This window comes from Bacillus sp. 0209A (assembly GCF_036765095.1).
Taxonomy (GTDB): Bacteria; Bacillota; Bacilli; order Bacillales; family Bacillaceae; genus Bacillus; species Bacillus subtilis_G.
Genome location: NZ_JBAIZV010000002.1, coordinates 1 through 57073 on the forward strand (window position 1 = coordinate 1; position 57073 = coordinate 57073).

Genomic DNA, 57073 nt, shown 5'->3' on the forward strand with positions numbered 1-57073 from the left:
CAACACCTGTGTGACCTGCATCGTGCAGGCCTAGTTTGACTGACTACGCACATCACTGTGCGATTTATAAAAAAATGAATTAACAGGTACGTTTTGTCTTGTTTAGTTTTCAAAGAACTTTGCGCGCTTCTCTCGAAGCGACTATTTAATAGTAACATTTTTAGTTAACTAGGTCAATACTTTTTCGAGAAAAGTTTTTGCTAGTCATGTTTATGTCTTTTAAAAGACAACAGAAATGATTATACCATAAATCTTATGACTGTAAAGGGTTATGGCACAAAAAAAGCGCAGCTTTTTCAGCTGCGCTTTTTCTCACACTTCTTCTTGTGTTTCTTCTTGATCATCTTCTTCATTTTTCTCCACTAATGCTACTGTAGCAACATGCTCTTCTTCCGCCATTCTGATAAGGCGCACACCTTGAGTGACACGTCCGGTGGTTGAGATGTCATCAATGTCCATTCTAATGAGTACGCCGCTGGCTGTAATAATCATTAGATCCTCTTCACCTTTAGTAGCTTTTACTGTTACTAATTGGCCGTTGTTCTCGGTGATTTTCGCTGTTTTGAGTCCTTTTCCGCCACGGCTTTGGGTTCTGTACTCTTCAGCCGGAGTTCGTTTTCCGTAACCTTTTTCAGTTACGATAAGGACATGTGATTCTTCCTCTAATATCTCCATTCCGACAACAACGTCATCATCAGTCAGGGTGATACCTTTTACGCCTGCCGCAGTTCTCCCCATTTCCCGAACATCCGTTTCAGGGAAACGAATCAGCAATCCATTTTTCGTTCCGATGACCATTTGTTTTGTGCCGTCAGTTAGACGTACACCCATCAATTCATCATCCTCACGAAGACTCAGAGCGATTAAGCCATTGTTACGGATATTAGCGAACTGAGAAAGCGAAGTTCGTTTTGAAACCCCGTGCTTTGTTGTGAAGAAAAGGTAAAGTTCCGCGTTGAATTCAGAGACTGGAATAATCGCGTTAATCCATTCACCTTTTTCTACTTCCAACAGGTTGATAATCGGGATTCCTTTTGCTGTTCTGCCGTATTCAGGGATTTCATATCCTTTTGCACGATACACTTTCCCCTTGTTCGAGAAGAAAAGAATCGTGTCATGCGTTGATGTAGAGATCAGATGTTCAACGAAATCATCTTCGTTTGTCCCCATGCCCTGAACGCCTTTTCCGCCACGCTTTTGACTGCGGTAGGTTGAGGCAGGCAGACGTTTGATATATCCGTTGTGTGTCAGGGTGACAACGATGTTTTCTCTTTCGATGAGATCTTCATCTTCAATTGTTTCAAGACCGGCAGTGACGATCTCAGTGCGTCTTTCATCGTTAAAACGCTCTTTAATTTCTATGAGTTCTTCACGAATGATCTCAAGCACTTTTTCTTCATTGGCCAAGATTTCTTTAAGCTCTGCAATTAATTTAACAAGGGATCGGTACTCCTCTTCAATCTTTTCACGTTCCAATCCTGTTAAACGCTGCAGTCTCATATCAAGAATAGCTTGGGCTTGTTTTTCAGTCAGCGAGAATTGTTCAATTAATCCTGTTCTCGCAATTTCAGCCGTTTGAGAATTACGGATAAGGGAAATAACTGCATCAAGATGATCAAGAGCAATTCTCAATCCTTCCAAGATATGTGCTCTTGCCTCCGCTTTACGCAATTCATAAGCAGTACGGCGTCTGATTACGACTTTTTGGTGATCTAGGTAATACTCCAAGCATTGCTTTAAATTTAAAACTTTTGGCTGTCCGTCAACAAGCGCAAGCAGATTGATACCAAAAGAAGTTTGCAAAGCTGTTTGCTTATATAGATTATTTAGAATGACATGCGCGTTGGCATCTCTTCTGATTTCAATGACGATTCTCATACCTGTGCGGTCAGATTCATCACGTAGATCGGTAATACCTTCTATCTTCTTATCTCTGACAAGATCAGCGATTTTTTCGATTAGTTTTGCTTTATTTACTTGGTATGGAAGTTCTGTTACGACAATTCTTTCTTTTCCTGACGATGTTTGTTCGATCTCCGCTTTTGCCCGGATCGTAATCGAGCCTCGTCCTGATTCGTATGCTTTACGAATACCGCTTCGGCCCAAAATTTGCCCCGCAGTCGGGAAGTCAGGACCAGGAATAATCTCCATAAGCTCCTGTACTGCGATTTCAGGATTTTCACTGACAGCAAGCACACCGTCAATGATTTCTCCCAACTGGTGCGGAGGAATGTTTGTTGCCATACCTACCGCAATTCCGGCAGCGCCGTTTACAAGCAGATTCGGGAACCTTGAAGGCATAACGACAGGTTCTCTTTCTGATCCGTCATAGTTGTCCTGATAATCGATTGTGTCTTTTGTGATGTCTCGAAGAATTTCCATCGAGATTTTAGACATTCTTGCTTCCGTATAACGCATGGCAGCCGCAGAGTCCCCGTCAACAGAACCGAAGTTTCCGTGACCGTCAACGAGCATATAACGATAGTTGAAATCCTGCGCCATTCTGACCATGGATTCATATACCGCTGAATCACCATGCGGGTGGTATTTCCCGATAACTTCTCCGACGATACGCGCGGATTTTTTATAAGCCTTGTCACTTGTCATGCCCAGATCGTTCATTGCATACAAAATCCGTCTGTGAACCGGTTTTAAACCGTCACGGACATCTGGAAGAGCACGGGACACGATAACGCTCATTGCATAATCCAAGAAGGACGTACGCATTTCCTGACTGATATTTATTTCACGAACTTGTGGTGTGTTTTGTTCACTCATTAAAAAACCTCCCTGAAGTATCACATGAAATATGTGGGAGTAGATTGTCCATTATGATCTTCAATACGATTTCACTATTCTCCATTATATCAATAAACTTATGATTATACACATTAAATTGCTAGAATATATAGGTATTGCAAGCATTACTGCATCTGATCTCGTTCAGAAAAAAGCCTTATTTCTTATTGGAAATAAGGCTTTTTATGATTAGATGTCAAGATTTTTAACGTATCTCGCATTCGCTTCTATGAAGTTTCGGCGCGGTTCTACTTTGTCTCCCATTAGCATTTCAAATGTCTCATCGGCATCCATTGCATCTTCAAGAGTTACCTGAAGAAGTGTTCTGGAGCTCGGATCCATGGTTGTCTCCCATAACTGGGTCGCATTCATTTCTCCGAGACCTTTATAACGCTGCAATCCAGGCTTAGGCGTTTGAGGAAGAGTTTTCAACAGATCATCAAGTTCTTTGTCATTATATGCATATTCAACACGTTTTCCCTGTTGAACCTTGTAGAGCGGCGGCTGCGCAATATACACGTAGCCATTTTCAATAATTTGGCGCATATATCTGTAAAAGAACGTTAACAGCAGTGTTCTGATGTGCGCGCCATCAACGTCAGCATCAGTCATAATGACAACTTTGTGGTAACGGGCTTTCCCCAAGTTGAAATCTTCCCCTATACCTGTTCCGAGTGCTGTGATCATAGAACGAACTTCGTTGTTGGAAAGGATTTTGTCCAATCTTGCTTTTTCAACGTTTAAGATTTTACCTCTAAGCGGCAAAATGGCTTGGAAATGTCTATCGCGGCCTTGTTTAGCTGATCCTCCGGCAGAGTCACCCTCTACGATATATAACTCGGAAATGCTCGGATCTTTTGATGAGCAATCCGCTAGCTTACCGGGAAGGTTTGAAATTTCCAAAGCACTCTTGCGGCGTGTTAATTCACGCGCTTTTTTCGCAGCCATTCTTGCTCTTGCTGCCATCAAACCTTTGTCGACAATTTTTTTGGCCGCATCTGGATTTTCCAGCATAAATGTTTCCAATGCCGCAGAAAATAACGTATCGGTGATCGTCCGCGCTTCTGAGTTGCCTAGTTTTGTTTTCGTTTGGCCTTCAAACTGCGGATCAGGGTGTTTAATGGAAATAATCGCGGTTAGCCCTTCTCTTACGTCGTCACCGCTTAAGTTCGGATCATTTTCTTTAATGAGCCCTTTTTTTCTGGCGTAATCATTGATTACACGAGTCAGGCCCGTTTTGAAGCCGGCTTCGTGGGTCCCGCCTTCATACGTGTTAATGTTATTTGTAAACGAGTAAATGTTGCTTGTGTAGCTGTCATTATATTGCAAAGCCACTTCAACCGTAATGCCGTCCTTTTCGCCTTCAATGTAAATCGGCTCTTCATGGACAACTTCTTTAGAACGGTTTAAATACTCTACATAACTTTTAATTCCGCCTTCGTAATGGTACTCATTTTTGCGCTCTTGTCCTTCACGTTTATCTTCAATCGTGATGTTTACGCCTTTTGTCAAAAAGGCTAATTCGCGCACACGGTTAGCAAGCAGATCATAATCATACACAGTTGTTTCTGTGAAAATCTCAGGGTCCGGGACAAAATGTGTCGTCGTTCCTGAATGATCTGTTTCGCCAATGATTTCAAGGTCTGAAACCGGAACTCCGCGTTTATAGGTTTGACGATGGATTTTTCCGTCACGGTGTACCGTCACAACAAGCTCGGTTGAAAGCGCGTTTACAACTGACGCACCTACACCGTGCAATCCTCCGGATACTTTATAGCCGCTTCCGTCAAATTTCCCTCCGGCATGAAGCACCGTCATAATGACCTCTACCGCAGGCCGGCCCATTTTTTCATGAATACCGACTGGAATACCGCGGCCGTTATCTACCACCGTGATGCTGTTGTCTTTTTCGATTTGGATATTGATATCCGTACAATAACCGGCGAGGGCTTCGTCAATACTATTGTCGACAATTTCCCATACCAGATGGTGAAGGCCTTTGCTGTTGGTTGAACCGATGTACATTCCCGGTCTTTTACGAACAGCTTCCAATCCCTCCAGAACCTGTATCTGATTTTCATCATAACTGTTTTGCTGCTGTTCCATAGCCACGTCATTCACCTACACTTTTCTAAACGATATATTCGTGATAAAAAACTTCTAAGAATCTATTTCAAACATAAATTGCGCACGTTTTTTTAATGTGCTGGAAGATAAGGGAGAGTAATATATATTCTGAACCGTGACTACGATAGATTTTGGCGTGCCGTTTACGGAAGGCACCACCTTGTGTTTCTGTTTTTTCAGAAATTCTTCAACAATAGGCGACATGTTGGCTTTAAAATCAAAAATGCCGACAATATCTCGTGTTGAAACCACAAAGTCATCACCTAAATGAATATACAATTGCCCACCTCATTTCTTCACTTCACTAACGCACCGTTTTGCACACGGAACATTCCTGCTTGACGTAAGGTTTCGTGATCAATGCCATCAACGCTTGTCGTTGTGACAAACGTTTGTACACGGCCTTGGATCGTATGAAGCAAGTGTGACTGGCGATAATCATCCAGCTCACTCAATACATCATCCAATAGTAAAATGGGATATTCTCCGATTTCCTCATGGATCAGGTCAATCTCCGCAAGTTTAAGGGACAATGCCGTCGTTCGCTGCTGTCCTTGTGAACCATACGTCTGCACATCGCGTCCGTTCACATAGAAAAGAACATCGTCACGATGAGGACCTGACAGCGTAACACCGCGCTCAATTTCTTTTTCTCTTAATTTAGAAAACGCTTCTTGATAGCTATCTCCTATTTTCGACAAGTCTTTAGGATCTGATACCTCAAGAGCCGTACTGTACTTCAGGGTCAGCTCCTCAAGCCCTCTTGATATGCCCGTATGAATAGGCTGCGCCCATTTTTCAAGCTGCGCTGTAAACTGCAGGCGTTTTACAACGACTTTTGACGCAACTTCTACAAGCTGATCGGTCAAAACATCGAGCATCGTTCTGTCAGTTTGTTTTCTTGTTTGCAGCTGCTTCAAAAAATGATTTCGCTGGGAAAGGATTTTCTGGTAAAGAGAAAGATCATGCAGGTAGACAGGAGAAACCTGTCCAATTTCCATGTCAAGAAACCGCCTTCTCACTTGAGGGCTCCCCTTTACCAGATTTAAATCTTCCGGCGCGAACATGATGGTGTTGAGGGCCCCGACATACTGGCTGAGCTTTTGCTGTTCAATATGGTTGACCTTGCCCTTTTTACCCTTTTTGGAGATGACGAGCTGCATCGGGATCGCTCCGTTTTGCTTCATCACTCTTCCCTCTATTTTAGCATAGTCTTTGTCCCACCGTATAAGTTCTTTGTCATTTGATGTCCGGTGCGATTTCGCCATGGACAAGACATAGATCGCCTCCATGAGGTTTGTTTTCCCCTGGGCGTTTTCTCCGATGATGACATTTACTTTGTTTTCAAATTGGAGTTCAGCATGGTCGTAGTTGCGGTAAGATGTCAGTTCTAAGTTCTGGATATACAATCAGTATCACCCGCTTTAATTGACGACTTGAAAAGAACCAAATCCTTCAATCTCTACCACATCTCCAACATACAGCTTTCTGCCTCGGCGGTTGTCCGGTTCGTTGTTCACCAGCACTTCATGCTCGCTCAAAAACCACTTCGCCATACCGCCTGACTGAATGACATCGGCTAATTTCAAGAATTGTCCAAGTGTAATCATCTCTGTATCAATTGAAATCGGATTTGCCATTATATCGACCTCTTTCAAATATCACTAATATCTAATTGTACTAAAAAAAAACGAATTAGGGAAAGGGAAAACTTGTCGGAGCAGATACCGAATAGAAAAGCTGCCGAACGGGTCGGCAGCGTGTATCGGATTAATAGGTTCTGACAGGAAGGATAAGCTGTACAATCGTTTCATCATTCGGCGTGCGAATTAAGAAAGGCCTCATTGCACCTGTAAAGCTTACGCGTATCTCTGCTCCTTCAAGCACCTTTAGTGCATCCAACATATATTTTGGACTAAATGAGATATTTAATTCCTCACCATCAATTTGATCTGCAAGAATCGCTTCCACAACTTTACCGATTTCAGGTGAGTTAGAAGAAATCTCAATGGATTCAGCAGGTTTTGCAGAAAGTTTCACTACGTTGTTGCGCCCCTCTCTGGCTAGAAGGGATGCACGATCAATCGCCTGAAGGAATTCTTTCGTGTTCACAATGATTTCTGTTTTGCTTTCCTGCGGAATCAGGCTGGTTGTGTCCGGATAATTTCCGTCCAGAAGCCGCGAGAAGAACAAGACGTTTTTCGCTTTAAACAGAACTTGAGTTTCTGTGATCACGATATCTACAAGTTCCTGATTATCATCCAAAATCTTACTGAGTTCGGTTAAGCTTTTTCCCGGGATAACGACGTTGTAAGATCTGTCTTCTGGAATATCAAGTTTCGCTTTTCTTAATGCCAGACGGTGGCTATCCGTCGCAGTGCATAATAATTCACTTTTTTCCACGTTCCAGTTTACACCTGTCAAGATAGGGCGTGTTTCTGAGGTGGACACCGCGAACACTGTTTGTCTGATCAGATTTTTCAACAAATCAGTTGGGATCTGAATCGCATGATGCTCTTCGATCTGCGGCAAGTGCGGATATTCATCAGCGTCAAGCCCGTTTAGATTAAATTCTGCTTTGCCAGAACGGATAATTGTCAAATACTGATTTTGCACTTCGATTTCCACCATTGCCATCGGCAGTTTTTTGACAATTTCACTAAAGAAGCGGGCTTGTAAGACGATGCTTCCAGGCTGTTCTATCGTGACAATTTCTTTATCTCCTTCTTCTTTTGGAATAAAGGATTCGATAGAAATATCTGAATCGCTTCCCGTAAAGGATACTCCATCATCTGATGCAACGATTTTAATACCAGTCAAGATGGGAATTGTAGTTCTGGATGAAACGGCTTTTAATACATCTTGGACACTTTCAACAAGACGATCTTTTTGAATCGTGAATTTCATTTTTATCCTCCTAACGGATAATGTATTTATATATATATTTTTTTAAAAAATAGTAGCAGTAATAGTAGGGCTTGTGGATTTGTGGATAAGTTGTGAAAAAGACAGGAAACACAGCCTATCCACATGTGGACAGACTGTGCATGACTAATGAAAAGTTATTCACACTTTCCCCGATTAATCCCCGGTCCTGCTATTTAAGCTGTTCTTTAATTTCTTTTACATGCTGCTGAAGCTGTTCATCATCTGTCAGCAGTTTTGAAATTTTTTCATGCGCATGAATAACGGTCGTATGGTCACGGCCTCCAAATTCTTCCCCGATTTTAGGAAGAGAGGAATCAGTCATTTCCCTTGATAAGTACATGGCAATTTGGCGCGGGAAAGCAACTGATTTTGTCCGTTTTTTTGCTTTGAAATCCTCGAGTTTAATATTAAATTGCTGGCCTACTACCCTCTGAATTTCTTTTATCGTAATGACTTTCGGTTTTGAAGAAGGAATAATATCTTTCAGCGCCTCAGCGGCCAGATCAGCATTAATATCTTTATTAATTAAAGATGAGTAAGCAACAACTCTGATTAATGCTCCTTCAAGTTCCCGAATATTGCTGTCGATTTGATTTGCGATGTAAAGCATAACCTCATTCGGAATATCGAGGCCTTCTGCTTTGGCTTTTTTTCTTAAAATCGCAATTCTCGTCTCCAAATCAGGCGGCGTGATATCCGTAATCAGGCCCCATTCAAAACGAGAACGTAATCTGTCTTCAAGTGTCGGAATTTCTTTTGGCGGTCTGTCACTTGAAATGACGATTTGTTTGCTTTCTTCGTGCAATGTGTTAAATGTATGGAAAAATTCTTCCTGGGTCTGTTCTTTTCCCGCTAAAAATTGAATATCATCTATCAAAAGCACATCGACATTTCGATAGCGATTGCGGAAATCGACGGCTTTATTATCTCGGATAGAGTTGATGAATTCGTTTGTAAATTTCTCAGAAGACAGATAAACCACTTTGGCAGAAGGATTATGATCTATTACATAATGGCCGATCGCATGCATTAAGTGTGTTTTCCCTAAGCCGACGCCCCCATAGATAAATAAAGGGTTGTATGCTTTCGCGGGTGCTTCCGCTACTGCGAGAGAAGCAGCGTGTGCAAATCGGTTTCCAGATCCGATGACAAAAGTATCAAAAGTATATTTTGGATTGAGCATATTTTGGGGAAAATCAGATGTTTCTTCTTTGACCGCTTTTTTGACTTGCGGTTTCGGCATAAAGTCTTCAACATCTTGATTTTGAGGAATGACAAACTTAATGCTCAATTCTTCCCCGGTTAATTCATATATAGTATCTGCAATAAGATGCAAGTATCTGGACTCGAGCCAGTCTCTGGCAAATTCATTAGGAGCGGTGATTGTCAATGTATCTCCCTGCAGTGAGTGGGCTTTGGTTGATTTCATCCAAGTTTCAAAGCTCGGTTTGCTCAACTTTTTTTCGATTTGAGCAAGGGCTTGATTCCACAGATCTAATATATTTTCCATCTTCCGGCACGTCCCTCCTTTTCATAGAAAATAGCGTCTTTCTCTGTTATAGAACACAAAAAAAGAGCAAATGGCGCTTGCCATTCGTACACATTAAATGTTGAAAACATATAATATAGTAGATAAATAGCTTTTCGACAAATTTCACAACTTGTGGACAAGGTTCTACACAAGCTGTGTGAAATCAATCCACAACTTATCCACACTTTGTGGATAAAAAGGGAAGGTGAGATTAGTAATTAAGAGTTAAAACACAAATATAATACCAAAATAAACGAGAGCTTGCAATGGGTCTCACAATCTTATCCACAAAGCGGACAGCCTGTTGAAAAAAAATTGTCCACAGACGTTGGTAATGTGAAAATGTTGTCGATAACCTCTGTGGATATTAAAAAAGGCGTAAAAGATATCCACATTCGTGATTTTAGGGCAAATTGTTAGGTTGTCTTTTTTCGTTAATTTAAGGAATCTTAAAAATAAGGTTTCGAAAGTTGAAAAGGTATGTTATCCTATTATGGTTGCGAGAAACAAAAGCACTAGTGAAGTTGACAATGAACAGGTAACGCAAATATAATAAGTAAGACTGTCTTTAACAGCTATTCCTCGAGGGAGGTGTCATAAATGAAAAGAACATTCCAACCGAATAACCGTAAACGCAGTAAAGTTCATGGCTTCAGAAGCCGTATGAGTTCAAAAAACGGTCGTCTAGTTTTAGCACGCCGTCGCCGTAAAGGCAGAAAAGTATTATCAGCTTAGGCCACTGAATAATGTCAGTGGTCTTTTTTCACGTTATGGGAAAAGATAGATGTGATGCGGAATGAACCGGGGGTTGCTTCCTGGTTCTGACGCATCTCATTTTTCATCATAAATTTTAAAAGTTTCTGCCAGCCAGTATCGGAGTGAGTCATTTGAAGAAGCGAAATCGTTTAAAGAAAAATGAAGATTTTCAAAAAGTGTTTAAGCATGGGACATCAGTAGCGAACCGCCAATTTGTCTTATATACGCTTGATCAGCCTGAAAACGATGAGCTGCGTGTCGGGCTTTCCGTCAGCAAAAAAATTGGCAACGCTGTGATGCGAAATCGGATCAAACGTTTGATTCGGCAGGCCTTTCTTGAAGAGAAAGAGAGACTGAAGGAAAAGGATTACATCATTATTGCCAGAAAACCGGCGAGCCAGCTGACATATGAGGAAACAAAAAAAAGTCTGCAGCATCTATTCAGGAAGTCTTCTTTATATAAGAAATCTTCGTCAAAGTAGGCATTGCCACTGCTTTCTTACAACTTTTAAAAGCGCTTCCTTTCTGGTTATCAGAAAAAGACACCATTTAAAACTGAAAGATGCTAAAATACATACAAGTATGCTTTGCAATAAAAGAGCGTAAAGATTGATTATAGGAGGAAATGTTCTTGAAAAGGAGAATAGGGTTGCTATTAAGTATGGTTGGCGTATTCATGCTTTTGGCTGGATGCTCGAGTGTGCAAGAGCCGATCACTGCAGATAGTCCGCATTTTTGGGACAAGTACGTAGTATATCCATTGTCTGAGCTCATTACGTATGTAGCGAAAGTGACGGGAGATAACTATGGGCTTTCAATTATTCTTGTTACCATTTTGATTCGTTTATTAATTTTGCCGCTGATGATTAAGCAGCTGAGAAGTTCGAAAGCGATGCAGGCTTTACAGCCGGAAATGCAAAAGCTTAAAGAAAAATACAGTTCAAAGGATCAAAAAACGCAGCAAAAGCTTCAGCAGGAAACAATGGCTTTATTCCAAAAGAACGGTGTCAATCCGTTGGCGGGATGTTTCCCGATTTTAATCCAGATGCCGATTTTAATTGGATTCTATCATGCGATCATGAGAACACAGGCGATATCAGAGCATAGTTTCCTATGGTTTGACTTAGGAGAAAAAGATCCTTACTATATTCTTCCTATCGTTGCCGGGGTCGCTACATTTGTTCAGCAAAAGTTGATGATGGCGGGGAATGCGCAGCAAAATCCGCAAATGGCGATGATGCTTTGGATTATGCCGATCATGATTATCGTATTTGCAATCAATTTCCCGGCGGCTCTTTCTCTTTATTGGGTAGTCGGTAACTTGTTTATGATTGCGCAAACTTTCCTTATCAAAGGACCTGATATTAAAAAAGATCCTGAACCGCAAAAAGCCGGAGGAAAGAAAAAGTGAGGAATGTGACTGCTGCAGGGCGAAATGTCGATGAAGCAGTACAGTCTGGGTTGCAAGAGCTGGAATTAACAATGGATAAGGTGGAAATGACCGTTATTGATGAGGGAAACAAAGGGTTTCTTGGTATTTTCGGTAAAAAGCCGGCGGTCGTAAAGCTTGTTGAAAAGATTGACCCGATTCAGCAAGCGAAGTCTTATCTAAAAACAATTGCCGAAGCCATTGCCGGGAAGTCTGATGTGACTGTTCAAGAAAACAAAAAGACAGTGAGTTTCCATATAACAGGTGAAAAAGCGGCACTGTTGATTGGGAAAAGAGGACAAACCTTAAATGCCCTTGAAACTTTGACACAGCTTGTTATTAATCGTTATTCAGGCCCATTTAAACATGTGACGGTGGATGCTGAAAACTATCGCTTGAAAAGAAAAGAAACTCTGAGTCAGCTGGCCACCAGGCTTGCAGATCAGGTGTTGAAAACGAAAAAAGCAGTTCATCTTGAACCTATGCCGTCCAGTGAAAGAAAAGTCATCCATGATACTCTTTCTGGATATGCAAATCACCAGATCAAAACGTATTCAATGGGTGAAGGCGAAAATCGCCATCTCGTTATTTCCCATAAAAAATAGCATAAAACCGAAGTCCGGTAAAAAGCGGATTTCGGTTTTTTTTGTATGGTAAAAAGCTATTTTTCCTAGTAATATCAAGCTTTTGCCGTTTAATTTTTTTCTTTTTAGGTGTATCCTGTTGATAAAAAGGAAGTTCAGGAAATAAAATTAATTGTTATTCACATGTGGATAAGTTAAAGTAATAGAGGGTGAATCCCTAATTCTGTGGATAACACATCTTCCACTTCGAAACAAACTATGTTATCTTTTAGTTTTGGCATAATAAAATTTTTTTATATAGATGAAAGTATAAGTAAAGAGAGGTGAACAGCATGGATACAATTGCGGCAATTTCCACTCCGATGGGAGAAGGCGCGATTGCGATTGTACGGTTGAGCGGACCAGAAGCAATTCAAATCGCTGATAAAATGTATAAAGGGCCGAAGGGGAAAACACTCAGCTCGGTTGAATCACATACGATTCATTATGGTCATATCGTAGACAGACCTTCGGATCGTGTCGTTGAGGAAGTAATGGTATCAGTGTTAAAAGCGCCGAGAACTTTTACACGTGAAGACGTCATCGAAATTAACTGTCACGGGGGAATTGTGACTGTAAACCAAGTGCTTCAGCTCGCATTGAGAGAGGGAGCGAGACTGGCAGAGCCGGGTGAATTTACGAAACGCGCGTTTTTAAACGGCCGAATCGATCTTTCACAGGCTGAAGCGGTTATGGACTTAATCAGAGCAAAAACGGATCGGGCAATGAATGTCGCTATAAATCAAATGGAAGGGCGTCTTTCTGCTTTGGTGCGCCGTTTGCGCAGTGAGATTTTAGAAACACTGGCTCATGTTGAGGTGAATATCGATTATCCGGAGTATGATGATGTTGAGGAAATGACACATCAGCTTTTGGTTGAAAAGGCAACCGCCGTGAAAAAAGAAATTGAGGCGCTGCTGAGGACTTCTGAGCAGGGAAAAATCTTGCGTGAAGGTCTTTCTACTGTCATTATCGGACGGCCGAATGTAGGGAAATCATCTCTTCTGAACAGCCTCGTTCATGAGGCGAAAGCCATTGTAACCGATATTCCCGGAACGACTCGGGATGTGATTGAGGAATACGTTAATGTAAGGGGCGTTCCGCTTCGTCTGGTTGATACTGCAGGTATTCGTGAAACAGAGGATATTGTTGAACGAATCGGTGTTGAACGTTCACGTCAGGTTCTAAAGGAAGCGGACCTGATTTTACTTGTGCTTAATTATAGTGAAGAGCTTTCTGAAGAAGACGTAAAGCTTTTTGAAGCGGTTGAGGGCATGGACGTTATCGTGATTATGAATAAGACTGACCTTGAGGCTAAGATTGACATTGAGCGTGTCCGTGAGCTTGCCAAAGGACGTCCTGTTGTTACGACATCCCTATTAAAAGAGGAAGGCATCAATGATTTAGAAGAAGCGATTCAATCGCTTTTCTACACGGGTGCCATTGAAAGCGGAGATCTGACGTATGTCAGCAATACACGCCATATCTCTATTTTACAGCAAGCAAAAAGTGCCATTGAAGATGCGCTTAGCGGCATCGAACAGGATGTCCCGATCGACATGGTGCAAATTGACCTTACAAGATGCTGGGAGCTGTTGGGCGAAATCATCGGAGATGCTGTCCACGAAAGCTTGATTGATCAGCTCTTTTCACAATTCTGTTTAGGAAAATAATAAAAGGAGGAACCGAATCATGGGGTATGAAGCAGGCCAATACGATGTGATTGTGATTGGCGCCGGGCATGCCGGTGTTGAGGCTGCCCTCGCATCAGCACGCCAAGGCGCCAAAACACTTGTCTTGACCATCAACCTAGATATGGTTGCATTTATGCCATGTAATCCGTCTGTCGGCGGCCCCGCAAAAGGGATTGTCGTCCGCGAAATTGACGCGCTCGGCGGAGAAATGGGCAAAAACATCGATAAAACGCATATTCAAATGAGAATGCTGAATACTGGAAAAGGTCCTGCCGTCCGCGCATTGCGTGCACAAGCAGACAAATTCCAATATCAGCACGAAATGAAAAATACACTTGAAAAAGAACCAAACTTAACAATGCTGCAAGGAATTGTGGAGCGGCTGATCGTTGAAGACGGCGAATGCCGCGGTGTCATTACACAAACAGGCGCGCATTATCGTGCGAAAGCAGTTGTCATGACGACAGGGACATATTTAAGAGGACGAATCATTCTTGGAGATCTGTCTTACTCAAGCGGTCCGAATAACCAGCAGCCTTCTATCAAGCTTTCTGAGCATTTGGAGGAACTGGGCTTTGACCTTGTTCGTTTTAAAACAGGTACGCCGCCTCGCGTCAAAAGCGATACGATTGATTACAGCAAAACGGAAATTCAGCCTGGTGACGATGTGCCTCGCGCTTTCTCATATGAAACAGTGGAATATATTACAGATCAGCTTCCTTGCTGGCTGACATATACAAGCCCTGAGACACATGAGATTATTGACGGCAACCTGCACCGTTCACCGATGTATTCGGGTATGATCAAAGGGACGGGTCCTAGATACTGCCCGTCCATTGAAGATAAAGTTGTCCGTTTTAATGATAAACCGCGTCACCAAATCTTCCTTGAGCCGGAAGGCAGAAATACGCAGGAAGTCTATGTCCAAGGTTTATCTACAAGTCTTCCAGAAGATGTACAGCAAAGAATGCTTGCAACGATTCCGGGTCTTGAAAACGTGCAAATGATGAGAGCCGGCTATGCGATCGAGTACGATGCGATCGTACCAACACAGCTGTGGCCGACACTTGAAACGAAAAAAATCACAAACCTTTACACGGCAGGCCAAATTAACGGAACATCCGGTTATGAAGAAGCTGCGGGACAAGGAATTATGGCGGGAATCAATGCAGGACGAAAAGCGCTTGGAGAAGAAGAAGTGATTTTAAGCCGTTCTGATGCCTACATTGGGGTTCTGATTGATGACCTTGTGACAAAAGGAACCAATGAACCATACCGTCTTTTGACATCACGTGCAGAATACAGATTGCTTCTTCGCCATGACAATGCTGATTTGCGTCTGACAGAAATCGGACACCGCATTGGATTGATTTCTGATGAGCGATATGCAGCTTTTGGGAAGAAAAAAGCGGCGATCGAAGCGGAGAAAAAACGTCTTCACTCTGTGATTATCAAGCCATCTCCGGAAAATCAAGAATATATCCGTTCTCTTGGCGGAAGCGAATTGAAAGATGGCGTTCGCGGCACAGACTTGATGAAACGTCCTGAAATGAACTATGAAACAGTCACTAAACTGGCGCCGCCAGAAGTGCCGGTTCCGCAAGACGTGGCAGAACAAGTAGAAATCCAAGTGAAATATGAAGGATATATTGAAAAATCCCTTCAGCAAGTGGAAAAACTGAAGAAGATGGAAAACAAAAAAATTCCGGATCGAATTGATTATGACGCAATCAAAGGGATCGCGACTGAGGCGCGTCAAAAACTAAAAAATGTGCGTCCTTTGTCTGTTGCCCAAGCTTCCCGCATTTCCGGTGTAAACCCGGCGGACATTTCAATTCTATTGGTGTATTTAGAGCAGGGACGCATTGCGAAGATAGCCGAATAGAAAGGATGACGGCATGAATATTGAAGAATTCACTTCTGGTTTGGCGGAAAAAGGGATCTCCCTTTCTCCCCGTCAGCTGGAGCAATTTGAGCTGTATTATGACATGCTGGTTGAATGGAACGAAAAAATCAATCTGACTTCAATTACAGAGAAAAAAGAAGTGTATCTTAAGCATTTTTATGATTCCATTACAGCCGCTTTTTATGTCGACTTCAATCAGATGAACACGATTTGTGATGTCGGAGCGGGAGCGGGTTTTCCGAGTCTTCCGATTAAAATATGCTTTCCGCACCTCCATGTTACAATCGTGGATTCACTAAACAAACGGATTACGTTTTTAGAAAAGTTGTCTGAAGCTTTGCAATTGGAGAATACGACATTCTGCCATGACAGAGCTGAAACATTCGGACAGCGGAAAGACGTACGGGAAAGCTATGATATTGTGACGGCGCGAGCAGTTGCAAGACTATCTGTTTTGAGCGAACTTTGCCTGCCTCTGGTGAAGAAAAACGGTTTATTTGTTGCTTTAAAAGCCGCATCAGCTGAAGAAGAACTGAATGCTGGCAAAAAAGCGATCACGACGCTTGGAGGAGAACTTGAGAATATCCATTCCTTTAAGCTGCCTATTGAAGAAAGCGATCGTAATATTATGGTGATACGAAAGACAAAAAATACACCTAAGAAGTATCCAAGAAAACCGGGAACTCCTAATAGATCGCCAATTGAAGGGTAATTTAGACAGCCTGATGTGACAATACCATCATATTTTCATCAAAATTGGTGGATGTACAGCAGGAAAAACCATGAGAAAATAGAATTATAAAAATGGCAGTTTTTAAAGGTGGTGTAGGTACATGAAGCATTCATTCTCTCGTTTCTTCGGGCTTGGTGAGAAGGAACAGGAACCGGAGATTGCTGAACAAGAGACAAACAAAGAAGAGATTCTGGAAATACCGGTAAATGCTATCGTTCCCAACCGTTTTCAGCCACGCACCATTTTCTCAGATGAAAAAATCAAAGAGTTAGCAATGACCATTCATACACACGGCATTATTCAGCCGATTGTTGTCAGGCATACAGAAGAAGAAGGCCAATACGAACTCATTGCAGGTGAAAGACGCTGGAGAGCGGTTCAATCGCTCGAGTGGGAAAAGATTCCGGCTATTATTAAGGATTTTTCGGATACGGAAACCGCTTCTGTAGCGTTAATTGAAAACTTGCAGCGGGAAGAACTGTCTTCTATTGAGGAAGCGCATGCCTATGCTAGGCTTCTTGAGCTTCATGATTTAACACAGGAAGCTCTCGCGCAGCGTTTAGGAAAAGGGCAGTCAACAATTGCGAACAAGCTGCGGTTATTAAAGCTGCCTCAGCCGGTCCAAGACGCGATTATGGAGAAGAAAATCACTGAGCGGCATGCCAGAGCACTGATTCCGCTGAAACAGCCTGAGCTCCAAGTCACACTGCTCACAGAGATTATTGAGAAAAGTTTAAATGTAAAGCAGACGGAAGACCGAGTGGTGAAAATGCTGGAGCAAGGCCAGAGAAAACCGAAGCCGAGACGCAAAGCGTTCAGCAGAGATACAAGAATTGCAATGAACACGATTCGACAGTCACTATCAATGGTTGAAGACAGCGGTGTAAAATTGAATACAGAAGAAGAAGAATTTGAAGAATATATTCAATTAACGATTCGCATACCAAAATAAAAGCTCTCCTGAAAAGCAGGAGAGCTTTTATTTTTATTGTAAAAGGGAATTAATTACTTTTAGTTAACGTTGTTATATTAGAATTCTTTTCTTTGAGCATGTGGATAAATTCTTCAGTATCTTGCGGAGAAATCACTGCGTGCCCCCAGCCGCCCAGATAATATATCGTGATGGTATGACGAGACCCGATTAGACGAAAACCTGACCACAGCTTCTTTTTCTCAACCACTTTGTCGATTTTTTCGTAAGGAATTTGATGTTTAATCAGTCCGGCTTTAATGATCAAATGATGCTCCCTTAATACATATTTCAGATCAATAAAGCTCCAAATGATGAGCACATTTAAAAGCGTCAGCAGAGTAAAAATGATCCAGCCTGAAACCCTCATATTTCCCAGCACAAAAGGAACAATGGCATCTGCTTGTATCAGTAATATGAGAAAAACAATCATCAGCGTAACGGGTACATCTCTCTTTGTTTTGTAAACCATATTCTCACCGTCCTGTACATTCTGCACGGTAACTTCTTCTTTTTTTCTTTGAGAAATCCCTTTTTTAAGTCAAAAAAACATAGAAATCGCAGAATTTATAAGAGATAGTATTAGCTGTTCTTTAAATTTTCAATTATTTCCCTTCTGAATCGGAACAAAATGATGAAAAAAATGAAACGCTTTAATCTTTTTTTGATAGAATAGAAATAAGATAGTACATGTTCATGTGAAAGTAGGTGACATCGTGGGAAAAATCATAGCAATTACGAACCAAAAAGGCGGAGTCGGCAAAACAACGACGTCTGTCAACCTTGGGGCATGCTTAGCTTACATAGGGAAAAGGGTTCTGCTGGTAGATATTGATCCGCAGGGAAATGCGACAAGCGGATTAGGGATTGAAAAAGCCGATGTAGAGCAGTGTGTGTACGATATTTTAGTAGATGATGCAGATGTAATAGATATAATTAAAGCAACGACAGTAGAGAACTTGGACGTGATTCCTGCGACGATTCAGCTTGCAGGAGCTGAAATAGAGCTGGTTCCGACGATTTCAAGAGAAGTGAGACTGAAGAGGGCGCTTGAAGCAGTAAAGCAGAATTATGATTATATTATTATTGATTGTCCGCCGTCATTGGGGCTGCTGACGATTAACGCGCTTACTGCCTCAGATTCCGTTGTGATTCCTGTACAGTGCGAATATTACGCTTTGGAGGGGCTCAGCCAGTTATTAAATACTGTACGTCTTGTGCAAAAGCATTTGAATACCGATTTAATGATTGAAGGTGTATTGCTGACAATGCTTGATGCCCGGACAAATCTCGGCATTCAAGTGATTGAAGAAGTTAAAAAATATTTTAGAGATAAAGTATATAAGACGGTTATTCCGCGTAATGTCCGTCTGAGTGAGGCACCGAGTCACGGAAAACCCATCATTTTATACGATCCGCGGTCAAGAGGCGCAGAAGTATATTTAGATTTAGCAAAGGAAGTGGCTGCGAATGGCTAAAGGCCTTGGAAAAGGGATTAATGCGTTGTTTAATCAGGTCGATTTGTCTGATGAGACAGTTGAAGAAATTAAAGTTGCTGATTTACGCCCTAATCCTTATCAGCCAAGAAAACACTTTGATGACGAGGCATTAGCTGAACTAAAAGAATCTGTGCTGCAGCATGGCATTCTACAGCCGCTTATCGTCAGAAAATCTTTAAAAGGCTATGATATTGTTGCGGGCGAACGGCGTTTTCGAGCGGCAAAGCTGGCGGGTTTAGACACGGTTCCGGCGATTGTCCGTGAATTATCAGAGGCATTAATGAGAGAAATTGCTTTATTGGAAAACCTTCAGCGTGAAGATTTATCGCCGCTTGAAGAGGCTCAGGCCTATGACTCTTTGCTGAAACACTTAGACCTCACGCAAGAACAGCTTGCCAAACGTCTTGGGAAAAGCAGACCGCATATTGCGAATCATTTAAGATTGCTGACCCTGCCAGAAAACATTCAGCAGCTTATTGCCGAAGGTACGCTTTCAATGGGACATGGACGCACGCTTCTTGGCCTGAAAAATAAAAATAAGCTTGAACCGCTTGTACAAAAAGTGATTGCGGAACACCTCAATGTTCGCCAGCTTGAACAGCTGATTCAGCAGTTAAATCAGAATGTTTCACGTGAAACAAAGAAAAAAGAACCTGTGAAAGACGCGGTTATAAAAGAACGAGAATCTTACCTCCAAAATTATTTTGGAACAACGGTTAATATTAAACGACAAAAGAAAAAAGGCAAAATCGAAATTGAATTTTTCTCTAATGAAGATCTTGACCGGATTTTAGAGCTTTTGTCTGAACGAGATTCATAAATATTACAGAAACCATCTTTCAAACGAAGATGGTTTTTTGTTTTATATTCGCCCAGTGATCCTTTGAAGCGGGCTAAGGCGTTCCTGCCTCCACTCTGTCCGATCTGTTAAACTCAATCCTTCAGCAAGAACACTTGCCATATTCATGACCAAGTGCAGCCTTGTATTTTGTAAAACAAAGTATTCCATAAAACCACTCACATTCACAATTCCGTTAATATGAAGATCTCCCACTTCAGGAAGGTCTTTTTGCACACCAGCTCCCGGCTTTAATGGTCCGTCTCCGATTTGAAACGATCCCACACTTTTAACGCGTCCTAAGCATGCATCGACCGCTATAATAAACGGGTTTTTATGTATTTTTTGAATGTCATTGATTTTATCCTTCATATTTACAGCATGAACGGGATCAGATAAAGTGCCATAGACATGAAATCTAGTGAGATGCATCTGTTTGAGTTTCATTCCTACGAGCGGGCCTAATGAATCACCGGTTGAACGGTCTGTTCCGATACAAACCACGATAATCGGTCTGCCGGCAGCTTTACGTAAGGATGAAGAAAGGATGGTTTGGATTTGTTTTGCTGCAGCTGCATCCGTATGTGAAACATAATGCTTTACTCGTTCCTGAGAGGAAAAAAGCCCGCCTTTTCGATTCATAGGTTTCACTTCCTTGTTATAGTAGGTAGCAAAATAGCTGTGGTGTGTGTTTAGATATGTAAGGTTGTTTACAGTATATCCAGCAGCAGGGTCTTTTATGCTTCGTGTATGGAGCCGGATATTTTTTATCAATAGAGGGCGTAATATGAGTGGTTAGTAGGTTGATTACAAGTGTTGTGCTCCAATGCCTCGATCATGATCAAGCTAGGGTCTGCTTACAAAACAATTGAGAATAGATGTCTATACTGATTGTGTTTTAATGACGGCGAAGTCAAAGATTTCGGTATCAGAAGTGATTTTCATCCGTTCTTCAATCGGCGGCATAGTTAGAAAAAGTGAAGAATGAGGATCTCGGACTGTCTGCATTGGCAGTTTTTATGTGTATTTCGTATGATAATTTCACCTTGCGGCCAATGTCTATGAAAATATGGCATGTTTGCTGTCTGTTATTTATATAGTAACAATAGCGGGAACAAGCTGAACTCTGTGCTATGAGGTGATGAGGTTGTGGAGAGCCGGGATGAAGTGGATGCTGCTCATATTAGGGAGCCTGATCGGGGCCGGATATGCGAGCGGTCAGGAGATTTGGCAGTTTTTTGGGGCGGAAAGCGGACTTGCTATTGTGCTGTTTACAATCATGTTCATGTTCTCGTCTTATATTGTGATGAAAATTAGTTTTAAGGTTCAATCCACTCATTTTCTGCCGGTTCTGGAGCATCTGATGGGACCATGGCTGGCGAAAATTTATGATGTCCTCATTGTTTTTTATTTGTTTTCGACGACTATGGTGATGATTGCCGGAGGCGGTGTGACCCTGCAAATGTACAAGCTTCCTTTCTGGTGGGGAATTGCGCTGATTTGTATCGTGACTGTGTGTTTGTTTTTCTGGGATGTGAAAGGGATATTATCAGTAAATGGTGTTTTAATACCTGTTTTAGTTGCGGGTCTGCTGTATGCGTTGATCTCCTTTCAGAACACTCACCACCACACGTGGACGATTGATTTGACCCGGCAGTATAACTGGCCTGCGAGCATTACGTTTACCTCTTTGAACATCCTTTCAGTGGTTGCGATTTTATCTTCCGTCGGGAAAGAAATGAAAGGACTCGGAGAAGCGAAAATCGCCAGTGTGGCAAGCGGTCTTATTTTTGGTGTGATCTCATTTATTTATAATGAAACGTTAGTGGAGCTGGCGGGCTCCCTTTCTCAGTTTGAAATACCGTTGTTTGCCGTTTTGGAGGGTGCGCCTTATCTCCTTTTTTTATGTATGACGGCGGTTCTGTGTCTGGCGATTTATACGACGACGGTAGCTGGTTTGCTGGGGCTGTCCAGCCGGCTGAAGGCGTTTGTTCATATGCCGAGATGGATGATTGTGTTGATTCTGTTAGCGTTGATGGTGCCTTTTACTTCTTTCGGATTTTCTGATTTGATCGCGTTCTTGTATCCGATATACGGGTTGCTGAATTTGTACTTGTTAGTTTGTCTGCTGTTATATCCTATTTTGAGTAAATGGAAATAAAAGGATGTATTTCTTTTCGGATATCTTGATTGCTCTTATGATCAATTTTTTTGTACAATAGATACAGCAGTTTATGAAAAGAGGTGAAGGGTCTTGGCGGATAAAGACTTTGGCCTGAATGATGTCGTAGAAATGAAAAAACCGCATCCATGCGGAGTGAACAGCTGGAAAATTATACGCATGGGAATGGATATTCGAATTAAGTGTGAGGGATGCTCTCACAGTGTAATGATTCCTAGAAGAGAATTTGAAAGAAAACTAAAAAAAGTACTAGTCAAGCATGAGGAGCCTACTTCATAAAAAGGCCTGCACTCATGCTTTTTCATATAGAAGGTAAGGAGAAGACGGCGATGAGCAAAGTGCATCAGTCAGCTTGTCCGCTGAATTGCTGGGACAGCTGCGGCTTTTTGGTGACTGTTGATGAGGGAAAGGTAACAAAAGTGGACGGAGATTCGAATCATCCGATTACGGAAGGCAAAATCTGCGGCCGCGGCAGAATGCTTGAGACAAAAACAAATTCGCCTGATCGGCTTCGCTATCCGATGAAAAAACAAAATGGCGAGTTTGTGCGGATTTCTTGGGAGCAGGCGCTTGATGAAATTGCCGATAAACTCCGGGAGATCAAGGAAACGTCGGAGACAACTGCTGTTTTGCACAGCCATGATTATGCGAATAACGGTTTGTTAAAAGCGCTAGATCAGCGTTTTTTTAATGGATATGGCGGCGTGACTGAAATCGTCGGCAGCATATGTTGGGGCTCAGGTATCGAGGCGCAAAGCTGGGATTTCGGCCGTTCGTATGGGCACGGCCCGCTTGATATTTACAACAGCAAACATGTTGTTGTGTGGGGGAGAAATGTATCCAGAACAAATATGCACTTATACCATCACTTGCAGCAGGTGAAGAAAAAGGGCGCCACGATTACGGTGATTGACCCGATCTTCAACCCGACTGCCAAGCTTGCAGACCGGTATATCTCTGTCAAACCGGGAATGGACGGCTGGCTTGCGGCAGGCATTTTGAAGGTTCTGATTGAGACAGGAAGAACGGACGAGACGTTTATTTTTGAGCACTCTGTCGGTTTTAATGATGTGAAAGAGCTTTTGGACACTGTTTCTTTAGAGGAGTTTATTATCAAAACAGAAACTTCTATGGAGGAGCTGGAGTATTTGGCTGGTTTGTATGCTGATGGCCCGGTGTCTACCTTTATGGGGCTCGGCATGCAGCGATATAAAAACGGCGGCGAAACGATTCGCTGGATTGATGCACTCGTTGCGGCAAGCGGAAATGTCGGAATTAAAGGCGGCGGCGCGAATTTCGGGAACGTCCAGATCGGTGAGAGCTTTGCAAAAACGAAGCTGACCCTGCCGGAATTAAAAACAGCATCACGTTCGTTTTCCATGATGACGCAGGCTGAAGAGGTGTTGACGTCTGCTGATCCAGCTATTGAGATGATCATTGTGACGTGCGGAAATCCGCTGACTCAGGTGCCAAATACCAATAAAGTAAGACAAGCATTTGAAAACGTGCCGATGACGGTGGCGATTGATTCGATCATGACGGATACGGCAAAGCTGTGTGACTATGTGCTGCCGACTGCCACTGTTTTTGAAGAAGAGGATATCTACTACTCCAGCATGTATCATCATTACGTTCAGTACGGGAAGAAGCTTGTGGAACCGCAGGGAGAAGCAAAGTCGGACAGCTGGATTTGGTCAGAGCTTGCAAAACGCCTTGGATTTGGCGAGCTGTTTGACTACAGCACTGAAGAATTTTTAGAGATGGGGCTTTCTTCATTGGAAGCAGAGAATGTGACGCTTAAGCGATTGAAAGAAAAAGGCCACCTCCCTCTTCCGGTCAAGCAGGTTCCGTGGGAGGATTATCAGTTTTTGACGCCGAGCGGAAAATTTGAATTTACTTCGTCGTTAGCTGAGGAAAAAGGATTTAGCGGTTTGCTTCAATTAAACGTACCCGAAGAATCTGTTTTCCATAATGAAGAGTTAGCCGAAAAGTATCCCTACACGCTTTTGTCTATTCATCCGCAACGCTCTAATCACTCTCAGCATGTGCCGTTTATTGAAAAGCTTCAGCATATTCAAGTTGATATTTCTCCAGATATAGCGGTGGAGCAGAATCTTCAGGACGGAGACGAGGTCAGTATCTTTAATGACCGCGGGCGCTTGAAGGGCAAGGTGAAGGTGATGAAGCAGGCTCATCCAAAGACGGTTAATATAGATGAGGGCATGTGGGCGGCTTTTGGAGGCTCAGTCAATACACTGACAAACGATACAAATTCCGATAATGGAATGGGAAGTACGCTTTTTGACTGTTTAGTAGGTTTGAAAAAAGCATAATCAAAGGGATTAACAGGCTGAAAATGCTTTTTTGTCAGCTTGTCTTTTCCAGTGAACCTCCTTATAATTGCTCTAGGTTCAAAATACGTTTATACAATGACGGTTTTATATAGAGGAGATGAAAGAATGGCTTTAACAGCTGGAATTGTCGGTTTGCCGAACGTTGGGAAATCAACATTATTTAACGCAATTACACAGGCCGGTGCCGAATCAGCCAACTACCCGTTCTGTACGATTGATCCGAATGTGGGAATTGTAGAAGTACCGGATGATCGTCTGCAAAAGCTGACTGAGCTGGTCAAACCGAAGAAGACTGTGCCGACTGCTTTTGAATTCACTGATATTGCAGGGATCGTAAAAGGCGCGTCTAAAGGAGAAGGACTCGGTAACAAATTTCTTTCTCATATTCGGCAGGTTGACGCGATTTGCCACGTTGTCCGTGCTTTTTCTGATGACAACATTACACACGTTTCCGGAAAAGTTGATCCGATTGATGATATTGAAACAATCAACCTTGAGCTGATCCTTGCTGACATGGAAACGGTTGAAAAGCGGATTACACGCGTCAGCAAACTTGCAAAGCAAAAAGATAAAGACGCTGTATTCGAGTTTGAGATTCTGTCTAAACTGAAAGAAGCGTTTGAGAATGAAAAACCCGCTCGTTCTGTTGAGTTTACTGAAGAGCAGCAAAAGCTTGCAAAGCAGCTTCATTTATTGACTTCGAAGCCTATCTTGTATGTGGCGAACGTGAGTGAAGAAGAAGTGGCTGACCCGTCTGGCAATGAAAATGTAGCGAAGATTCGTGAGTACGCTGCCGGCGAAAACGCGGAAGTTATCGTTGTCTGTGCGAAAATTGAATCTGAAATCGCTGAGCTTGAAGGCGAAGAAAAGCAAATGTTCCTTGAAGAGCTTGGCATTGAAGAATCAGGTCTTGATCAGCTGATTAAGGCGTCATACTCTCTGCTTGGCCTTGCAACATATTTCACAGCCGGGGAACAGGAAGTCAGAGCTTGGACATTCAAAAGAGGCATGAAAGCCCCTGAGTGTGCAGGCGTTATTCATAGTGACTTTGAGCGAGGCTTCATTCGTGCTGAAACTGTTGCTTATGAGGATCTTCTTGCGGGCGGCGGCATGGCAGGAGCCAAAGAAGCAGGAAAAGTCCGTCTCGAAGGGAAAGAATATGTGGTCCAAGACGGGGATGTGATTCATTTCCGATTTAATGTATAGGATGCAGTTGTAAAGGGACAAGAGCTTTGGTATAATATAAAATTGTGAGTAATAGAATTATTGCTCCTTGCCCATTATGGGCCGCTTAGTCCAAAAGGAGGTGCAAACAGATGAGAAAGTACGAAGTTATGTACATTATCCGCCCAAACATTGACGATGAGTCTAAAAAAGCAGTTATCGAGCGTTTCAACAACGTTCTGACTTCTAACGGTGCGGAGATCACTGGAACAAAGGATTGGGGTAAACGTCGTCTTGCTTACGAAATCAACGATTTCCGCGACGGTTTCTACCAAATCTTAAACGTTCAAGCTGACGCTGCGGCAGTTCAAGAATTTGACCGTCTAGCTAAGATCAGTGACGATATCATTCGCCACATTGTTGTTAAAGAAGAAGAATAAGCAATTTTGAAATATATAATGGTAAAAGGTGGTCTTTCTTATGCTTAACCGAGTTGTATTAGTCGGAAGACTGACAAAAGACCCAGAGCTTCGTTATACGCCAAACGGTGCGGCTGTTGCCACGTTTACTCTTGCTGTGAATCGTACGTTTACGAACCAGTCCGGAGAACGTGAAGCCGATTTCATTAATTGTGTCACTTGGAGAAGACAAGCTGAAAACGTTGCAAACTTCCTGAAAAAAGGAAGCCTTGCAGGCGTAGATGGCCGTTTACAAACAAGAAACTATGAAAACCAGCAAGGACAGCGTGTCTTCGTGACCGAAGTTCAAGCTGAAAGTGTTCAGTTTCTTGAGCCTAAAAGCGGCGGCGGTTCTGGTTCAGGTGGATACAACGAAGGAAACAGCGGCGGAGGCCAGTACTTTGGCGGAGGCCAAAATGATAATCCATTCGGGGGAAATCAGAACAACAACCAGAGACGCAATCAGGGAAACAGCTTTAATGATGACCCGTTTGCCAACGACGGCAAACCGATTGACATCTCGGATGATGATCTTCCATTCTAATGAGAATATCGCTTAATCTAAAACAGAAAGGAGGGAAATGACAATGGCAGGAGGACGCAGAGGCGGTCGTGCGAAACGCCGTAAAGTGTGTTATTTCACTTCTAACGGTATCACGCACATCGACTACAAAGATGTAGATCTTCTTAGAAAGTTTGTTTCTGAGCGCGGTAAAATTTTACCACGTCGTGTAACTGGAACAAACGCTAAATACCAACGTAAATTGACTGCAGCGATCAAACGCGCTCGTCAAATGGCTTTACTTCCATACGTAACTGGTGAGTAAGCTGATACGTAAAGAGCAAGGACCTTCGGGTTCTTGCTCTTTTTTATAGGGGGGATGAAACATGAAGCTGATTTCTTGGAATGTAAACGGCCTGCGGGCTGTTATGAGAAAGATGGATTTCCTCTCTTACCTGAAAGAAGAGGATGCAGATATTATATGTCTTCAGGAAACAAAGATACAGGACGGCCAGGTCGATCTTCAGCCTGAAGGCTATCATGTGTATTGGAATTACGCAGTGAAAAAAGGATATTCCGGCACGGCTGTTTTTTCAAAACAAGAGCCGCTGCGGGTTATGTACGGTATCGGAAAGGAAGAGCATGATCAAGAAGGCAGAGTGATTACGCTGGAATTTGAAAACATGTTTGTGATGACCGTTTACACGCCCAATTCTAAAAGGGGTTTGGAGCGGATCGATTACCGAATGCAATGGGAAGACGCTTTATTATCTTATATTCTTGAATTGGATAAGAAAAAACCGGTCATTTTATGCGGCGATTTGAACGTAGCTCATCAGGAGATCGATTTGAAAAATCCAAAAGCGAATCGGAATAACGCTGGATTTTCTGATCAAGAAAGAGGGGCATTCACTCGTTTCTTAGAAGCTGGATTTATTGACTCATTCCGTCATGTCTATCCTAATCTTGAAGGCGCTTATTCCTGGTGGTCGTATCGCGCCGGCGCCCGGGAAAGAAATATCGGATGGCGTCTCGATTATTTTGTTGTTTCCGAAAGGCTGAAGGGACAGATTGGGGATGCCTGCATATCAGCGGACGTCATGGGTTCCGACCATTGTCCTGTTGAACTTATGATCAATATATGATGAGATGGCAGTAAGGAATTTACACTTACTGCTTTTTTATATGAAAAAGGAGAAAGAGATGGCAAACATAAAAGAGATTGCAAGATTGGCAAATGTATCTGTTTCGACCGTTTCACGTGTATTGAATCATTATCCGTATGTGTCTGAAGAAAAGAGGAAACTTGTTCATCAAGTCATAAAGGAATTAGATTACATACCAAATCGAACCGCAATCGATTTGATTCGCGGGAAAACCCATACTATCGGTGTGATTCTGCCTTATAGCGATCATCCCTGCTTTGATAAAATCGTAAACGGGATCACCAAGGCGGCATTTCAGCATGAGTATGCAACGACCCTTCTCCCCACCAATTATAACCCCGCTATTGAAATCAAATATCTAGAACTGTTAAGAACGAAGAAAATAGATGGTCTCATCATAACATCCCGCGCCAATGACTGGGACAGCATTATCGCTTATCAGGAGTATGGGCCGATCATTGCATGTGAGAATACCGGAGAGATTGATGTCCCATGTGCTTACAATGACAGAAAAGCTGCGTATGCAGAGAGCTTCCGCTATCTAAAGAGCCGGGGACATGAGAATATCGCTTTTACGTGCGTCAGAGATGCCGGCAGGAGCCCGAGTACGGCTGATAAAGCTGCGGCCTATAAAGCTGTCTGCGGGAGGCTGGAAGACCGTCATATACTGTCAGGATGCAACGATATGAATGACGGTGAGCGGGCTGCACAGCACTTTTATACGAGCGGGCAGGTACCGACTGCTATTTACGCAAATAGTGATGAAGTGGCAGCTGGAATCCATGTATTTGCCCAAAAGAATAAATGGGATGTTGAAATCATTGGCGAGGGGAATTCTTCTATCAGCCGAGTTCTTGGCTTTCCGTCGCTAGATTTGAATCTTGAGCAGCTCGGCATCACAGCATTCTCTCTATTCTTGCAGGATGAACCGATTGATATCAAAATTCAGCATCAATTCGAGAAAAAAGCTTGAACTGAAATGCATTTCATACTTTATAACTTCATTGAAGGTGAAGATGAAGGAGGAGGAAGAAATGCGGATTGAACATACAGCGATCTGGGTCAATGATTTAGAGCGAATGAAATCCTTTTATGAAACGTATTTTAATGGCAAAGCGAATGATTTGTATCATAATGAGAAAAAGGATTTTAAGTCTTATTTTATGACATTTGATTCCGGAGCAAGGCTGGAAATCATGAAAAAAGGAGATGTGACTGATCCGCCTTCACAAACAATGACAGGCTGGGCACACATTGCTTTTTCCGTTGGAAGCCGGAAGAAGGTTGATGAACTGACCGATCAATTGAAGAAGGATGGTTTTGCCGTAGTAAACGGTCCGAGGACAACAGGAGACGGCTACTATGAAAGTGTGATTGAAGATGATGAAGGAAATTTGATTGAGATTACAATCTGACATGGAGTGACTTGAATGCTGAGGACAGAATAAGAAAAAATGGCAGCCGGAGAACTATATAATCCGGAAGATCAACAACTACTACTTGAACGCAAACGTGCGAGACAGCTGAGTAGACAATATAACGAAACACCAGAAGATGATGCAGTGCGGACGGAGCTTTTGAAGGAGCTGCTCGGCTCGCTTGGTGATCAAGTCACGATTTTGCCGACATTTCGCTGTGATTATGGCTATCACATTCATATTGGAGATCATACATTTGTTAATTTTGACTGTGTTATTTTAGATGTGTGTGTGGTGCGTATCGGACGTCACTGTTTGATTGCGCCAGGGGTACATATCTATACGGCTGGTCATCCGCTTGATCCGATTGAAAGAAAGTCCGGCCAGGAGTTCGGTAAGCCTGTGACCATTGGAGATCATGTTTGGATCGGAGACCGGACGGTAATTAACCCGGGAGTGACGATTGGTGATAACGCGGTGATCGCATCGGGGGCTGTTGTGACTAAGGATGTACCTGCTAATACTGTTGTAGGCGGAAACCCCGCGAGGATGTTGAAGGAATTGTAATGAGATCAGTGCGGCAGGTCCGCACTGACTTTTTTCAAATCTGTTTCGCATTCGTTTTAGGGCCGAAGCAGATTAACAGTAAGGAGCATGCGAGCCAGCAGCCGCCGATAAATAAAAAGACGCTGACATAGCCGAGCTGAACGGCGATAAATCCGACGAGCAATGAGCCGAAAATGTTTGAAAAGCGGCCGAGGCCATAGGCTAAACCGCTGCCAGATGAGCGGTATTCAGTCGGATAAGGTTCTGACGTATAAGCGTATAAGTTCGAGGTGAAAACCCGTTCCGTGATATTCACAATAAAACCAAACACAATAATCATGATCGGAATAAAAGTCATGCCATATAAGAGACCGGCGATGGCTGTCAGAAACGCGCTGGCGGCTAAAATCCATTTTCTTTGAAATGTTTCAGAAATCAACGAACCGAGCAGTGCGCCAAGCGGAGCGCCGACGGAGTGCAGTACGTTATACCACAATGTATTTTCCATGGAGATGCCGTTGCTTTTTAAGAGGCTTGGAACCCATGACGCAAATCCGTAAAACCCAAACGTTTCAAAAATCCATACAGCAGATAAAACGATGGTGATTTTGAGGTTTCTTCCTTTCAATAGCCCTGCGTAACCGGCATGCTGCTGAACGGCACTGTTTGCTTTAGGCTGAGCCGGTGCCGGAAGCTGGCCTTTCTCTTGTTCAACCTGCGCCTCAATTCGATTGAGGATCGCATCAGCTTTCGCATATTCACCGCGATTTTCATGCCAGCGAGGTGACTCTTCCAGACGGCGGATGAAGAAAAAATAAATAAGGCCGACGGCACCCCATACAAATACAAGCCTCCATCCCCATGAACCGAGCGGAATGACAAAGGCAGACACAATATTGGTGATCGGGACGCCGACCAATCCAATCATGGCGCAGAAAGAAATATATTTCCCGCGGACACTGGAAGGAAAAAATTCCGCCAAATAGCTATTGGTAATCACCATGGCTGCTGCGACACCAAATCCGGTGAGAAAACGGAATGTCATTAAAGACGGGATATCCCATGCCAAGGCATTGCATAGCGATGCGATGGAGAAAACAAACACAAATAGATGTAAGGCTTTTTTGCGGCCGATTCGATCGGACAGCCTTCCCCCCAGCGATGCGCCTAAAAACATGCCTAAAAATGAAGCTGCCGTTATATTGGCAATGGTTGAAAGCGGGATGCCCCAATGCTCGATCAGTGCCGGTGCTACATTGCTGAGGGTAAATAAATCTGCAAGGTCAAAAAAATAAACAATGCCGAGAGCGGTTAATACTTGGAAGTGAACGCGAGAAATCGGAAGGCGGTCTAAACGATTCGCTGCGTTGGAGAAAGGATGTGTGTTCTTCTGTTTGAAGATCGTATTCATAAAAAACCCCCTTTTGATTAGTAAGAAAAAACTGAAAATTCCCCTCTTGGAATTATTATAAGTATCTTGATTCATTGGCGACAGAGTTCAAATCACTAGATGAAAGAACTAAATTCGCACTCTTTATTTTCATTTTGCTTAAAAGATTTCCAAAACAGTAGATTTGAAGACCAATTTATGCAAATATATAGGAATATTCTCATTGAAAGGAAGAGACATAGAAGGAATGAATTCATTTATCCGTCCATTAGAAGGAAACAATACATTATGGAGATATTTTTTCGCCTTTTTGGTGATCGTAGGTTTATATGTATTCGGGAATATTGCTTACCTTTTCGCTATACTGTTTACGGTTATTGTGAATCCAGATATCACGTTTGATTTGGATGAAGCTGTGCTGAGTGATCCACTGGTCGATCTTTATTTGGCTCATGTCATTTATTTATTTGCGATTCCGGGAGTATGGCTGGCTGTGCGCTTTATTCTGAAACGGCCGTTTCGATCGGTCATTACGCCAAACGCTAAGATCAATTGGCGGAGAATTTCCTTTGGCTTTATTGCTTATTTCTTGCTGATGATCGCCGTACAATTGATTGACTTTGCGATTCATCCTGACAGCTATTCAATGCAAGATGTTGATCCTTCACGGTTTATCTGGCTGGTGGCGGCGGCTCTCATTTTGGTTCCGTTTCAAACGTCAGCTGAGGAACTGTTTTTCAGAGGATTTTTGCTTCAAGCTTTCGGGAGAGTGACGAGAAATCCTCTTATCTTGACATTGATTGTCGGAGGCTTGTTTGGCGTACTGCATTTTGCGAATCCAGAAATGAACAATGGCGCTGTCTGGGCAGGAATTGAGTATTTAACTTTTGGTTTTGTGTGGACCTATTACACGATTAAAACAGGCAGTATTGAAATATCACTTGGCGCCCATGCCGCGAATAATATGTTTTTGTGTATGTTTATCACAGAAAAAAACAGTGTGTATGGGGGAATTCCTTCGTTATTTACGGTTACGCGGGGAAACCCGATGTGGGAGGCTTTATTTACGATAGCGGTCAATCTTGTTTTTGCGGGAATCGCGTTATGGTACCATAAGAAATCACAAAGTAAGCAGCAAGGGTCTTAATCCCTGCTGCTTATTAATGTTTGGATGGCTTCTTCGATATTTGTTGTCGGCTGCTGGCAGGCGAAGTTTTCGCAAATATACACGGTTGTTTTGCTGTCTATGATGCGGTAGTCTGCTGCGAATGGTGCTATGTCTTTGCATTGATCAGGATGTTCTGCCACCAGAATGGAGTCGTTTGGCTTAAAGGCTTTTTGAAGCGCGGTTATCAATTGTTTTCTGTCTGGATCGTCTGCGCTGCCAAAAATAACGATTTCTTTTTTAGGCGTCACATGCTTTAACACACTTTGCATAAAGAAAGCATGGCCGCTCGGATACGCGTCGATATCCGGCTTGAACACAGAAAACATCGTTTCCGCTTTTTCAATCAATGATAAGTCGCCTGTGGCCTGTCCGAGGCGCAGCAGCTGAACGGCTGCCACGCTGTTTCCGGAAGGCACGGCGCCGTCATATACTTCTTTTTCTCGGACGATTAAGGCTTCTGCATCGTGTCCGGTGAAGTAGAACCCGCCATGCTCCTCATCCCAAAATAAGCCGATCATATCGTCTGTCAGTTTCTTCGCTTTTTCTAAATAAGAAAGATCAAACGAGGCTTCATAGAGATCCAGATAAGCCCATAGGAGAAAAGCGTAATCGTCGATGAAGCCTTTGTTTTTCACTTCGCCGTCTCGATACCGAACCATTACACGGCCGTCAATGATTAATTGGTTTTCAATAAATGTGATGGCGTCTTCCGCTAATCTGAGATATTTTGGTTCTTGGAATACCTTTGCCGCTTTGGCAAGGCCCGCGATCATCAGCGCGTTCCAAGAGGTCAGCACCTTATCATCGACATGCGGATATGTTCTATCTTCGCGTGTCTTCAAGAGCTGTCGTCTTGCGTCCTCAAGCTTGAGGCTGAGCTCTTCCTCAGTTAAACCGAATTCAACCTTGATTTGTTCCCGCTTTGTGTGAATGAGGTTCGGAATATTTTTGCTTTCAAAATTCCCTTTTTCAGTGATATCATACACTCGGCCATACAGCGTTCCGAGATCGTCTCCGAGCGTTTTCAGAATCTCTTCCTTTGACCACACGTAGTACTTTCCTTCTTCTCCTTCTGTGTCCGCGTCTAAAGCGGAGAAAAAGCTTCCGTCTTCATGAGTCATTTCCCGCTGAATGAAGGTGATGATTTGTTCGCAAATCTCTTGATACCGGCTGTTTTGCGTAACTTGATAAGCTTCTGTATAAGCCGTCAGCAGCAACGCATTATCATATAGCATTTTTTCAAAATGGGGAACGAGCCATTCGTCATCGGTCGAGTAGCGGGCAAATCCATAGCCGATATGATCGTAAATGCCGCCATTCGCCATGCTGTCCAGCGTTTTCGTCACGTTGTATAAAGCATTTTCCTGCCCCGTATTGTGATGATAACGAAGCAAATACATCAGCATATGGGGCATCGGAAATTTCGGCGCCTGCCCGAAACCCCCGTAGATCGTATCAAACCCGTTGGCAAGCTGCTGGAATGTCCGGTGAATCGCTGACTCGCTAAGGGCTTCACCTGATTTTGCAGCTGTTTTGTTCTGCAAATGTTTAGCGGCGTTCTCCGCAATATCCTCGACATGTTCGCGATCGTTCGCAAATGTCTCAGACAGATGCTCAAGCACATCAACAAAACCGGGACGATTGAATTTGCTCGTCTTTGGAAAATATGTACCCGCGTAAAACGGCTTCTGGTCAGGCGTGATAAACACATTCAACGGCCAGCCGCCCTGCCCGGTCATCAGCTGACAGATTCTCATATAAACAGAATCCACATCCGGACGCTCTTCCCGGTCCACTTTAATCGCCACAAACCGTTCATTGAGGAGACGCGCAATTTCCTCGTCCTCGAAGCTTTCGTGAGCCATCACATGGCACCAATGACAAGTCGAATAACCGATGCTGACAAGTACCGGCTTGTTTTCGTGTTTTGCTTTTTCGAAGGCTTCTTCTCCCCAAGGGAACCAGTCCACAGGGTTGTGGGCGTGTTGGAGTAAATATGGAGACTTCTCAGCGATTAATTTATTGGGTTTACTTTTGTTTGGCATGGGATCACCTTCTTTCAACTTGTTTTTCATTCTTACTGTATCACAAGTATAAAATTAAATACTTTAAATATTTCCCCTTTCAAACGTGAAGGTGTTTTTTATTTGTCTCATATTATGGGTCAGTCCCGTCAATTAAAGTTCTTTTTTGTGCCGATAATATATCTTTAGTTAAAAGGGTAGCTCCCCATCAAGCTAATATTTTGAAGTACCCCCAAAACGAAATTTTTATCTCTTGATAGTGATTTATATAAATTAAATTTATTTTTTCGTTTTGGGTAACAGTCAATTTCTTAAGTTGATGGATGTGTGTTGCTACCCCAATAAGTGCTAATCGTTGATTGTATTGAATTTTAAGTGAATCTATTATATTGCTTGACATGGTTAAATGCTATAATAGTGAAATTGTGGATAAAGGATATGCCTTATATGTTTAGAGAGGTGATAATTATGCTTAATAAGCCGAGTGATTATATCGAAGCTGGTTTGAAGCTGGAATTGGAAGAAGATTTAAAATACTTATTCAATTCAACAGCTGATATAAAGATGGTACCAAAGGGTACAATTGTTTTAAGTCAGGGGCAAAGAGTTTCTTCACTGTATTATATTCATAAAGGAATTATGAGAGGATATTATATAGATGCTTCAGGGAATGATGTGACAAAATGTTTTGCAGCTGAAACGGAATTTGCCTGTGCAGAGGGTTTATTAAGAGTTGAAGAAGCTAGATTTAGTGTAGAAAGCCTGCAAGACAGCATTTGCGTAGTTATTCCGTATAATTCCATATACCTAGGTATGAAGAAAACTAATCAAATGAAGGTTATATTCACTAATTATATTCAGAAGATTCTTGTTGATACGCTAAATCGAGAACAGGCGTTACTTATGAAAGATACACTGGAAAGGTACATGGAGTTTAAAAGAGAGTATTCTTCTTTAGAAAATAGGATAAATCAATCATATATTGCTTCTTATATTGGAATTAGAGCAAGCTCACTTAGTAGAATTAAGAGAAGTATGAAAATAGAATAAACGTTTTTAGGAAACATCAAATAAAAGTATTTGGTGTTTTTTTATTGCAATTTACATATGTCAATTACAACAGGCTATTATCGCATTATGATGACTGGTGTAATCACTGATTTAGGAGGATTTATTTATGAAAAAAATTTCCTTGGTAACAGGTGCAAATGGTCATTTGGGTAACAACTTGGTAAGGGAATTATTAAAAAGAGGAGAAACTGTTAGAGCAGGTGTACGAGATTTAAATGACAAAGAACCATTTATAGACCTTGATTGTGAGATCGTCTACGCCGATTTGAGGGATAAAGACTCACTTCATAAAGCACTTGATGGAGTGAATACCTTATATCAAGTAGCTGCTGTATTTAAACATTGGGCACAAGATCCTGAAAAAGAGATCATTATTCCTAATGTTGAGGCAACTCAAAATATAATGGAGGCTGCTAAAGAAGCAAATGTAAGAAAAATAGTATATGTAAGCTCCGTAGCAGCATTGTCATTGGACAAGACAAACTTAAAGGGTAAAATTGATGAAACTACATGGCTTGAAAACAGTCATGGAAATGCATACTTTGATTCAAAAGCACGAGCTGAAAGAACAGCTTGGGAGCTGGCAGAAAAATATGATTTGGATATGGTTAGCGTTCTTCCTGGTGCAATGATTGGTGGAGAGTTTTTAAAGAAAACTCCAACCATACTGGCCTTCGAAAGTATTCTTTTAGGAAAGATGAAAGTTAACTATATAAGTGAAATGACGCCAATAGATGTAACTGATGTTGTGAAAGGTATGATTGCTGCAGCGGAAAAAGGTGTAAGAGGTACAAGATATATCTTGGCTAATGAAGAGCCTGTAACTTCAGATGATATCATTAAAATTGCAAAAAAATTTATTCCTAATCTTGAGATACCACAAAAATATACTAAAGAACAGTTGTTACATTTAGCTGATAAACTTGAATTTGAAGCAAAGGAAAAGAATACTCAGCCATCACTACTTAGAAGTCAGGTAGAATTATATTATGGTGGAATAAATAGACACTATGACCTTACTACATCAAGACAGGATTTGAATTTTAAGCCTAAGTTGGGTGAAGTAGCATTAGAAGAGTATTTTAAACGGTTTTTTGCTAGCCTAAGAAAAAAATCCTTATAATGAATCGGCTAATAGATGTTTTTGCCTTCCGGCTTTATTTTCGTTACAAGCATCATCTTGTCGTAAAAGGTTCATGAATTTAGGTGTCTCTGCATCATCCCTTGTAACCCGTGCTAAGTTAACTGACAAAACAGCGTCAAATATGCCATCTGTGAGTTTGTTAATCATCCTTTGGTATTCAGGTCGCATTTCATCCATTGAACTCTCAGCTTCTTGGAATATTTCATACTGCCAATTATTTTTATGAGCAATATCAAGAAGTCTTTTTCGATGTTTTACCAATGCTTCTTCTGTTTCTTCGCCCTCTTTATTTCGTGACTTTCTTAGTTACGCTTGATTTTGTATTATAACTCCAACAGCTCATCACCCTTTATGGTTTCCTGAATGTAATATACTTCTAGAATATCGTAATTATAGGTGTGTAGCTATACGGACTTGCCACCAATGGTAAGTCGAATAACCGATGCTGACCAGAACCGGCTTGTTTTCGCGTTTTGCTTTTTCGAAGGCCTCTTCCCCCATAGGAACCAGTCTACAGGGTTGTGTGCGTGTTGGAGTAAATATGGAGACTTCTCAGCGATTCATCTATTGGGTTTACTTTTATTTGGCATGGGATCACTTAACACATTTTCTCAAAAATAATCCCTGCTTCTTTATACAGCTGACTGTTCTCTAGTATTGTACTTAGGAATACGTATTACCCCCGAAGCAGTTAAAACCCCTAATATAACTAACACAGCCCCAATAACTTGAAATACCTTTATCGGTGTTCCAATTGCAAATGAAATAATCATCGTTACAACGGGAACAAGGTTGAAAAATAAAGATGTTTTACTTGCTCCAATCTCCTTAATCCCCTGATTCCACCATAGGTAACCCAAAACGCTTGTAAAGAAAGCCATAAAGGCAATTGCCCCCCAAACTCCAATCGGGATGTTCGATAAAGAAACAGGTTTGGATGTAAATAGGGAAACTACTATTAAACTAACAGCACCGATAACCATCGTATAAGTGGTTGTAGATAGCGGAGTACCATCTTTTACAAACCGCCGTCCAAGTACACCATAAAGTGCCCAACAAACGTTACCTGTAAAGATTATTAAATCTCCCCCTGAAATTGATAAGGTTTTAATGATTTCGATAGAACCTTGTGTAATGACTAACAATACACCGATGAATGCAAAGAATATGCCGAGCACTTGTTTTTTTGTCATTTTGTCCTTTAAGATCATTCGAGCGAAAATTGCTGTTAATAAAGGATTCAGCCCCATTATTAATGCTCCGTTAACGGGAGATGTATATTTCAAACCAATAAAAAACAAGGCATTAAATCCAAATATTCCTATAATTCCAAGAACAATGTATGAAACGGCGTTTTTCCGTAATTGACTCTTGTTTATACCTTCAGTAAAAATCAAAATGATGAGCATCAGTGCAGCAGCTAAACCGAAACGCCATGCCGCAGAGAACGATGGAGAAAAATATCCAACCGTATATTTTGCAAGATTAAAAGTAGCTCCTGTAAAAATAGAGAAGCCAATTAACATCAGGTATATATTTAAATGTTTCATTTGTTTTCCACTTCCTCTTTCAAAATTGAATAATATGTATCCAGTTTTCCTTTTGTAGTAGAAATTACTTCTTCCAGCTCCTTTTTTTTAATTTCCATTTTCTCTAAGTGCTTGGTTAAAATCTCAATACGTTTATTTATAGATGGGGAGAGCTGTGCTGATTTAACATCCGAATTGATTTTTTCCAAAATGCAGCCGTCTTTGACAAACTCATTAATATCCTCTAAAGACATACCTGTTTCCTTTAAACTTTTAAGGAATGTCATGAACTGAATATCAGTCTCTGTATAAAAACGCCTTCCACTGTTTTTTCGTTTTGGTGGTGGAAGTAACCCAATCTTTTCGTAATATCTTAATGTATACGAGCTAATACTAGTCTTCTCAGCAGCTTTACTAATGGAATACAACAAACATCATTCCTCTCTTTTGATTAAAGTTAGTTTACAACTTAGAGTTAACTCTAAGTCAAGCAAATAAAAAAACCTGCTACCGCATGGTTACGGATTACAGGTTTTAGAAAATGAATAACATAAAAGGTAAACTGTATTGTTTGAACAAATAGTATTATCGTTTAAAATGGCTTCTGTTATCTTTTAATGGAGTTCCACACGATTTGATTATCCCAGGCCACCAATGCCGAGTTGAATAGCCCATAATCTCACTTTAAATACAAATCTTACAAAATGAAAAATAGAGCTCAATAGAGCTCTATCCTAAGTTCACTTGTTTTTTTTAACTGGGAATATATAAGTCAAAACTAAAAAAACCATAATACAAATTATAAATTGAATAAGTCTGTCTATAAACCAATAGTTAGTAAAGTTAATTTCATTTGTCACCTGAATGACGGCAAAAACTGCAAATAAAATTAGTATGAATTTAAATGACTCTTTGTTCAAATTAATCAATACTTTCTTTAGAGAATTGCATATACAACACCTTGTGCAATATATCCACAAGAACTAGCTACTGCATGCCAAACATACTTATCAAGATAGTCTGTTACTGTATCATGTACTTCATCTAATGGACCCATAAGTACGATTCCGTTCCAAAAAGAAAGCCATTGGGCACGTGAAAATTTGCGTTTTAATGCACTAGGAAACTTTTTATAGATTGCATCAGGTAATTTTTTCTTTACATATGATTTTCCGAATACCGTTATTAATTTCCGCCCTAAAGAAATATAACCTACCTTTTCAACCTTTATATCACCTGAACTTACTTTAGCATTTGGATTCAATACAATTGAATTAGTACTTGTAGTACTCAGCTGAATAGTATTAGAAATTGGTGATGATATATCACTAAAGCCTACTGTTGAAGTATGTATATCGTTTTTTGATTTAGTATATGAATTAGAAGTATTATCAACTGGATTAAGATATTCATCATCATTTTTCAATGCATCACCAACAAATTCGTTAGCAACTTCTTGAATGATCTTATCCATTTCTGCTTTTGACATACTTGCATCAGAAGCATCACTATTATCTTGAGTGTTTTGAGCATCAGAGTTTTCCTCTAAGCCTGTACCTGCGTCATTTTTCATTTGAGAAAAAACAGTCCCTTTAACTTCAAAACTTTGATTATTTAGCTCTAGTTTGTCTGCAGTTAAAGCGCTGGAAAAAGGTGTTACAACTCCCAATGATATCGTAATAGAACAAGTTGTTGCAACGCCTAGTTTCTGGAGAATCACAGTTTCACCACTACAAAGAGCACGGCCATCTTTTGTCATTGATTCAAATGAAAACATCTGAGGAAGATTCCCCTTTAGTTCAATAGAAAAATAACTGTCGAGTGTTACCTCACAATGTATATTTTGGAGGGGAAGATTTTTTTAGCCATTCCAATGATAAACGATTTGTACAACGCCAGAGGAAAATGTTCTTGTATTCACCATTTTTAAATTTATCCTCTGTTTTACATCAATAAACAACGGTTTTCCTTCTCCCAAAACAACAGGGTGAATAGATAATCTAAATTCATCAACAAGCCCCAAATTTATAAAAGTTGTAATGAGACTCGCTCCACCATATAGCCAGATGTCTTTGCCAGGATTTTTCTTCAATTTATTTACTTCTTCAAGAATATTATCATTTATAAATATGGCTTGATTATCAATCTCATTTTGTGTTTTGGAAAAAACATATTTCTTTTTACTATGAACCAATTTCCAAATTTCCTTTTCTGTATCAGGGTCTTCATTTTTTGGAATATATTGTCCCCATAAATCGTAGCTTTTTCTACCATATAAAATAGTATCAATTTGATTTAAGAAATCAGTAAACCCCATATCAGGGTCCATAATGCACCAATCAACTTCTCCATTTTTCCCTTCAATAAAACCATCTAAAGTAACTGCTAAATCTAACACTATTCTTCTCTGTTTTAAGTTATTTGTCATAACTATTCATCCTTTTACATAAGAAATTGGTAGAAATTCTTCTCCCACTCACACACCAGATGGACTAAGTTGCGTTTGTGGACAAAGTGAAGAACAATATCCTAAAATGAAAGTGCCCACTACTCTCCGCAGCTCGATTAGCAGGAACACTCTTTATCTTCACTTGGTTAAATGCAAGCTCTGCGCGATTAAGTTATAGATTTCGGCTTCTGGATCTGTCCGTTCTAAAACAACTGAAATCCAATGTTCCTTATCCATATGATATCCGGGTAAGATATTTTCCCCATTTCTTAAGCTATCACTTATGTCAGGGGGACATTTTAGATTCAGAATATCTATTTCGTCATATCCTTCCAAGCCTAATTTTTCTGGGAGAACATTCATGATAAGACCGTACCATTTTTTGTTTGATTCATGTCTCAAAGAAGCATAGTTTGGGTATTTCTCCCACGGATAATCAGGCGATGTACCGTATTTTTCTTTGACGTGTTTAAAGATATCTTCTCTTGTTAACATACTCAATTACTCCTTTATTCACTCTAATTTCTTCTTGGAAATATCAAAGAGCCATCCTTGGTTGTCCTTTGGATGCTTCAATAGAGATGTCACCAATGGCAAGTCGAATAGCCGATGCTGACCAGAACCGGTTTGTTTTCGCGTTTCGCTTTTTCGAAGGCTTCCTCTCCCCAAGGGAACCAATTCACAGGGTTATGAGCATGTTGAAGTAAATATGGAGATTTCTCAGCGATTAATCTATTGGGTTTATTATTAGTGGGTATGGGATCACCTTCTTTCTAAATGTTTTTTTTAGTATTCTATTTCCACTATTTAATATACCAGATAGCTGAGGCCCGTCATAATTTGTCTGTGAGGTATTCCATAATGAAAATCAAGGGCTATAAACCCTTGATAGATTTATTATTTCACCTTTGAACTATAAAGATGGGTCTTCAATCGTAATGCTTTAACAAGATTGCTGAATTATGTCCTCCAAAACCAAAAGAATTTGATAGCCCATATTTCAATGGAAGGTGTCTCGCTTCTGATACAACATCTAAGTTGCAATCTGGATCTTGCTTCTCTACATTAATAGTGGGCGGAATAATTCCTCGTCTCAAACTTTCCACTAAAGCAATTGCTTCTACTCCGCCAGCAGCACCAAGCATGTGCCCAGTCATTGACTTGTTTGCAGTTGTTGGAATTTCACGTGAATGTTCACCAAATAATTTCTTAATAGCTAGAACTTCTGAACGATCACCTACTTGTGTACTTGTTGCATGAGCACTAATAACATCAATTTCACCTGTTGATATATTTGCACTTCTCAATGCTTTTTTCATTGCTAAGTAGGCACCCTTACCTTCTGGGTGTGATGCTACCATATGATGAGCATCTGAACTAGCTCCGTACCCCACTACTTCACATAATATCGGCGCATCTCTAAGAATAGCGTTTTCTAATGATTCTAATACTAAGATACCTGCGCCTTCACTCATAACAAAGCCATCTCTATCTGTATCGAATGGACGGCTGGCTCGACTTGGCTCTTGGTTTCTTGTAGATAGTGCATGGGCGTTTCCAAAACTAGCCAAAGATAACTGTGTGATTGCAGCTTCCGCTCCACCGGCAAATATAATATCTGCTTCATCATTTCGGATAGCATTGAAAGCTTCACCAATAGAGGTGTTCCCGATTGAACAGGCTGTGACTGGTGATAATGATGGTCCTTGTGCTCCTAATCTTATGCTTATTTGGGCCGCAGCTGCATTTGAAATCATCATTGGTACAAGGCTAGGGCTTACTCTCGCGGGACTTCGTTTATTTAATACATTCACATTATCAACAAGCGATTGTATGCCTCCGATTCCTGAACCAACATATACCCCTAAACGTTCAAGATCAATATTATCTAACTGTAATTGTGAATTTTCTAATGCTTGTTCGGCTGCTGCTAAGGCAAACTGACTAAAACGATCTAATCGTTTTGCTTCTTTTCTCCCCAATATTTCATCTGCATCGAAATCACGAACGATTCCAGCTATCTTTGTTTTATAATCAGCAGTATCAAAAGAATCAATTAGAGATATTCCCGATTGTCCTTTAACTAGTTGATTCCAAAAGCTATTTACATCATTTCCTAGTGGAGAAATAACTCCCATTCCAGTAATGACAACTCTTTTCATGATAATTCCCTCCTTGTTTTTATTAACATTAGCTATTGTGTTATCCTATTACAAGTTGTTGTTTATCCTAGTATAATTAATACTATTTTAAAGGGAGATCTTAATGAAACCTGAAACAAGACTTCAAGCTTTATCAGAATTTCTAAAGAACCAACGTTCGAAAATTACTCCCCAAATGGTTGGTTTACCTGTAGGAACCCGCAGAAGAACACCAGGACTAAGAAGAGAAGAAGTGGCTCAACTAGCCGGTGTAAGTCTTACTTGGTATACATGGTTAGAACAAGGCAGAGATATAAAAGTATCTACTTCGGTATTAGATGCTATTTCTCGAGCATTACAATTAAATAACGATGAAAGGAGATATTTGTATGCTCTAGCGTTAGAGGAAGGAGTGAAACAACCCTTTATAAATGAGAATGAGAGGGGAATCAGTCCCGCTTTAGCAAAAATTTTGCAGGAACTTCGTTATTGCCCAACGATTATATCAGATAGAAGAAGTCAGATTGTTGGGTGGAATCAAGCAGCAGCTAATGTATTTTTGGATTTTGAACAAATCATCCCGGCAGAAAGGAATATAATACGCTTACTATTCGCAAGAAAAGAATTTAAAAGTTTAGCAGTGAATTGGGAGCATTTTGTTAGAGGATATATTGCAATATTTAGAACATATTATGGACAGTATGTGGCTGATGACTGGTATGAGCAATTTATACAAGAAATGGAACAGGCGTATCCCGAGTTTCATAAAATTTGGAATGAAAATGAGATAAGCTCTGCTCCTGAAGTATTAATTGAGTTTCGTCATGCTAAGGTAGGTAAAATGTTGTTTAATCTTACTTCATTACAAGTGCATGGGGATACTGATTTAAGATGCAGCGTCTATACTCCAGTTGAGGATACTGAAACTGAGCTTAAGTTAAAACGTTTAATTGAAGGCTAGCTATCGTTTGGAGAGTAGTAATACTTCCTTTATTTTGTTTAGACTGTAAATAAAAAAACAACTAGTATATAGTTCCTATTCGTTTTTGTATTTGGATGAAGTTGTTGTGTGCATCTAATATAAAAAAGATCCTATGGCACCAATGACAAGTCGAATAACCGATACTGACCAGAACCGGCTTGTTTTCGCGTTTTGCTTTTTCGAAGGCTGCTTCTCCCCAAGGGATGGGATCACCTTCTTTCTTCATTTTTGGATTTTGATAAATGTATTCACAAAACTAACTTATCACAATCAGATAAAAAAATTCTCATACAGGTTATTTTTAAATAATCATTATTAATTTTAGGTTCGGATGAACTTACAATATGATATAGGAGATATATGTTTAAACGAAATGGAGATAAAACATTTTTGTTCGGTTATTGTATGTTTAAATTATCAATACTAAGGAATATGTAAGGGAGATCTTTATACAGGAGGTGTTCGCCTTACTTGGTAAGGCAAGCGATTGACAACACTTAATCTTATTATCTTTGCCATTTTAATTGTGTTAACTGCATTTTTTGTTGCGACTGAATTTGCGATTGTGAAAATTAGAACATCGAAAATCGATCAACTCATATTAGAGGGCAAAAAAGGTGCTGTGTCAGCAAAGAAAGTTGTGACTCATTTGGACGAATATTTGTCGGCTTGTCAGCTGGGAATCACTGTGACAGCATTAGGAATTGGCTGGGTTGGAGAGTCGACTTTTGAAGTGATTCTGCACCCCTTATTTACTTATTTTCATGTAAGTGAACCCGTCTCACATGTGTTGATTTTAATCATTGCTTTTGTCATGGCGACTTTTTTGCATGTAGTGGTTGGTGAGCTTGCTCCTAAAACACTCGCGATTCAAAAAGCTGAAGCCGTCACTCTTTTAACAGCAAAGCCCATCATCTGGTTTTACCGCATCCTGTATCCTTTTATCTGGTTTTTAAATGGTTCAGCCCGGTTTATCGTCGGACTCTTTGGGTTAAAACCTGCGTCAGAACATGAGCTTGCCCACTCTGAAGAGGAACTGCGCATTTTACTGTCTGAAAGCTATAAGAGCGGTGAAATCAATAAGAACGAGTTAAAGTATGTCAATAACATTTTTGAATTTGATGAAAGAATCGCAAAGGAAATCATGATTCCAAGAAGAGAAATAGTCGCGATTTCTATTGAGGATTCTTATGAATCTGTTGTTAAGACGGTTAAGACAGAGAGTTATACAAGATATCCGGTTTTAAATGGAGATAAAGATACGATTAATGGTTTTATCAATGCCAAGGAGTTTTTGTCAGCTTATATTGATACGGACCAGAAAAACAAGGATCATTTTAAATTAGAACATCATATTAACCCTGTGATCCATGTGATTGAATCGGTTCCGATCCATGACTTATTAGTGAAAATGCAAAGAGAGCGAACGCATATCGCTATTCTAGTGGATGAATATGGCGGCACTTCAGGATTGGTGACTGTTGAAGACATTCTTGAAGAAATAGTAGGCGACATCAGAGATGAATTTGATGAACATGAAGTGCCTGATATTAGAAAAATCAATGATGATCATTATATTTTAGATTCAAAAGTGCTTATTGAAGATGTCAATAAACTATTGGAAACCTCGTTAGTGAGTGCAGATGTCGATACCATAGGCGGCTGGTTTATGACTCAAAATATTGATGCCAAACTTGGCTCTGAAATAGAAGCCGAAGGATATGTGTTTAAAGTGCACAAAATAGACGGCCGGCATATTCATTATGTAGAGGTAAAACCGAAATGACGATGATTTTTTTGTAAGTGAGGCACTTACAGCCTGTGATGACTTAGCAATTCATCCAGGCTTTTTATATGAAATAAAAGACAAGCCGGATAACCAGAACCGGCTGGTTTTCACATTTCCCTTTTAAGTAGGCAGTTCGCACGATTGTGGGCGTGGTGAAACAGGCACAATGACTTCTCGGCGATTAACTCCAAAGAGTATTCTTCTCGGCAAGGTTACTGATTATGTTAAAATGCTACGTAGGTTATTTTATGAAGATTAGATACAAGGAGGTGCCCCTATGAAGTTAGATGAATTTTCTATTGGACAGGTTTTTCAAACTAAACCATTTGAATTAACAAAAGAGAATGTAATGAATTTTGCAGAAGAATATGACCCGCAATACATGCATGTAAATGAAGAGAAAGCAAAAATGGGCAGGTTTAACGGAATCATTGCATCTGGAATACAAACGTTAGCCATCACTTTTAAGCTCTGGATTGAAGAAGGGTGTCATGAGGACGATATTATTGCTGGAACAGGAATGAATCATATAAAATTCCTAGCACCCGTATACCCGAATGATAAGCTGAACACTATCGTTAAGGTTATTGATAAAAAACCAAATAAAAGTCAAACGGGAATACTTACTGTATTGTTATCTACCTATAATCAAAAAGAGGAAAAAGTGTTTGAAGGTGAGTTATCCGTATTAATGAAACGGTAAAAGATTTTGATAAATTACAAACAGGAACTTATTATAGGTTCCTGCTGATCATCATGGTGAATAAACATTAAGGCTTCTTTGGCTTTGTCAATTCGAAACTATGTTGCACCATATCATCAAGAGCCTCTTGTGAGAGGTTGCCATCTAAGATCACTGTATTCCAATGGTCTTTATTCATATGATACCCGGGCTTTACCTCTTTAAAAATACTGCGCAGGAAATTGGCTCGCTCAGGTTCGCACTTAAGGTTAACGCATAAATGGCCATCAAGATGAAAGATAAGCGCAAACCATTTTTTATTCCCGTTGTGACGCATCACCGTCCGCCCTTCACCAAGGATAGTAGTAATTGATCATTTCCTCGTGATTCATAACTCTCCACCTCTATTTTTAGAAATAACCAATGATTCATCGTCATGATATCACAATGTAATGAATGGTTAGGTGATATTGTGAATATAAAGAAAGCTTAAAGGAGATCAAAGTCAACTAATCTCCTTTAACATCAACCATTTTTTGTGCAATTAGCTTAAAATCCTTTTCACTGATCTCAAAATGCCCAAACCGAAATGAGTAGCCCCAACGCTTCTCGTCTTTTATGAAAGAAAGATATGGGATTAATGGGCGAATGGGTATTTCTGTGCAATGAATGAAATGTATATGTCTTCGAAAAGGCTGAAAATCATTTGCCATATTAAATTGAAAAATATGACGATCTACTACTTTGCCTAAAGCAGTAAATTTTTGATATGGCGTACCTTCCTTAATATTGACCTTTGGAGAATAATAAATGATCCAATCACCTTTATTCATCTTTTTTAAGGGTGCCTCTTTGCCATGACAAAGTTGTGCAAATCCGCCTTGAATTGCTTTCATTACGTGATCTCGGGAAGCCACTCCCACCCAGTATCTTTTATGTTGCACAGGCACAGAGTCAGCATCCACAATCATCAGGTATGTGATTGTCTTGATTTGTATTTGTGACAGGGAAGTTCATTTCTTTCCATGCTGCAATCCCTCCAGTCAGCTCTTTCACTTTATATCCATGTTCTAATAAAAACTTTGCAACTTTTGCAGCGGTATTGCACCAGACATCCCAGCAATAAACAATGATTTCTTTTACTTTTGGTATTTCTTTTAAACGAGATTGCAGTTCTTGTTCAGGAATAATGTGAGCATCTTTAATTGTTACATTCCTTACATGAATTGGACCGTTTCGAACATCGATTAAGACGTATTTCTCGGGATTCATTTGCTTAGCTTTCAAAAAATCCATAGGGCTTATCGTTGCTTCGAGACGTGCATTAAAATAATCGAGAGCTTGCATATTGTAAAACCTCCTGTTTTTTAAAGGGATCTCCAAATTTTAATAAGGAAATCTTTAAGTAATTGTCTTTCTTGTTGATTTAACGGAGCTAATACCTCTAATTCCGTATTAACTAAAAACTCCCAACGTGAATCCAATATATCGTTACCTTTTTCAGTAGTCTTAAGGCTATAGGATCTTCTGTCATTAGGATTTTTTGTTCTCTCAACAAATCCTAATGTCTCGAGATGATCGATATGACTCACCATCGTAGTCCGATCGATTTGCAGGTTTTCAGAAATATCTTTTTGTGATGAGTAAGGGTTTCCTTTGATAAATAAAAGCACTCCGTATTGTCTTGCGTTAATCTCATACGGTCTAAGCCCTTCAGCAAATGTATTTTCCATTCGCTGGAGAACTTTTCCGAGCAAAAAACCATAGGATTGATTCCATTTTTCCAATTATTTCACCTCAAATAATATCAGCTTAACATATAATCAGTTTAACTGATTATTTTTCAAGAAACAAGGTTTAAGTTCGTCAAGTGTGCCTGCTGGGATTGGTGCTATTCAAACAGTATGTATTTTTAAAACGGCTACTCCATTTCCCGCCGATAATATGCAGCGTCAATTCCACGGGACAAACCATTTTTACTTCTGTACTGCAAGCGCCAAATCCATTTAACCGGATTCCATATTTGTCACCTCACAATGTAAGTTACAAAAATGTGCGTCATTACATAATTAACTAAGATGTATTACAGTAAATATATCAAAAAATTTCCAAAGGGAGTGGTTGGCATGAATTTGAGACAATTGTCAGAACATGTCTTTCAATGTGAATTTGAGCTTGATGTGCCTATTCGGATTCCGGTTCATATTTGGTTTGTTAAAGATGGTGATGATGTTTATATCATTGATACGGGAATAGAACGTTTTGCGGATGCTCAGATCAGGGCAGCGTTAGCGATCGGCAGTCCAAAAGCCATTTTGCTTACCCATGGCCACAGCGATCATATTCAAGGTGCATCAAAATGGTTAGAGAGATTTGATATTCCAATTTATGCCCATCAGAAAGAACTAATCTATATCAATGGGGAAGCGCCTTATCCGAACAAAAATGAGGTGGAGAACACAGGGGTAGCCCATATTGTCCAGCCGCTGATGGAACAGACGCTTGCCCACTTGCCGCTGCAATTCTATCTTACACCCGGACATTCCCCGGGGCATGTTGTGTACCATCATGAAGTCGATCATGTTCTATTATCAGGTGATCTTTTTATCACAAGTAAGAAAAATTTACACCCGCCTATCAGAAGATTCAGTGTTGACATGAATGAAAACATCGACAGCGGCGCAATCATAGATGAAATCAAACCAACCCTCATCTGCTCTTCACATGGCGAAGAAATTGTTTATAACGAAGAATTGTATAAAAACTATGTGTTAAGGTATAGGGGCTAAAGGAAGTGAGAAAAAACATATCTAGCAATATTGATATGTTTAAAGAGACATTTAGAGATACTCCGATATCTCAATGAGATTCTGATCGGGGTCTCTTATACAAACAGATAGAACCGGGCCAAGTGCATCGGTTTTTTTGATTGAGCCTTCCTCGGTATTGACGTTTGTTTTCTTGAGATGCTCCAGTATTTTATTGATAGATGCATTAGTGATCCTGGGAGAGGGCGATTAAACAAACGGTCATGAGCGAGCTTGGAGCCTTACATCACACTGAAAGAAGAAGTGGAGGAGGATAAGCTGAAAATCCTTCATCATGCTGAAAGCTTTGATCCGCTTTACTCTCATATGTTAATCAAAAAGAAAAAATGGCAGCTGCCTGCCGCGGAGGCGTTTGCGGAGCTTGTTTTACATTCGATTCGTGAGAAAAAGGAGTGTGTGTCAAGGCTTACTCCTTTTCTATTTAAACAGCAGCTGTGAGCTTTGGTTTTACAAATTTCATAAAAATCCCTCTGACTAATGGTCCCATAATCAGTAATTGCAATGGATAAGCTAAGATGAAATTTTTCAATACAATCATTAGGTAAGCGCTGAAGAGGCTGTCCCCGTTCAGTCCATTTGATAAAGCAGCTGTCACTAAACCGAACACAGACATACAAAGCACCATGCCGATCACCATACACGTCGACACGGCAAGAACAACATATAATGTCTTAGACTTGTCAAACGGCATGCTGAAGGCAATCTTTTTGGCAAGGGGGCCCACTAACAGTAAATCTAACAGCAGCGCTACAATAAAACCGATGATCATTTCAAAAACTGTTACAAATGAAAAATCGTGTATAGCTCCGTTGATGATGGCATTGTAAATCGACATGACGCAGACCATCCCAAAACACATCATCACGCCAAAGATAAGACCTTCTTTTTTATTTGTTGGCATACAATCATTCCTTCTCTTAATAATGGGTGATTAGTATACCAATGAACCGCTCATGCTCATAAGTGACAAATTTGTGAACAATTTATTGGCCAGAATCTTCTTCTTTTGTCATCAGCACATGCGGAATGCCGTCCAGCATAAATTCTTCTGATGCTGTCTGATAGCCGAGTTTTTCATAAAAGTCTGCCGCCTGTGTCTGGCCGTACAGTTTGAATGAGGAAATGCCTTGTTCTTTCACAATGCGTTCTAACGCATCGACGATCTTTTTGCCCAGCCCGAATTTGCGATAGGGTTTCAGAATGCAGATTCTTTCCAGTTTTCCCACCTGATCAACAATACGGACACGTGCAGTGCCAACGGGTTCATTCTGATGATAAACGAGAATGTGCCGGCAATCTTCGCGGAGTGTATCGAACTCATCAAATTCATCTGAAACGGGACAGCCTTGTTCCTCTACAAATACTGTCTTTCTGATTTCAAACGCTGTATTCAAATCATGTTCTGACGTTATTCTTTTCACATTCATGATGTGAGCCTCTCTTTTTTATCGGTTTGTGACCCAATGGGCGGGGATTTGTAGTGACGGCGGCAGTTTTGTGTTTGCATCGCCGTTTGCGGCATTCACCTGTGCCTGCGTCAGAAAAATGCTCCCGGTCAGGTCGGCGCCGCTGAGATCAGCGTCTCTTACATCTGCACCGATAAAGTCTGACATTCTCAGGTCTGCATCTCTCAGATCGGCAGCAATGAGCAGTGCTCCTCTTAGGTTTGCTCCGCGCAGATCAAGCCCTTTCAGTTTCGCGCCGATCAGGACACTTCCCCGGCTGATTTTTTTCGGGCGTTTTGGATTGCGTGCTTGGGCGCGCACCAGCTCACTCGTTTTTAACAGCCATTCATTGATCTCAGCCCGGTGCTCGTGTACGTGCAGTGTCAGCAAATTTTCCTTGCTGAGTCTGGTGAGCTTGTCTATTTTTTCGAAACAGGCCCGCAGCTCGCGATGAATCGGTTTGGCCGTCTCTATAGAAAGCGCTTCGTGTAAATACCAGAGCATTTCGTGCAGCTGCTGCATGATTGGGAAAACGTCAAACATTTCGTTGGCTGTTTTCGGGTGGTTTCGCCAATCCTTTCCCTCACAAGTGATTTGGGATACTTTCTGGCCGGCGCCAAAGCATTCATAAGCAGAACAGCCTCGAAACCCCTTTTCTCGGAGGTCTTTATGGATAGAACATTGATAGTTTGATTGTAAGTTGCGGCAAGGCGTACCCCCGTCTTTATCAAAAGCAAAATCCGCTGATTTCGCATAAGGCAAAGCGACACAGCACAGGCCAAAACAGTGCTGGCAATCCGCACTTAAATCATGATGTATATTATCATGTAACGTTACTTCAGCAGACAATATCGTTCACCCCTCCACTTGGGAACTTTGTTAAATATATCTATTTGATTATATAGGAAGCAGGGGTACTTGTCATTTTGTTTTTAGGGTTTCAGATGGCCAGACGATGTATAATATATCCAATCATGATGATTAGGAGGGCATCCTTTGGAACAGCAAATAAAAGACATCATCTCTGCGTGTGATTTGGCAATTCAAAATGAAGATTTTGATACACTGATGAATTACTACACGGAAGATGCCATTTTAGTTGTGAAGCCGGCATGATCGCGCGAGGCAAAGAAGAAATCAAAAAAGCGTTTATGGCGATCGCAAACTATTTCAATCATCATATTGTCCCGACACAAGGGGAAATGACCATTTTGGAAGCAGGAGACACTGCACTGGTCCTTTCTCAGACACTGCTTGATTCGGATAAAATAGATTCCGAGTATGCGATGGAAAGAAGGGCGACCTGTGTGTTTAAGAAGAATGCGCAAGGCGAGTGGCTTTGTGCCATCGATAATTCATATGGAACGGATTTAATTGGTGTTTAGCGTCCAGATATGTCTTTGACATGCTATTTGCGCATATAATGATTCATTCAGCTGATGAGGGAAGGTGACTTCATTGAATCTGTATGACATCAGAATGAATCCTTATTGGTTTTATGCAGACAGGCACAGAGGGTTTGTTCAATATCCATACGTATTTCGGCAGCCCATTGCATCCTCCAGCGCCATCATTACATCAGCCCGCGGAGATGTAACGGGAGACGGCGTTATTGATGAGGTCTTTCTCACTGGCATCCAAATGCCTGGCAGCCCTTTATGGAGAAATATCACATTGGTGATCCGTGACGGCAGAACCCATCAGGAACAGCGAATCCAGCTCCAAAACAATATGGGATATAATCCGTCTCTTTTTCTTGGGGATATGACAGGCGACAAGATGGATGATGTGGCAGTGGTAATAGACACTGGGGGAAGCGGCGGCACGATATATGCGTATGTTTTTGCATATCTAAACCGGCAGTTCCGACGGATTTTTCATTCGGATGTGTTTAATGCTGAATGGAAGTACAGTGTGAAGTACCAAAATCAATATAAAGTGAGCGTCACCAGCCACCATCAGAAAGAAATGTATATTCTCGATCTTACTTACAAGGGCAGGGAATATTTGAATGAGATTTATACCCAGCAGGGTGTGTTGAAAATGCCGATAGAAGGCTGGGTGAATCCCTTGTCTGGCTTGTACCCGGTTGATTTTGACAGAGACGGCACGTACGAATTGCTGGCGTACCAGCGGATCGCCGGGAGGTATAATGCTGACTCACTGGGATATGTCCAAACCGTGTTGAAATGGAACGGGCGGAGATTTATGCTTGACCGCCAGAATGTATTGATTGTTGGGGGTCACTTATCGTAAGTATAAAACGGTCGGCCTATGATTTATTTGTATCACTATCGCCCAGACGGAATAGGATATAGCACATTGCAAATGAGGAGAGATTCTGTTTGAGTAATCAAGAGGCGATTGAGCAAATTGTGTACGGTCTGAATTTGGATTTAGCTTGGGAGTATGCTGCGGGGATACAATATGCGCAGCATGCCAGTCTCCTGAAGGGAGCCGCCTATTTTGCGGTTGCCGAAGAATTGCAAGAGCATTCTCAGGATGAGTTTGGCCATGCGGTCGTGTTAAATGAATTAATTCAGTATTTAGGGGGAATCCTGACAACACAAGTGGCCCCGGTATATACGTCAATGGATAATGATGAAATGCTCCGGCAGGATCTCCAAGGTGAATATGATGCGATTCGCCGCTATTTGCAGCGAATTCGCCAATTCGAAGCACTCGGCATGTATGACTCTGCCCAAAAAATCAGAAATATTGCAGTAACTGAACAAGAGCATGCCATTGATTTGGAAATGGCTTTAGGTATTGAAAAAAAGGAGATTCCTGCACCCAAATTTTCATTTCATGACAAATAGGGGAAGTTGTCTCATGAGAGATGGCTTATTTTTTTGGCCAAAGAAAAAGAGTGCTTTCAACACGCACTCTTTATTCCAGCTTAATTCGTTTTACATCCCCTAATACAAACACATAAAAAACCAGCCCGAGCAGCAGTACAAAACCGGCTACCAGAAAGCTGAGCGTAAAGGATCCTGTCACATCAACCAAATATCCCGTCAGTGAAGCAGCGATAATGCCTCCGAACAAGTTGTTTGCCAGATTCACCATGGAGCTCAGCATGGACACGGAACCGATCGGTGCCAGTTCTGCTGAAATGGACCAGCCGACTGGAGCGGTTGCGGAAATACCGGCGAGTCCGATTGAAATACAGATAATCGCGACGGTGATATTGTTCGTCAGAATCGAGCCTAAAAAGAAAAAGCCAAAGCTCATTCCGACAATGATTACCGTTCGGTACACCTTGGTGTTAGGATAACCTTTCTTAATGAAGTAATCGACGAGCCAGCCGCCGACGACAATTCCGGAAATGGTTGAGATCAGCCAGGGCACGGCTGTAAATAAACCGGACGACATGATATCCATTCCGTATGTATGTTTAAAGAAAGTCGGAAGCCAGGTGAGCAGCAGGTTGAATGTATAGCCGTACCCAGTAAATCCAATCATCAAGCCCCATACTTTACGGTTGGAGAAAAGCTTTTTTAAAAGCGGACCCGTTTTGTAAGGGATTTGCTCTGTTGTCATTGAATTGTGTCTTTGAATATAGTTTAGCTCACTTTTGGAAATGCGTTTGTGCCGTTCAGGCTGCTCATAATAATGCCAGAAAAAGATCGTAAATAGCACATTGATGCACCCAATCGTTAAAAAAGCGACACGCCAGTCAAACGCGGTGACAAGAAAGGCGACCAATGGCGCGCCGATTACGTTTGAAAACTTGGCGGCCGAGTCGAACAGTGAGTTGGCCAAGCCCCGCTCGCTTGGAGGAAACCATAGAGCGGTTGCCTTGGAAGCGGCAGGGAACGCAGAGGCGCTCGTCAGCCCAATGAGAAAACGGAACAAATATAACAGCAATTTTCCTTGCAAAAAAGCAAGAAGAATCGTTAAAAAGCTCCATATGGTCATTCCGATCCTTGTGACCCATGCCACGCCAAACCGATCCAGCAAACTCCCGACAGGCAGCTGCATCAGTGTATAGGAATAGGTGTAAATGGAAAACACGATGCCGAGTTCTGTTGCTGTAAGGTGAAATGAATCTTGTATGGCGGGGGCTGCTACAGAGATGGCCACTCGGTCAAAATAATTAAGAATAATAATGCCGCTGAGTAACGAAGATATGTACCATCTGGTATGCCCAGGCCGTTTCACGCGCTCTTGACTCATGATGAAAACCTCCTCTGTCATAGCATGATCTCCTGATGAAAATACCATTCAAATTTTCAATACCACAGCGTGCTTTTGCGTAAACGGACAACAGGAATTTGACTGAAAATGCCCGGTGCTTTAGAATGAAAGTAATAAAAATGAACACTCCAAAGGGGAGTAGCTTTTACAGTAAAGTCGTCATTACGGGACAAGATGTCCTCGGCTTTGCTGGCAATCTCATTGTTAGCGAGACCTTTGCCAAATCTATTTGGTGAAGGTCTTTTTGTTTCGGAACTTCACCAAATCGGTGGAGTTTTTTCGTTTTTATCAAAAATGGAGAGGAGCGTCGGTATGTCTAAGCTGAAAAAGTGGCTGAAGCGTGAAATGGTGAGGAAAGGGCTGCCGTTAGCAAAAGAGAAATTGATCCCGATCTTAAAGGAAAAGATGAAGAAGAAGCGATGAGGAGGCTAACGATGAAAATCATTTTGACTGTTCTTGCCGGTGTGGGGCTTTTGAGTGCAGGCGGATGTGGCATGTTGGACCAGGTGAATGACGGATTGAATTATACAAGTGAAGCCGCAGGCTATGTGGAGAAAGTGAAGACATTTGCAGAGGAGGCACCTGAATTGGCCGAGCAAGCTGTAAATGACGCGGAGGCGAAAGGAAAACTTGAAGCACAGCTTGAAACGGTTCAGCAGGCTGCCGTTGATTTTAATGAATTAACACCGCCTGATGCCGCAGCGAAGATTCATCAAACCATTCAGGAGCATAACGAAACCTTGCAGAAAAGCGCTGAAGATGTGTTAAAACAAGTGGAAGAAGACAAGGTATCGCTTGAAACATTGGAGCAGTCGGACATTGTCCAAAAAGCAAATCAAATCACTGATGTGATGGGGCAGATTGAAAAGCTGGGCGAATAAGAAAAAGGCATCCCTGCGCGGGATGCTTTTTCATTATTCAGCCATTGCGTCTGTTAAAACAGGGACGACTTGTTTTTTACGGGAAACAACGCCTTTTAAGAGGGCTGTGTTGTTTTCTAATGTAACGTTGAACGCTTTTTCCACGTTCGCTGCTTCGTTACCGATCGCAAGGGCAAGTGAATCATTTTCTAAGATGTCTGTGATGACAAGAAGGAATAGGTCAAGCTTCTTCTCAGCCACAACCTTAGAAATCGCAGCTTCTAATTCAGCTTGGCGTTTTTTCACATCTTCAATGTCTACTGTGTTCACTTGTGCGATTTCGACTTTTTTGCTGCCGAGTGTAAATTCTTTCGCATCAAGAGAAATCAGCTCTTCCACTGTTTTTTTGCTTAAATCAGCGCCAGCTTTCAGCATGTTCAAGCCGTATTCTTCAGCATCTACGCCGGCGATTTCCGCAAGTTCTTTTGCTGCCGCTACGTCTTGGTCTGTGCAAGTTGGAGATTTGAATAACAGTGAGTCAGAAATGATCGCAGACAGCATAAGGCCGGCAATTTCTTTCTCGATCTTCACGTTATTTTCTTTGTACATTTTGTTTAAGATTGTAGCCGTACAGCCTACAGGCTCAGCACGATAGTAAAGTGGCTCAGCTGTTTCGAAGTTTGCGATACGGTGGTGGTCGATGACTTCGAGAACCTGAACGTTTTCAATGTCCTTGATGCTTTGCTGGCGTTCGTTGTGGTCAACAAGGATAACGCCGTTCACTTCGTTTGCAGCTGTTTCTACAAGACGAGGGCTTTCTTGTTTGAAGTAGTCAAGCGCGTATTGTGTTTCGCCGTTGACCTGTCCAAGACGGACTGGCTCAGCATTGAAGCCGAGTTTGTTTTTCAAATCAGCATAAGCAATCGCAGAACAAATCGTATCTGTGTCTGGGTTTTGGTGTCCGAAAATAAGTATCTTTTCCATGATAGCTCCTTATCCTTTTTAAATAGTGTAATCTTTATATAGTTTAACACGTCTTGTTGCGAGTGTAATCATACAAACCCTTAAAAATTGATGTGAATAAGAAGCATTTTCTTTGAGCTGAAGAGAAAGGGCGTGTAAAATACTGGGTAGCTAAGTTGCGAAATGTGATGTAGTATCAAAAAAGGTACTATGGGAGGTCAAGTATGAGTGAAAAAAAGAATAAATACCCGAACAAAGAAGGCTGTCCAGTTGAATTTACGCTAGATGTCATTGGCGGAAAGTGGAAAGGAATTCTTTTTTATCACATGATAGATGGCAAGAAACGGTTTAATGAGTTTCGCCGAATCTGCCCGAGTATTACCCAGAGAATGCTCACCCTACAGCTGCGGGAGCTGGAAGCGGATGGTATCGTGCATCGTGAGGTTTACCATCAGGTGCCGCCCAAGGTTGAATATTCTCTGACGGAATTTGGGCGAACGCTGGAACCGATTGTTTTGCAAATGAAGGAATGGGGAGAATCCAACAGAGATGTGCTGGAATCTTATCGTTCGAACGGCTTGCTGAAGGATCAGCAGAAATAGCAGCAAAGGGAACTCCTTTGCTGCTTGTTTTATTTCATTGAAAGGGCTTTGTTGGCGTTTCTGACATCATTTTTCAATAGTTCAGAAAGGTTGTAAGCTGGATAGTATCCGCGCTGATACATGTATTGGAATATTTGCGCATGCCATTTAATGGCTGCATTCAGCTGTTTGACAAGCACGTTT

General features: G+C 41.3%; 58 protein-coding genes and 8 pseudogenes (1 of these 66 cut by a window edge). 34 read left to right on the plus strand and 32 right to left on the minus strand.

The window, feature by feature from the left end; all coding sequences use genetic code 11:
* Nucleotides 1-312 precede the first annotated feature (312 nt).
* From gyrA to dnaA, 7 genes are all read right to left on the minus strand, one after another.
* Entirely contained in the window at nt 313-2778 is a 2466-nt protein-coding gene (gene gyrA / locus V6D44_RS05225; RefSeq protein ID WP_087993740.1) for a DNA topoisomerase (ATP-hydrolyzing) subunit A, read from the minus strand.
* Nucleotides 2779-2988: 210 nt separating this feature from the next.
* On the minus strand, nt 2989-4905 hold the full coding sequence (gene gyrB, locus V6D44_RS05230) for a DNA topoisomerase (ATP-hydrolyzing) subunit B (RefSeq protein WP_148963437.1): 1917 nt from the start codon (nt 4903-4905) through the stop codon (nt 2989-2991).
* 54 nt (nt 4906-4959) lie between these two features.
* On the minus strand, nt 4960-5205 hold the full coding sequence (gene remB / locus V6D44_RS05235) for an extracellular matrix regulator RemB (protein ID WP_003219266.1): 246 nt from the start codon (nt 5203-5205) through the stop codon (nt 4960-4962).
* Nucleotides 5206-5222: 17 nt separating this feature from the next.
* Nucleotides 5223-6335, minus strand: coding sequence for a DNA replication/repair protein RecF (gene recF / locus V6D44_RS05240; protein ID WP_202327737.1), 1113 nt, complete (start codon nt 6333-6335; stop codon nt 5223-5225).
* A 15-nt stretch (nt 6336-6350) separates the two neighbouring features.
* Nucleotides 6351-6566, minus strand: coding sequence for a ribosome maturation protein RlbA (rlbA, locus tag V6D44_RS05245; RefSeq protein ID WP_003219264.1), 216 nt, complete (start codon nt 6564-6566; stop codon nt 6351-6353).
* Nucleotides 6567-6696: 130 nt separating this feature from the next.
* Nucleotides 6697-7833 carry a DNA polymerase III subunit beta gene (dnaN, locus tag V6D44_RS05250; protein WP_202327738.1) on the minus strand — a complete coding sequence of 379 codons (1137 nt, stop codon included), beginning with the start codon at nt 7831-7833 and terminating at the stop codon, nt 6697-6699.
* Between the two features lie 190 nt (nt 7834-8023).
* Complete coding sequence (gene dnaA / locus V6D44_RS05255) at nt 8024-9364, minus strand: chromosomal replication initiator protein DnaA (RefSeq protein ID WP_039074864.1); 1341 nt, start codon at nt 9362-9364, stop codon at nt 8024-8026.
* 621 nt (nt 9365-9985) lie between these two features.
* Here dnaA and rpmH point away from each other — a divergent pair.
* From rpmH to noc, 8 genes are all read left to right on the plus strand, one after another.
* On the plus strand, nt 9986-10120 hold the full coding sequence (gene rpmH, locus V6D44_RS05260) for a 50S ribosomal protein L34 (RefSeq protein ID WP_003178075.1): 135 nt from the start codon (nt 9986-9988) through the stop codon (nt 10118-10120).
* Nucleotides 10121-10272: 152 nt separating this feature from the next.
* Nucleotides 10273-10623, plus strand: coding sequence for a ribonuclease P protein component (gene rnpA, locus V6D44_RS05265; RefSeq protein WP_003242628.1), 351 nt, complete (start codon nt 10273-10275; stop codon nt 10621-10623).
* A 143-nt stretch (nt 10624-10766) separates the two neighbouring features.
* Nucleotides 10767-11552: a YidC family membrane integrase SpoIIIJ gene (gene spoIIIJ, locus V6D44_RS05270; protein ID WP_087993744.1), complete on the plus strand. Its 786-nt coding sequence runs from the start codon at nt 10767-10769 to the stop codon at nt 11550-11552.
* Nucleotides 11549-12175 carry an RNA-binding cell elongation regulator Jag/EloR gene (gene jag / locus V6D44_RS05275; RefSeq protein ID WP_202327739.1) on the plus strand — a complete coding sequence of 209 codons (627 nt, stop codon included), beginning with the start codon at nt 11549-11551 and terminating at the stop codon, nt 12173-12175. Before spoIIIJ ends, jag begins: the two co-directional genes overlap by 4 nt.
* Before the next feature lie 311 nt (nt 12176-12486).
* Complete coding sequence (gene mnmE / locus V6D44_RS05280) at nt 12487-13866, plus strand: tRNA uridine-5-carboxymethylaminomethyl(34) synthesis GTPase MnmE (RefSeq protein ID WP_253268763.1); 1380 nt, start codon at nt 12487-12489, stop codon at nt 13864-13866.
* Between the two features lie 19 nt (nt 13867-13885).
* Nucleotides 13886-15772 carry a tRNA uridine-5-carboxymethylaminomethyl(34) synthesis enzyme MnmG gene (gene mnmG, locus V6D44_RS05285; protein ID WP_087993747.1) on the plus strand — a complete coding sequence of 629 codons (1887 nt, stop codon included), beginning with the start codon at nt 13886-13888 and terminating at the stop codon, nt 15770-15772.
* 13 nt (nt 15773-15785) lie between these two features.
* The gene (gene rsmG, locus V6D44_RS05290) at nt 15786-16505 is read left to right on the plus strand and encodes a 16S rRNA (guanine(527)-N(7))-methyltransferase RsmG (RefSeq protein WP_087993748.1); all 720 of its coding nucleotides are present in this window, start codon (nt 15786-15788) and stop codon (nt 16503-16505) included.
* A 121-nt stretch (nt 16506-16626) separates the two neighbouring features.
* Nucleotides 16627-17478 (plus strand): nucleoid occlusion protein, encoded by an 852-nt coding sequence (gene noc / locus V6D44_RS05295; RefSeq protein WP_003236638.1) that lies wholly within the window; start codon nt 16627-16629, stop codon nt 17476-17478.
* Nucleotides 17479-17527: 49 nt separating this feature from the next.
* Here noc and V6D44_RS05300 read toward each other — a convergent pair whose 3' ends face one another.
* Nucleotides 17528-17968, minus strand: a complete 441-nt coding sequence (locus V6D44_RS05300; RefSeq protein ID WP_087993767.1) for a PH domain-containing protein — start codon at nt 17966-17968, stop codon at nt 17528-17530.
* Between the two features lie 244 nt (nt 17969-18212).
* Between V6D44_RS05300 and soj the strand changes: the two genes are divergently transcribed.
* Both soj and spo0J read left to right on the plus strand, forming a co-directional pair.
* Nucleotides 18213-18974 carry a sporulation initiation inhibitor protein Soj gene (soj, locus tag V6D44_RS05305; RefSeq protein ID WP_003219244.1) on the plus strand — a complete coding sequence of 254 codons (762 nt, stop codon included), beginning with the start codon at nt 18213-18215 and terminating at the stop codon, nt 18972-18974.
* On the plus strand, nt 18967-19815 hold the full coding sequence (gene spo0J / locus V6D44_RS05310; RefSeq protein ID WP_087993750.1) for a stage 0 sporulation protein Spo0J: 849 nt from the start codon (nt 18967-18969) through the stop codon (nt 19813-19815). The genes soj and spo0J overlap by 8 nt, the downstream gene beginning before the upstream one ends.
* Nucleotides 19816-19857: 42 nt before the next feature.
* Here the strand turns inward: spo0J and yyaC are convergent, their stop codons facing one another.
* Nucleotides 19858-20475 (minus strand): spore protease YyaC, encoded by a 618-nt coding sequence (gene yyaC, locus V6D44_RS05315; protein ID WP_087993751.1) that lies wholly within the window; start codon nt 20473-20475, stop codon nt 19858-19860.
* Between the two features lie 499 nt (nt 20476-20974).
* Between yyaC and V6D44_RS05320 the strand changes: the two genes are divergently transcribed.
* From V6D44_RS05320 to V6D44_RS05370, 11 genes are all read left to right on the plus strand, one after another.
* Nucleotides 20975-21994, plus strand: coding sequence for a YkvI family membrane protein (locus V6D44_RS05320; protein ID WP_202327741.1), 1020 nt, complete (start codon nt 20975-20977; stop codon nt 21992-21994).
* A gap of 93 nt (nt 21995-22087) precedes the next feature.
* Nucleotides 22088-22294: a DUF951 domain-containing protein gene (locus V6D44_RS05325; protein ID WP_087993753.1), complete on the plus strand. Its 207-nt coding sequence runs from the start codon at nt 22088-22090 to the stop codon at nt 22292-22294.
* Between the two features lie 50 nt (nt 22295-22344).
* On the plus strand, nt 22345-24348 hold the full coding sequence (locus V6D44_RS05330; RefSeq protein WP_202327742.1) for a molybdopterin-dependent oxidoreductase: 2004 nt from the start codon (nt 22345-22347) through the stop codon (nt 24346-24348).
* A gap of 126 nt (nt 24349-24474) precedes the next feature.
* Nucleotides 24475-25575, plus strand: a complete 1101-nt coding sequence (ychF, locus tag V6D44_RS05335) for a redox-regulated ATPase YchF (protein ID WP_087993755.1) — start codon at nt 24475-24477, stop codon at nt 25573-25575.
* 110 nt (nt 25576-25685) lie between these two features.
* Nucleotides 25686-25973: a 30S ribosomal protein S6 gene (rpsF, locus tag V6D44_RS05340; protein ID WP_014115888.1), complete on the plus strand. Its 288-nt coding sequence runs from the start codon at nt 25686-25688 to the stop codon at nt 25971-25973.
* 40 nt (nt 25974-26013) lie between these two features.
* Nucleotides 26014-26535, plus strand: coding sequence for a single-stranded DNA-binding protein SsbA (ssbA, locus tag V6D44_RS05345; RefSeq protein WP_039074877.1), 522 nt, complete (start codon nt 26014-26016; stop codon nt 26533-26535).
* Between the two features lie 43 nt (nt 26536-26578).
* Entirely contained in the window at nt 26579-26818 is a 240-nt protein-coding gene (gene rpsR, locus V6D44_RS05350; protein WP_010332656.1) for a 30S ribosomal protein S18, read from the plus strand.
* Nucleotides 26819-26879: 61 nt separating this feature from the next.
* Nucleotides 26880-27638, plus strand: coding sequence for an exodeoxyribonuclease III (xth, locus tag V6D44_RS05355; protein ID WP_333516303.1), 759 nt, complete (start codon nt 26880-26882; stop codon nt 27636-27638).
* 58 nt (nt 27639-27696) lie between these two features.
* Complete coding sequence (locus tag V6D44_RS05360; protein ID WP_333516304.1) at nt 27697-28632, plus strand: LacI family DNA-binding transcriptional regulator; 936 nt, start codon at nt 27697-27699, stop codon at nt 28630-28632.
* 61 nt (nt 28633-28693) lie between these two features.
* The gene (locus V6D44_RS05365) at nt 28694-29074 is read left to right on the plus strand and encodes a VOC family protein (RefSeq protein ID WP_333516305.1); all 381 of its coding nucleotides are present in this window, start codon (nt 28694-28696) and stop codon (nt 29072-29074) included.
* 39 nt (nt 29075-29113) lie between these two features.
* Complete coding sequence (locus V6D44_RS05370) at nt 29114-29644, plus strand: sugar O-acetyltransferase (protein WP_333516306.1); 531 nt, start codon at nt 29114-29116, stop codon at nt 29642-29644.
* Nucleotides 29645-29678: 34 nt separating this feature from the next.
* On the opposite strand, the gene V6D44_RS05375 is transcribed toward V6D44_RS05370, so the two are convergent.
* Nucleotides 29679-31034, minus strand: coding sequence for an MFS transporter (locus V6D44_RS05375; protein ID WP_253268761.1), 1356 nt, complete (start codon nt 31032-31034; stop codon nt 29679-29681).
* Nucleotides 31035-31260: 226 nt separating this feature from the next.
* Between V6D44_RS05375 and V6D44_RS05380 the strand changes: the two genes are divergently transcribed.
* Entirely contained in the window at nt 31261-32160 is a 900-nt protein-coding gene (locus tag V6D44_RS05380) for a CPBP family intramembrane glutamic endopeptidase (protein ID WP_087993768.1), read from the plus strand.
* Here the strand turns inward: V6D44_RS05380 and V6D44_RS05385 are convergent.
* Nucleotides 32157-34226: a thioredoxin domain-containing protein gene (locus V6D44_RS05385; protein WP_202327747.1), complete on the minus strand. Its 2070-nt coding sequence runs from the start codon at nt 34224-34226 to the stop codon at nt 32157-32159. The genes V6D44_RS05380 and V6D44_RS05385 overlap by 4 nt on opposite strands.
* Nucleotides 34227-34673: 447 nt before the next feature.
* Between V6D44_RS05385 and V6D44_RS05390 the strand changes: the two genes are divergently transcribed.
* Both V6D44_RS05390 and V6D44_RS05395 read left to right on the plus strand, forming a co-directional pair.
* Nucleotides 34674-35255: a Crp/Fnr family transcriptional regulator gene (locus V6D44_RS05390; protein ID WP_333516307.1), complete on the plus strand. Its 582-nt coding sequence runs from the start codon at nt 34674-34676 to the stop codon at nt 35253-35255.
* Nucleotides 35256-35382: 127 nt separating this feature from the next.
* Entirely contained in the window at nt 35383-36399 is a 1017-nt protein-coding gene (locus V6D44_RS05395; RefSeq protein WP_087993763.1) for an NAD-dependent epimerase/dehydratase family protein, read from the plus strand.
* Here V6D44_RS05395 and V6D44_RS05400 read toward each other — a convergent pair.
* The 10 genes and pseudogenes from V6D44_RS05400 to fabF form a co-directional block, all read right to left on the minus strand.
* Nucleotides 36394-36681 (minus strand): recombinase family protein, encoded by a 288-nt coding sequence (locus V6D44_RS05400; protein WP_087993764.1) that lies wholly within the window; start codon nt 36679-36681, stop codon nt 36394-36396. The two genes, V6D44_RS05395 and V6D44_RS05400, sit on opposite strands and share 6 nt — an antisense overlap.
* A gap of 129 nt (nt 36682-36810) precedes the next feature.
* Nucleotides 36811-36980 (minus strand): annotated as a pseudogene (locus V6D44_RS05405) (DUF255 domain-containing protein).
* A 72-nt stretch (nt 36981-37052) separates the two neighbouring features.
* Complete coding sequence (locus tag V6D44_RS05410) at nt 37053-37970, minus strand: DMT family transporter (protein ID WP_087993765.1); 918 nt, start codon at nt 37968-37970, stop codon at nt 37053-37055.
* Nucleotides 37967-38380: a MerR family transcriptional regulator gene (locus V6D44_RS05415; protein WP_087993766.1), complete on the minus strand. Its 414-nt coding sequence runs from the start codon at nt 38378-38380 to the stop codon at nt 37967-37969. Before V6D44_RS05415 ends, V6D44_RS05410 begins: the two co-directional genes overlap by 4 nt.
* 154 nt (nt 38381-38534) lie before the next feature.
* Nucleotides 38535-38624 (minus strand): annotated as a pseudogene (locus V6D44_RS05420) (DUF255 domain-containing protein); the annotation flags it as partial.
* A 1030-nt stretch (nt 38625-39654) separates the two neighbouring features.
* A pseudogene (locus V6D44_RS21075) lies at nt 39655-39735 on the minus strand (DUF1259 domain-containing protein); the annotation flags it as partial.
* A 75-nt stretch (nt 39736-39810) separates the two neighbouring features.
* Entirely contained in the window at nt 39811-40377 is a 567-nt protein-coding gene (locus tag V6D44_RS05430) for a dihydrofolate reductase family protein (protein ID WP_333516308.1), read from the minus strand.
* A gap of 159 nt (nt 40378-40536) precedes the next feature.
* Nucleotides 40537-40893 carry an MmcQ/YjbR family DNA-binding protein gene (locus V6D44_RS05435; protein WP_333516309.1) on the minus strand — a complete coding sequence of 119 codons (357 nt, stop codon included), beginning with the start codon at nt 40891-40893 and terminating at the stop codon, nt 40537-40539.
* A 92-nt stretch (nt 40894-40985) separates the two neighbouring features.
* Nucleotides 40986-41156: pseudogene (locus V6D44_RS05440) on the minus strand (DUF255 domain-containing protein); the annotation flags it as partial.
* A gap of 171 nt (nt 41157-41327) precedes the next feature.
* Nucleotides 41328-42560, minus strand: coding sequence for a beta-ketoacyl-ACP synthase II (gene fabF, locus V6D44_RS05445; protein ID WP_087993884.1), 1233 nt, complete (start codon nt 42558-42560; stop codon nt 41328-41330).
* A 103-nt stretch (nt 42561-42663) separates the two neighbouring features.
* On the opposite strand from fabF, the gene V6D44_RS05450 reads away from it, so the two are divergent.
* Entirely contained in the window at nt 42664-43500 is an 837-nt protein-coding gene (locus V6D44_RS05450) for a helix-turn-helix transcriptional regulator (RefSeq protein ID WP_087993885.1), read from the plus strand.
* Between the two features lie 139 nt (nt 43501-43639).
* Here V6D44_RS05450 and V6D44_RS05455 read toward each other — a convergent pair.
* Nucleotides 43640-43732, minus strand: a pseudogene (locus V6D44_RS05455) (DUF255 domain-containing protein); the annotation flags it as partial.
* 276 nt (nt 43733-44008) lie between these two features.
* Here V6D44_RS05455 and V6D44_RS05460 point away from each other — a divergent pair.
* On the plus strand, nt 44009-45307 hold the full coding sequence (locus V6D44_RS05460) for a hemolysin family protein (protein WP_333516310.1): 1299 nt from the start codon (nt 44009-44011) through the stop codon (nt 45305-45307).
* 280 nt (nt 45308-45587) lie between these two features.
* Nucleotides 45588-46013 carry a MaoC family dehydratase gene (locus V6D44_RS05465; protein WP_087993889.1) on the plus strand — a complete coding sequence of 142 codons (426 nt, stop codon included), beginning with the start codon at nt 45588-45590 and terminating at the stop codon, nt 46011-46013.
* 67 nt (nt 46014-46080) lie between these two features.
* Here V6D44_RS05465 and V6D44_RS05470 read toward each other — a convergent pair.
* The 4 genes and pseudogenes from V6D44_RS05470 to V6D44_RS05485 form a co-directional block, all read right to left on the minus strand.
* Nucleotides 46081-46347 (minus strand): annotated as a pseudogene (locus tag V6D44_RS05470) (MmcQ/YjbR family DNA-binding protein); the annotation flags it as partial.
* A gap of 154 nt (nt 46348-46501) precedes the next feature.
* Nucleotides 46502-46936, minus strand: a complete 435-nt coding sequence (locus tag V6D44_RS05475; RefSeq protein WP_087993894.1) for an EVE domain-containing protein — start codon at nt 46934-46936, stop codon at nt 46502-46504.
* 10 nt (nt 46937-46946) lie between these two features.
* Entirely contained in the window at nt 46947-47339 is a 393-nt protein-coding gene (locus V6D44_RS05480; protein WP_333516311.1) for a rhodanese-like domain-containing protein, read from the minus strand.
* A 20-nt stretch (nt 47340-47359) separates the two neighbouring features.
* Nucleotides 47360-47779 (minus strand): MarR family winged helix-turn-helix transcriptional regulator, encoded by a 420-nt coding sequence (locus tag V6D44_RS05485; RefSeq protein WP_202327755.1) that lies wholly within the window; start codon nt 47777-47779, stop codon nt 47360-47362.
* 339 nt (nt 47780-48118) lie between these two features.
* Here V6D44_RS05485 and V6D44_RS05490 point away from each other — a divergent pair, with 339 nt between their 5' ends.
* Complete coding sequence (locus tag V6D44_RS05490; RefSeq protein WP_087993655.1) at nt 48119-48781, plus strand: MBL fold metallo-hydrolase; 663 nt, start codon at nt 48119-48121, stop codon at nt 48779-48781.
* Nucleotides 48782-49005: 224 nt separating this feature from the next.
* Nucleotides 49006-49258 (plus strand): annotated as a pseudogene (locus tag V6D44_RS05495) (hypothetical protein); the annotation flags it as partial.
* Here V6D44_RS05495 and V6D44_RS05500 read toward each other — a convergent pair.
* The 3 genes from V6D44_RS05500 to V6D44_RS05510 form a co-directional block, all read right to left on the minus strand.
* The gene (locus tag V6D44_RS05500) at nt 49242-49721 is read right to left on the minus strand and encodes a DUF2798 domain-containing protein (RefSeq protein WP_087993656.1); all 480 of its coding nucleotides are present in this window, start codon (nt 49719-49721) and stop codon (nt 49242-49244) included. The pseudogene V6D44_RS05495 and the gene V6D44_RS05500 overlap by 17 nt on opposite strands.
* An 82-nt stretch (nt 49722-49803) precedes the next feature.
* On the minus strand, nt 49804-50247 hold the full coding sequence (locus V6D44_RS05505) for a GNAT family N-acetyltransferase (RefSeq protein WP_087993657.1): 444 nt from the start codon (nt 50245-50247) through the stop codon (nt 49804-49806).
* An 18-nt stretch (nt 50248-50265) separates the two neighbouring features.
* Complete coding sequence (locus V6D44_RS05510; protein WP_333516313.1) at nt 50266-51114, minus strand: pentapeptide repeat-containing protein; 849 nt, start codon at nt 51112-51114, stop codon at nt 50266-50268.
* A 147-nt stretch (nt 51115-51261) separates the two neighbouring features.
* Between V6D44_RS05510 and V6D44_RS05515 the strand changes: the two are divergent.
* From V6D44_RS05515 to V6D44_RS05525, 3 genes and pseudogenes are all read left to right on the plus strand, one after another.
* Nucleotides 51262-51650 (plus strand): annotated as a pseudogene (locus V6D44_RS05515) (YybH family protein).
* Between the two features lie 73 nt (nt 51651-51723).
* Entirely contained in the window at nt 51724-52521 is a 798-nt protein-coding gene (locus V6D44_RS05520) for a hypothetical protein (protein WP_202327757.1), read from the plus strand.
* 89 nt (nt 52522-52610) lie between these two features.
* Entirely contained in the window at nt 52611-53084 is a 474-nt protein-coding gene (locus tag V6D44_RS05525; RefSeq protein ID WP_333516314.1) for a ferritin-like domain-containing protein, read from the plus strand.
* Between the two features lie 70 nt (nt 53085-53154).
* Here the strand turns inward: V6D44_RS05525 and V6D44_RS05530 are convergent, their stop codons facing one another.
* A complete protein-coding gene (locus V6D44_RS05530) occupies nt 53155-54465 on the minus strand; it encodes an MFS transporter (RefSeq protein WP_087993662.1) in 1311 nt (436 codons plus the stop codon).
* A 434-nt stretch (nt 54466-54899) separates the two neighbouring features.
* On the opposite strand from V6D44_RS05530, the gene V6D44_RS05535 reads away from it, so the two are divergent.
* Nucleotides 54900-55346, plus strand: a complete 447-nt coding sequence (locus V6D44_RS05535) for a DUF6376 family protein (RefSeq protein ID WP_333516315.1) — start codon at nt 54900-54902, stop codon at nt 55344-55346.
* 33 nt (nt 55347-55379) lie between these two features.
* Here V6D44_RS05535 and V6D44_RS05540 read toward each other — a convergent pair whose 3' ends face one another.
* Nucleotides 55380-56309, minus strand: a complete 930-nt coding sequence (locus tag V6D44_RS05540; protein ID WP_202327759.1) for a manganese-dependent inorganic pyrophosphatase — start codon at nt 56307-56309, stop codon at nt 55380-55382.
* A 203-nt stretch (nt 56310-56512) separates the two neighbouring features.
* Here V6D44_RS05540 and hypR point away from each other — a divergent pair, with 203 nt between their 5' ends.
* Nucleotides 56513-56890: a transcriptional regulator HypR gene (gene hypR / locus V6D44_RS05545; protein ID WP_202327760.1), complete on the plus strand. Its 378-nt coding sequence runs from the start codon at nt 56513-56515 to the stop codon at nt 56888-56890.
* A gap of 29 nt (nt 56891-56919) precedes the next feature.
* On the opposite strand, the gene V6D44_RS05550 is transcribed toward hypR, so the two are convergent.
* Nucleotides 56920-57073: the 3' portion of a spore coat protein gene (locus V6D44_RS05550; RefSeq protein ID WP_202327761.1), read on the minus strand. Its footprint extends 329 nt past the window's final position; the window shows 154 of its 483 coding nt (coding positions 330-483); its start codon lies beyond the right edge, outside the window; it ends in the stop codon at nt 56920-56922.

What these genes read in the sequence shown, in the direction of transcription:
- gyrA (WP_087993740.1), bottom strand. Translation starts at nt 2,778, where the DNA reads ATGAGTGAACAAAACACACCACAAGTTCGTGAAATAAATATCAGTCAG.
- gyrB (WP_148963437.1), bottom strand. Translation starts at nt 4,905, where the DNA reads ATGGAACAGCAGCAAAACAGTTATGATGAAAATCAGATACAGGTTCTG.
- rlbA (WP_003219264.1), bottom strand. Translation starts at nt 6,566, where the DNA reads ATGGCAAATCCGATTTCAATTGATACAGAGATGATTACACTTGGACAA.
- dnaN (WP_202327738.1), bottom strand. Translation starts at nt 7,833, where the DNA reads ATGAAATTCACGATTCAAAAAGATCGTCTTGTTGAAAGTGTCCAAGAT.
- dnaA (WP_039074864.1), bottom strand. Translation starts at nt 9,364, where the DNA reads ATGGAAAATATATTAGATCTGTGGAATCAAGCCCTTGCTCAAATCGAA.
- rpmH (WP_003178075.1), top strand. Translation starts at nt 9,986, where the DNA reads ATGAAAAGAACATTCCAACCGAATAACCGTAAACGCAGTAAAGTTCAT.
- spoIIIJ (WP_087993744.1), top strand. Translation starts at nt 10,767, where the DNA reads ATGTTCTTGAAAAGGAGAATAGGGTTGCTATTAAGTATGGTTGGCGTA.
- mnmE (WP_253268763.1), top strand. Translation starts at nt 12,487, where the DNA reads ATGGATACAATTGCGGCAATTTCCACTCCGATGGGAGAAGGCGCGATT.
- mnmG (WP_087993747.1), top strand. Translation starts at nt 13,886, where the DNA reads ATGGGGTATGAAGCAGGCCAATACGATGTGATTGTGATTGGCGCCGGG.
- rsmG (WP_087993748.1), top strand. Translation starts at nt 15,786, where the DNA reads ATGAATATTGAAGAATTCACTTCTGGTTTGGCGGAAAAAGGGATCTCC.
- noc (WP_003236638.1), top strand. Translation starts at nt 16,627, where the DNA reads ATGAAGCATTCATTCTCTCGTTTCTTCGGGCTTGGTGAGAAGGAACAG.
- V6D44_RS05300 (WP_087993767.1), bottom strand. Translation starts at nt 17,968, where the DNA reads ATGGTTTACAAAACAAAGAGAGATGTACCCGTTACGCTGATGATTGTT.
- spo0J (WP_087993750.1), top strand. Translation starts at nt 18,967, where the DNA reads ATGGCTAAAGGCCTTGGAAAAGGGATTAATGCGTTGTTTAATCAGGTC.
- yyaC (WP_087993751.1), bottom strand. Translation starts at nt 20,475, where the DNA reads ATGAATCGAAAAGGCGGGCTTTTTTCCTCTCAGGAACGAGTAAAGCAT.
- V6D44_RS05320 (WP_202327741.1), top strand. Translation starts at nt 20,975, where the DNA reads ATGAGGTTGTGGAGAGCCGGGATGAAGTGGATGCTGCTCATATTAGGG.
- V6D44_RS05330 (WP_202327742.1), top strand. Translation starts at nt 22,345, where the DNA reads ATGAGCAAAGTGCATCAGTCAGCTTGTCCGCTGAATTGCTGGGACAGC.
- ychF (WP_087993755.1), top strand. Translation starts at nt 24,475, where the DNA reads ATGGCTTTAACAGCTGGAATTGTCGGTTTGCCGAACGTTGGGAAATCA.
- rpsF (WP_014115888.1), top strand. Translation starts at nt 25,686, where the DNA reads ATGAGAAAGTACGAAGTTATGTACATTATCCGCCCAAACATTGACGAT.
- ssbA (WP_039074877.1), top strand. Translation starts at nt 26,014, where the DNA reads ATGCTTAACCGAGTTGTATTAGTCGGAAGACTGACAAAAGACCCAGAG.
- rpsR (WP_010332656.1), top strand. Translation starts at nt 26,579, where the DNA reads ATGGCAGGAGGACGCAGAGGCGGTCGTGCGAAACGCCGTAAAGTGTGT.
- xth (WP_333516303.1), top strand. Translation starts at nt 26,880, where the DNA reads ATGAAGCTGATTTCTTGGAATGTAAACGGCCTGCGGGCTGTTATGAGA.
- V6D44_RS05360 (WP_333516304.1), top strand. Translation starts at nt 27,697, where the DNA reads ATGGCAAACATAAAAGAGATTGCAAGATTGGCAAATGTATCTGTTTCG.
- V6D44_RS05365 (WP_333516305.1), top strand. Translation starts at nt 28,694, where the DNA reads ATGCGGATTGAACATACAGCGATCTGGGTCAATGATTTAGAGCGAATG.
- V6D44_RS05370 (WP_333516306.1), top strand. Translation starts at nt 29,114, where the DNA reads ATGGCAGCCGGAGAACTATATAATCCGGAAGATCAACAACTACTACTT.
- V6D44_RS05375 (WP_253268761.1), bottom strand. Translation starts at nt 31,034, where the DNA reads ATGAATACGATCTTCAAACAGAAGAACACACATCCTTTCTCCAACGCA.
- V6D44_RS05380 (WP_087993768.1), top strand. Translation starts at nt 31,261, where the DNA reads ATGAATTCATTTATCCGTCCATTAGAAGGAAACAATACATTATGGAGA.
- V6D44_RS05385 (WP_202327747.1), bottom strand. Translation starts at nt 34,226, where the DNA reads ATGCCAAACAAAAGTAAACCCAATAAATTAATCGCTGAGAAGTCTCCA.
- V6D44_RS05390 (WP_333516307.1), top strand. Translation starts at nt 34,674, where the DNA reads ATGCTTAATAAGCCGAGTGATTATATCGAAGCTGGTTTGAAGCTGGAA.
- V6D44_RS05395 (WP_087993763.1), top strand. Translation starts at nt 35,383, where the DNA reads ATGAAAAAAATTTCCTTGGTAACAGGTGCAAATGGTCATTTGGGTAAC.
- V6D44_RS05410 (WP_087993765.1), bottom strand. Translation starts at nt 37,970, where the DNA reads ATGAAACATTTAAATATATACCTGATGTTAATTGGCTTCTCTATTTTT.
- V6D44_RS05430 (WP_333516308.1), bottom strand. Translation starts at nt 40,377, where the DNA reads ATGACAAATAACTTAAAACAGAGAAGAATAGTGTTAGATTTAGCAGTT.
- V6D44_RS05435 (WP_333516309.1), bottom strand. Translation starts at nt 40,893, where the DNA reads ATGTTAACAAGAGAAGATATCTTTAAACACGTCAAAGAAAAATACGGT.
- fabF (WP_087993884.1), bottom strand. Translation starts at nt 42,560, where the DNA reads ATGAAAAGAGTTGTCATTACTGGAATGGGAGTTATTTCTCCACTAGGA.
- V6D44_RS05450 (WP_087993885.1), top strand. Translation starts at nt 42,664, where the DNA reads ATGAAACCTGAAACAAGACTTCAAGCTTTATCAGAATTTCTAAAGAAC.
- V6D44_RS05465 (WP_087993889.1), top strand. Translation starts at nt 45,588, where the DNA reads ATGAAGTTAGATGAATTTTCTATTGGACAGGTTTTTCAAACTAAACCA.
- V6D44_RS05480 (WP_333516311.1), bottom strand. Translation starts at nt 47,339, where the DNA reads ATGCAAGCTCTCGATTATTTTAATGCACGTCTCGAAGCAACGATAAGC.
- V6D44_RS05490 (WP_087993655.1), top strand. Translation starts at nt 48,119, where the DNA reads ATGAATTTGAGACAATTGTCAGAACATGTCTTTCAATGTGAATTTGAG.
- V6D44_RS05500 (WP_087993656.1), bottom strand. Translation starts at nt 49,721, where the DNA reads ATGCCAACAAATAAAAAAGAAGGTCTTATCTTTGGCGTGATGATGTGT.
- V6D44_RS05505 (WP_087993657.1), bottom strand. Translation starts at nt 50,247, where the DNA reads ATGAATGTGAAAAGAATAACGTCAGAACATGATTTGAATACAGCGTTT.
- V6D44_RS05530 (WP_087993662.1), bottom strand. Translation starts at nt 54,465, where the DNA reads ATGACAGAGGAGGTTTTCATCATGAGTCAAGAGCGCGTGAAACGGCCT.
- V6D44_RS05535 (WP_333516315.1), top strand. Translation starts at nt 54,900, where the DNA reads ATGAAAATCATTTTGACTGTTCTTGCCGGTGTGGGGCTTTTGAGTGCA.
- V6D44_RS05540 (WP_202327759.1), bottom strand. Translation starts at nt 56,309, where the DNA reads ATGGAAAAGATACTTATTTTCGGACACCAAAACCCAGACACAGATACG.
- hypR (WP_202327760.1), top strand. Translation starts at nt 56,513, where the DNA reads ATGAGTGAAAAAAAGAATAAATACCCGAACAAAGAAGGCTGTCCAGTT.